General features: G+C 64.4%; 49 protein-coding genes and 2 pseudogenes (2 of these 51 cut by a window edge). 16 read left to right on the forward strand and 35 right to left on the reverse strand.

The window, feature by feature from the left end; genetic code table 11:
* Together apaG and EJ073_RS16030 are read left to right on the forward strand one after the other, a co-directional pair.
* Positions 1–332, forward strand: partial view of a Co2+/Mg2+ efflux protein ApaG gene (gene apaG, locus EJ073_RS16025; protein ID WP_126056590.1) — the 3' portion only. 61 nt of this gene lie to the left of the window's left edge; the window shows 332 of its 393 coding nt (coding positions 62–393); the start codon falls outside the window, past its left edge; its stop codon occupies positions 330–332.
* Positions 333–435: 103 nt separating this feature from the next.
* Positions 436–1,095: an alpha/beta hydrolase gene (locus tag EJ073_RS16030; RefSeq protein WP_126056591.1), complete on the forward strand. Its 660-nt coding sequence runs from the start codon at positions 436–438 to the stop codon at positions 1,093–1,095.
* A gap of 265 nt (positions 1,096–1,360) precedes the next feature.
* On the opposite strand, the gene EJ073_RS16035 is transcribed toward EJ073_RS16030, so the two are convergent.
* The 3 genes from EJ073_RS16035 to EJ073_RS16045 all read right to left on the reverse strand — a co-directional run bounded on the left by EJ073_RS16035 (position 1,361) and on the right by EJ073_RS16045 (position 4,599).
* The gene (locus tag EJ073_RS16035; protein ID WP_126056592.1) at positions 1,361–2,392 is read right to left on the reverse strand and encodes an Hsp33 family molecular chaperone; all 1,032 of its coding nucleotides are present in this window, start codon (positions 2,390–2,392) and stop codon (positions 1,361–1,363) included.
* Between the two features lie 78 nt (positions 2,393–2,470).
* A complete protein-coding gene (argF, locus tag EJ073_RS16040; protein WP_126056593.1) occupies positions 2,471–3,382 on the reverse strand; it encodes an ornithine carbamoyltransferase in 912 nt (303 codons plus the stop codon).
* A gap of 17 nt (positions 3,383–3,399) precedes the next feature.
* The gene (locus tag EJ073_RS16045) at positions 3,400–4,599 is read right to left on the reverse strand and encodes an aspartate aminotransferase family protein (protein ID WP_126056594.1); all 1,200 of its coding nucleotides are present in this window, start codon (positions 4,597–4,599) and stop codon (positions 3,400–3,402) included.
* A 356-nt stretch (positions 4,600–4,955) separates the two neighbouring features.
* On the opposite strand from EJ073_RS16045, the gene EJ073_RS16050 reads away from it, so the two are divergent.
* Positions 4,956–5,474 (forward strand): GcrA family cell cycle regulator, encoded by a 519-nt coding sequence (locus EJ073_RS16050; protein ID WP_126056595.1) that lies wholly within the window; start codon positions 4,956–4,958, stop codon positions 5,472–5,474.
* Between the two features lie 119 nt (positions 5,475–5,593).
* On the opposite strand, the gene EJ073_RS16055 is transcribed toward EJ073_RS16050, so the two are convergent.
* From EJ073_RS16055 to EJ073_RS16065, 3 genes are all read right to left on the reverse strand, one after another.
* Complete coding sequence (locus tag EJ073_RS16055; protein ID WP_126056596.1) at positions 5,594–6,604, reverse strand: magnesium and cobalt transport protein CorA; 1,011 nt, start codon at positions 6,602–6,604, stop codon at positions 5,594–5,596.
* Positions 6,605–6,695: 91 nt separating this feature from the next.
* Positions 6,696–7,421, reverse strand: a complete 726-nt coding sequence (gene phoU / locus EJ073_RS16060) for a phosphate signaling complex protein PhoU (RefSeq protein WP_126056597.1) — start codon at positions 7,419–7,421, stop codon at positions 6,696–6,698.
* A 111-nt stretch (positions 7,422–7,532) separates the two neighbouring features.
* The gene (locus EJ073_RS16065) at positions 7,533–8,798 is read right to left on the reverse strand and encodes an ATP-binding protein (protein WP_126056598.1); all 1,266 of its coding nucleotides are present in this window, start codon (positions 8,796–8,798) and stop codon (positions 7,533–7,535) included.
* Between the two features lie 160 nt (positions 8,799–8,958).
* On the opposite strand from EJ073_RS16065, the gene ppk2 reads away from it, so the two are divergent.
* Positions 8,959–9,858 carry a polyphosphate kinase 2 gene (gene ppk2, locus EJ073_RS16070; protein ID WP_126056599.1) on the forward strand — a complete coding sequence of 300 codons (900 nt, stop codon included), beginning with the start codon at positions 8,959–8,961 and terminating at the stop codon, positions 9,856–9,858.
* Positions 9,859–10,006: 148 nt separating this feature from the next.
* Here the strand turns inward: ppk2 and EJ073_RS16075 are convergent, their stop codons facing one another.
* From EJ073_RS16075 to EJ073_RS16085, 3 genes are all read right to left on the reverse strand, one after another.
* Entirely contained in the window at positions 10,007–10,756 is a 750-nt protein-coding gene (locus EJ073_RS16075) for an enoyl-CoA hydratase-related protein (protein WP_126056600.1), read from the reverse strand.
* Between the two features lie 12 nt (positions 10,757–10,768).
* The gene (locus tag EJ073_RS16080) at positions 10,769–11,407 is read right to left on the reverse strand and encodes an acyl-homoserine-lactone synthase (RefSeq protein ID WP_126056601.1); all 639 of its coding nucleotides are present in this window, start codon (positions 11,405–11,407) and stop codon (positions 10,769–10,771) included.
* Between the two features lie 98 nt (positions 11,408–11,505).
* The gene (locus EJ073_RS16085; protein ID WP_245455735.1) at positions 11,506–12,120 is read right to left on the reverse strand and encodes a LuxR family transcriptional regulator; all 615 of its coding nucleotides are present in this window, start codon (positions 12,118–12,120) and stop codon (positions 11,506–11,508) included.
* Between EJ073_RS16085 and EJ073_RS32180 the strand changes: the two genes are divergently transcribed.
* Together EJ073_RS32180 and EJ073_RS16090 are read left to right on the forward strand one after the other, a co-directional pair.
* Positions 12,067–12,342, forward strand: a complete 276-nt coding sequence (locus tag EJ073_RS32180) for a hypothetical protein (RefSeq protein WP_245455796.1) — start codon at positions 12,067–12,069, stop codon at positions 12,340–12,342. The genes EJ073_RS16085 and EJ073_RS32180 overlap by 54 nt on opposite strands.
* 185 nt (positions 12,343–12,527) lie before the next feature.
* Entirely contained in the window at positions 12,528–13,343 is an 816-nt protein-coding gene (locus EJ073_RS16090) for a transporter substrate-binding domain-containing protein (protein WP_126059248.1), read from the forward strand.
* A 152-nt stretch (positions 13,344–13,495) separates the two neighbouring features.
* Here the strand turns inward: EJ073_RS16090 and EJ073_RS16095 are convergent, their stop codons facing one another.
* A complete protein-coding gene (locus tag EJ073_RS16095) occupies positions 13,496–13,906 on the reverse strand; it encodes a tellurite resistance TerB family protein (protein WP_126056603.1) in 411 nt (136 codons plus the stop codon).
* A 156-nt stretch (positions 13,907–14,062) separates the two neighbouring features.
* On the opposite strand from EJ073_RS16095, the gene EJ073_RS16100 reads away from it, so the two are divergent.
* Positions 14,063–15,712 (forward strand): lysine--tRNA ligase, encoded by a 1,650-nt coding sequence (locus tag EJ073_RS16100; protein WP_126056604.1) that lies wholly within the window; start codon positions 14,063–14,065, stop codon positions 15,710–15,712.
* Here EJ073_RS16100 and EJ073_RS16105 read toward each other — a convergent pair.
* From EJ073_RS16105 to EJ073_RS16145, 9 genes are all read right to left on the reverse strand, one after another.
* A complete protein-coding gene (locus EJ073_RS16105) occupies positions 15,675–16,541 on the reverse strand; it encodes a thermonuclease family protein (protein ID WP_348627208.1) in 867 nt (288 codons plus the stop codon). The two genes, EJ073_RS16100 and EJ073_RS16105, sit on opposite strands and share 38 nt — an antisense overlap.
* On the reverse strand, positions 16,542–17,186 hold the full coding sequence (locus EJ073_RS16110) for a helix-turn-helix transcriptional regulator (protein WP_126056606.1): 645 nt from the start codon (positions 17,184–17,186) through the stop codon (positions 16,542–16,544).
* Positions 17,187–17,281: 95 nt separating this feature from the next.
* Positions 17,282–17,824: a thioesterase family protein gene (locus tag EJ073_RS16115; protein ID WP_126056607.1), complete on the reverse strand. Its 543-nt coding sequence runs from the start codon at positions 17,822–17,824 to the stop codon at positions 17,282–17,284.
* Between the two features lie 12 nt (positions 17,825–17,836).
* The gene (locus EJ073_RS16120) at positions 17,837–20,056 is read right to left on the reverse strand and encodes a 3-hydroxyacyl-CoA dehydrogenase NAD-binding domain-containing protein (protein ID WP_126056608.1); all 2,220 of its coding nucleotides are present in this window, start codon (positions 20,054–20,056) and stop codon (positions 17,837–17,839) included.
* A 14-nt stretch (positions 20,057–20,070) separates the two neighbouring features.
* Positions 20,071–21,279: an acetyl-CoA C-acetyltransferase gene (locus EJ073_RS16125; protein ID WP_126056609.1), complete on the reverse strand. Its 1,209-nt coding sequence runs from the start codon at positions 21,277–21,279 to the stop codon at positions 20,071–20,073.
* A 33-nt stretch (positions 21,280–21,312) separates the two neighbouring features.
* Complete coding sequence (locus EJ073_RS16130; protein ID WP_126056610.1) at positions 21,313–22,482, reverse strand: acyl-CoA dehydrogenase family protein; 1,170 nt, start codon at positions 22,480–22,482, stop codon at positions 21,313–21,315.
* Complete coding sequence (locus EJ073_RS16135) at positions 22,479–22,895, reverse strand: endonuclease domain-containing protein (RefSeq protein WP_245455264.1); 417 nt, start codon at positions 22,893–22,895, stop codon at positions 22,479–22,481. The genes EJ073_RS16130 and EJ073_RS16135 overlap by 4 nt, the downstream gene beginning before the upstream one ends.
* Before the next feature lie 146 nt (positions 22,896–23,041).
* Positions 23,042–24,838 (reverse strand): acyl-CoA dehydrogenase, encoded by a 1,797-nt coding sequence (locus EJ073_RS16140; protein WP_126056612.1) that lies wholly within the window; start codon positions 24,836–24,838, stop codon positions 23,042–23,044.
* A gap of 238 nt (positions 24,839–25,076) precedes the next feature.
* On the reverse strand, positions 25,077–25,541 hold the full coding sequence (locus EJ073_RS16145) for a MerR family DNA-binding transcriptional regulator (RefSeq protein ID WP_126056613.1): 465 nt from the start codon (positions 25,539–25,541) through the stop codon (positions 25,077–25,079).
* Between the two features lie 498 nt (positions 25,542–26,039).
* On the opposite strand from EJ073_RS16145, the gene EJ073_RS16150 reads away from it, so the two are divergent.
* The 4 genes from EJ073_RS16150 to EJ073_RS16165 all read left to right on the forward strand — a co-directional run bounded on the left by EJ073_RS16150 (position 26,040) and on the right by EJ073_RS16165 (position 33,316).
* Positions 26,040–29,987, forward strand: a complete 3,948-nt coding sequence (locus EJ073_RS16150) for a peptidoglycan-binding protein (RefSeq protein ID WP_126056614.1) — start codon at positions 26,040–26,042, stop codon at positions 29,985–29,987.
* A gap of 192 nt (positions 29,988–30,179) precedes the next feature.
* Positions 30,180–31,103, forward strand: coding sequence for a sulfite exporter TauE/SafE family protein (locus tag EJ073_RS16155; RefSeq protein ID WP_126056615.1), 924 nt, complete (start codon positions 30,180–30,182; stop codon positions 31,101–31,103).
* Positions 31,103–31,894 carry a TIGR02186 family protein gene (locus EJ073_RS16160; protein WP_126056616.1) on the forward strand — a complete coding sequence of 264 codons (792 nt, stop codon included), beginning with the start codon at positions 31,103–31,105 and terminating at the stop codon, positions 31,892–31,894. Before EJ073_RS16155 ends, EJ073_RS16160 begins: the two co-directional genes overlap by 1 nt.
* Positions 31,895–32,059: 165 nt before the next feature.
* Positions 32,060–33,316, forward strand: coding sequence for an Hsp70 family protein (locus EJ073_RS16165; protein WP_126056617.1), 1,257 nt, complete (start codon positions 32,060–32,062; stop codon positions 33,314–33,316).
* A gap of 15 nt (positions 33,317–33,331) precedes the next feature.
* Here the strand turns inward: EJ073_RS16165 and EJ073_RS16170 are convergent, their stop codons facing one another.
* Positions 33,332–34,237 (reverse strand): LysR family transcriptional regulator, encoded by a 906-nt coding sequence (locus EJ073_RS16170; protein ID WP_126056618.1) that lies wholly within the window; start codon positions 34,235–34,237, stop codon positions 33,332–33,334.
* 279 nt (positions 34,238–34,516) lie between these two features.
* Between EJ073_RS16170 and EJ073_RS16175 the strand changes: the two are divergent.
* The 3 genes and pseudogenes from EJ073_RS16175 (at position 34,517) to EJ073_RS16185 (ending at position 39,123) form a co-directional block, all read left to right on the forward strand.
* A pseudogene (locus EJ073_RS16175) lies at positions 34,517–37,446 on the forward strand (molybdopterin oxidoreductase family protein).
* The gene (locus tag EJ073_RS16180) at positions 37,443–38,177 is read left to right on the forward strand and encodes a 4Fe-4S dicluster domain-containing protein (protein ID WP_126056619.1); all 735 of its coding nucleotides are present in this window, start codon (positions 37,443–37,445) and stop codon (positions 38,175–38,177) included. The pseudogene EJ073_RS16175 and the gene EJ073_RS16180 overlap by 4 nt, the downstream one beginning before the upstream one ends.
* A 10-nt stretch (positions 38,178–38,187) precedes the next feature.
* Positions 38,188–39,123, forward strand: coding sequence for a DmsC/YnfH family molybdoenzyme membrane anchor subunit (locus EJ073_RS16185; RefSeq protein WP_126056620.1), 936 nt, complete (start codon positions 38,188–38,190; stop codon positions 39,121–39,123).
* Positions 39,124–39,136: 13 nt separating this feature from the next.
* Here EJ073_RS16185 and EJ073_RS16190 read toward each other — a convergent pair whose 3' ends face one another.
* Positions 39,137–40,015 (reverse strand): LysR substrate-binding domain-containing protein, encoded by an 879-nt coding sequence (locus tag EJ073_RS16190; protein ID WP_126056621.1) that lies wholly within the window; start codon positions 40,013–40,015, stop codon positions 39,137–39,139.
* A 93-nt stretch (positions 40,016–40,108) separates the two neighbouring features.
* Here EJ073_RS16190 and EJ073_RS16195 point away from each other — a divergent pair, with 93 nt between their 5' ends.
* A complete protein-coding gene (locus tag EJ073_RS16195; RefSeq protein ID WP_126056622.1) occupies positions 40,109–41,080 on the forward strand; it encodes a quinone oxidoreductase in 972 nt (323 codons plus the stop codon).
* Between the two features lie 13 nt (positions 41,081–41,093).
* On the opposite strand, the gene pdeM is transcribed toward EJ073_RS16195, so the two are convergent.
* The 5 genes from pdeM to EJ073_RS16220 form a co-directional block, all read right to left on the reverse strand.
* On the reverse strand, positions 41,094–41,810 hold the full coding sequence (pdeM, locus tag EJ073_RS16200; protein ID WP_126056623.1) for a ligase-associated DNA damage response endonuclease PdeM: 717 nt from the start codon (positions 41,808–41,810) through the stop codon (positions 41,094–41,096).
* Positions 41,811–41,829: 19 nt separating this feature from the next.
* Positions 41,830–44,346 (reverse strand): ligase-associated DNA damage response DEXH box helicase, encoded by a 2,517-nt coding sequence (locus EJ073_RS16205; RefSeq protein ID WP_126056624.1) that lies wholly within the window; start codon positions 44,344–44,346, stop codon positions 41,830–41,832.
* A 93-nt stretch (positions 44,347–44,439) separates the two neighbouring features.
* A complete protein-coding gene (locus EJ073_RS16210; protein WP_126056625.1) occupies positions 44,440–45,300 on the reverse strand; it encodes an NlpC/P60 family protein in 861 nt (286 codons plus the stop codon).
* 28 nt (positions 45,301–45,328) lie between these two features.
* A complete protein-coding gene (locus tag EJ073_RS16215) occupies positions 45,329–45,679 on the reverse strand; it encodes a MarR family winged helix-turn-helix transcriptional regulator (RefSeq protein WP_126056626.1) in 351 nt (116 codons plus the stop codon).
* Between the two features lie 66 nt (positions 45,680–45,745).
* Positions 45,746–47,110 carry a leucyl aminopeptidase family protein gene (locus tag EJ073_RS16220; RefSeq protein WP_126056627.1) on the reverse strand — a complete coding sequence of 455 codons (1,365 nt, stop codon included), beginning with the start codon at positions 47,108–47,110 and terminating at the stop codon, positions 45,746–45,748.
* A gap of 225 nt (positions 47,111–47,335) precedes the next feature.
* On the opposite strand from EJ073_RS16220, the gene EJ073_RS16225 reads away from it, so the two are divergent.
* Entirely contained in the window at positions 47,336–48,160 is an 825-nt protein-coding gene (locus EJ073_RS16225) for a tetratricopeptide repeat protein (protein ID WP_126056628.1), read from the forward strand.
* A 46-nt stretch (positions 48,161–48,206) separates the two neighbouring features.
* Here the strand turns inward: EJ073_RS16225 and EJ073_RS16230 are convergent, their stop codons facing one another.
* The 9 genes and pseudogenes from EJ073_RS16230 to EJ073_RS16270 form a co-directional block, all read right to left on the reverse strand.
* Complete coding sequence (locus tag EJ073_RS16230) at positions 48,207–48,521, reverse strand: putative quinol monooxygenase (protein ID WP_126056629.1); 315 nt, start codon at positions 48,519–48,521, stop codon at positions 48,207–48,209.
* A 158-nt stretch (positions 48,522–48,679) separates the two neighbouring features.
* Positions 48,680–49,696 (reverse strand): type II secretion system F family protein, encoded by a 1,017-nt coding sequence (locus EJ073_RS16235; RefSeq protein ID WP_126056630.1) that lies wholly within the window; start codon positions 49,694–49,696, stop codon positions 48,680–48,682.
* 9 nt (positions 49,697–49,705) lie between these two features.
* Positions 49,706–50,719, reverse strand: coding sequence for a type II secretion system F family protein (locus EJ073_RS16240; RefSeq protein ID WP_126056631.1), 1,014 nt, complete (start codon positions 50,717–50,719; stop codon positions 49,706–49,708).
* Between the two features lie 29 nt (positions 50,720–50,748).
* Positions 50,749–52,248 carry a CpaF family protein gene (locus tag EJ073_RS16245; protein WP_126056632.1) on the reverse strand — a complete coding sequence of 500 codons (1,500 nt, stop codon included), beginning with the start codon at positions 52,246–52,248 and terminating at the stop codon, positions 50,749–50,751.
* A 29-nt stretch (positions 52,249–52,277) separates the two neighbouring features.
* Positions 52,278–53,561 carry a CpaE family protein gene (locus EJ073_RS16250; protein WP_189347635.1) on the reverse strand — a complete coding sequence of 428 codons (1,284 nt, stop codon included), beginning with the start codon at positions 53,559–53,561 and terminating at the stop codon, positions 52,278–52,280.
* A gap of 28 nt (positions 53,562–53,589) precedes the next feature.
* Positions 53,590–54,330, reverse strand: a complete 741-nt coding sequence (locus EJ073_RS16255) for a CpaD family pilus assembly protein (RefSeq protein WP_126056634.1) — start codon at positions 54,328–54,330, stop codon at positions 53,590–53,592.
* Positions 54,331–54,344: 14 nt separating this feature from the next.
* A pseudogene (locus EJ073_RS16260) lies at positions 54,345–55,876 on the reverse strand (type II and III secretion system protein family protein).
* Entirely contained in the window at positions 55,873–56,685 is an 813-nt protein-coding gene (gene cpaB, locus EJ073_RS16265; RefSeq protein WP_126056635.1) for a Flp pilus assembly protein CpaB, read from the reverse strand. Before cpaB ends, EJ073_RS16260 begins: the two are co-directional and overlap by 4 nt.
* 205 nt (positions 56,686–56,890) lie before the next feature.
* A protein-coding gene (locus tag EJ073_RS16270; RefSeq protein WP_126056636.1) for a prepilin peptidase crosses the window boundary here: on the reverse strand, positions 56,891–57,019 show its 3' portion. 390 nt of this gene lie beyond the right edge of the window; the window shows 129 of its 519 coding nt (coding positions 391–519); its start codon lies beyond the right edge, outside the window — the gene reads right to left on this strand; it ends in the stop codon at positions 56,891–56,893.

The raw sequence follows: 57,019 nt of genomic DNA on the forward strand, positions 1-57,019 counted from the left end.
GCTCCGATCCGTCGGAGAATCGCTATGTCTGGGGCTATCACGTGACCATCGACAACCAGTCGGACGAGTTCGTGCAGTTGCTGTCGCGCTATTGGCATATCACCGACGGCAGCGGCCGTGTCGAGGAGGTGCGCGGCGCCGGCGTCGTTGGCGACCAGCCCGAGCTCAATCCCGGCGACAGTTACCAGTACACCTCCGGCTGCCCGCTTTCGACGCCGTCGGGCATCATGGTCGGCCACTACACGATGCGCAACAAGCAGGGCGAGACGTTCGACGTCGCTATACCTGCTTTCTCGCTCGACCTGCCGGGCACGCGACGGACGGTGAACTAGTGGCCGCCTACCCCCTTGGCGCCGGCACACCGGCGTGCGAGCGTCAAAGCAACTTTGCTTCCCATTGATCAAGGGAGGCTGCCATGCGCCAGGCAGCGACTTGATGCACAAAATTGAAACAGGGCTGTTTCTGGGCCGGCTGCCGTTCGCCAGCGTTGGACAAGGACCGGAAAGGCTTCTCATCATCAACGGCGGTCAGGGGTTCATGATGAAACCCTGTCCATCCAGACTGGAAAAGGACGCCAGACAGCTCATCCATATCCTTCCACCCGGCACGAGCTTTGTGCTGATTGGCTACGATCCCGCTCCCAAAGCCGATCTATCGCTCGAGGGCATGGCCAGAGACATCGCGGAGATCATCGACGCTGACTTCAAGAAGCCAGCGAAGTTGATGGGTATTTCCTATGGCGGCGTTGTCGCAACGCAGGTGACCGCACGCTATCCAGACCTGGTAGGCAGGCTGGTCCTCGCTGGCGAGTGCGCATGGCTTTTCGGCCGATGGAAAAGAGCGGCTCAAGAGACAGATCCAATTCGCAAAAGCCGAACAATTTCACGCGCTTTTGGAGGAATTCACAACGGCGTTTCGGCGGCCGTGGCTGAACCTTCTTTTGCGTTTTCGACTGAGGTTCGAAGGACGCAGCCTGATTGCCCGGATGGGAGCGCCAAGGACGATTGGGCGCTATCTCGAGGCAATGCTCGACAACGATGTGGCCTACGAAGGCCTCCGCGATATCTCGGCGAGGACCTTGATCCTCGGCGGTGAAAGGGACCAGTTTTTCGGCGGGATGATGGAAGCCACCGCGAGTGCAATCAGCGGAGCGAAGCTCACACTGCTCGCGGGAGAAACCCATATGGCTCCAGTCGAACGAGCGTCAGAGGTCCGCAGGCACCTCGAAGAATTTATTAGAAGCTGAAATCGGTGCGGCGGCCAAGCGCAGTCAAAAAGGACGCCCGACAATGCAGGCTATGTATCCTCTCCCCCGGTGGGAGAGAGGATAGATTGCGGTGCGGCTTGTCAGAAGGCGAGCCTACTGCGCGGCGAACTCCGTCGGATCGAAGTCGTACTGCGTCGAGCAGAACTCGCAGGCGACGTGGATGCCGCCATCCTCGGTGCTGTCCTTGATCTCCTCGGCGGAGAAGCCCGCGAGGATGCCGCGGATCTTCTCGCGCGAGCACGAGCACTGGTCGGCAACCGGCACGCCGCCGAACACGCGTACGCCGTGCTCGTGAAACAGCCGGTAGAGCAGCCGCTCGGCGCCGACCGTCGGATCGATCAGCTCGGTCGGCTCGATGGTGCCGAGCAGCGCCAGCAACTCCTGCCAGGAGTTGTCGGCCGGATCATGCACCGCCTCGCGCGGATCGCCATCGCCGCCGGAAATGTCCGGCACGCGCATGCGTTCCGGCGCCTTCGGCAGGAATTGCGCCAGAAGACCGCCGGCGCGCCACTGCTCACGGGCGCCTCGGGGACCGGGCGTCACCAGCTTGGCCACCGACAGCCTGATGTCGGTGGGGATCTGCTCCGACTGGCGGAAATAGGTGCGCGCGGCCTCTTCCAGCGAGGAGCCGTCGAGCTGGACGATGCCCTGATAGCGCTGCGTGTGGACGCCTTGGTCGATGGTCAGCGCCAGCACGCCGTTGCCGAGCAGCGTCTGCTGCGAGACCTCGCCGGCGGCGGTCAGCACCTGCAGCCGATCGGCATCGAAGCGCGCATAGCCGCGCAGCGCATGCGGGGTGGAGAAATCCGCCACCAGCATATCGACCGGCCCGTCGGTTCGGGTCTGCAGGATGAACTTGCCTTCGAACTTGAGCGAAGTGCCGAGCAGCACCGTCAGCACGCAGGCTTCCGCCAGCAGGCGGGCGACCGGTTCCGGATAATCGTGGCGGGCAAGAATGGCGTCGAGCATCGGCCCGAGCTGCACGGTGCGGCCACGCACGTCGAGCGGGGCGACCTCGAACGGCACGACATGGTCGTCGCCGGCATAGCCGAATTCGCCGAGTTGCGGGTGATGTTTAGTCACTTGACGGGTTTCCAACATGACAAAGCTCCGGGGCGCGGCCATACCGCCCATCTGGGGGCATGCGTCCAAACGCGCTCGATTTGCGTGATGCGCCGCAGATAGGCATCACACCTCCGGAGATCAAGCTCCCAGACACCAGGCCAAAACCGCCTTCTGGGCGTGCAGCCGGTTCTCGGCCTCGTCGAACACCACCGAATGCGGTCCGTCGATGACCTCGTCGGTCACCTCCTCGCCGCGATGCGCCGGCAGGCAGTGCATGAACAGCGCGTCCGGCTTCGCCTTCGCCATCAGCGCCGCATTGACCTGGTAAGGCAGGAAAACGTTGTGGCCGCGCGCGCGATGCTCCTGGCCCATCGACACCCAGCAGTCGGTGACGATGCAGTCTGCCTGGTGGACAGCTTCCTCGGCCGAGCGGGTGAAATTCAGCTTGCCGCCATTGGCCTTCGACCAGTCGATGTGCTTCTCATCCGGCTCGCTGCCTTCCGGCACAGCGACGTTGAGGTTGAAACGAAACCGCGCCGAGGCCTCGAGCAGCGAATGCAGCACATTGTTGCCGTCGCCGGTCCAGGCGAAGGTCTTGCCGGCCACCGGACCGCGATGCTCCTCGAAGGTCATGATGTCGGCCATCAGCTGGCAGGGATGGGTGTCGTCGGTCAGCCCGTTGATAACCGGAACGGTGGCGTTCTCGGTCAGCTCCAGCAGCCGCTCATGCGAGGTGGTGCGGATCATGATAGCGTCGACATAGCGCGACAGCACCTTGGCCGTGTCGGCGATGGTCTCGGAACGGCCGAGCTGCATCTCGGTGCCGGTCAGCATGATGGTCTCGCCGCCAAGCTGGCGCATGCCGACGTCGAAGGACACGCGCGTGCGGGTCGAGGGCTTGTCGAAGATCATCGCCAGCACCTTGCCCTCGAGCGGCTTGGTGCGCTCGCCGGCCTTGAGCCTGGCCTTTCGCACCACCGCGTCGTCAAGCATGAAGCGCAGATCGCCTTCGGAAACGGCGGAGAGGTCGGTGAAATGGCGAACGGACATCGGCAATGGTTCCGGAATTACTTCGCGGCGGCCGCGGCGATGGCGTCCGCCAGGCCCCGGGCGCCGGCGCGGATGCGGTCGAGCGCCTCGCCGATCTCGGCGTCGGTGACGGTGAGCGGCGGCAGCAGGCGAATGACGTTGTCGCCGGCCAGGACCGCGAGCAGATGCTGGTCGCGCAGCGCCATGTTGACCTTGGTGTTGGGCATCACGCATTTGAGGCCGAGCATCAGGCCGGTTCCCCTGATACCTTCAAGGACCTCGGGAAACTCGTCGGCCACGCCGGCCAGTCCCTGCTTCAGGAGCAGTGCCTTGCGCTGGACATCCTCGAGGAAACCTTCCTCCAGCACCACGTCGAGCACGGCGTTGCCAACCGCCATCGCCAGCGGATTGCCGCCGAAGGTGGTGCCGTGCACGCCGGCGGTCATGCCGACCGCAGCCTCGTCGGTGGCGAGGCACGCACCCAGCGGGAAGCCGGCGCCGATGCCCTTGGCAATCGCCATCAGATCCGGGGTGACGGCGGACCATTCATGCGCAAACAGCTTGCCGGTGCGGCCAATGCCGCACTGGACCTCGTCGAAGATCAGAAGCAGGCCATGCTGGTCGCAAAGCTGCCGCAACCGCTTCAGCGACTGCGTCGGCACCGGGCGGATGCCGCCCTCGCCCTGGACCGGCTCGATCAAGATGGCGGCCGTCTCCGGCGTGATCGCCTTCTCAGCCGCGTCGATGTCGTCGAAACCGACCTGGTCGAAGCCTTCGACCTTTGGGCCGAAGCCTTCCAGATATTTATACTGGCCGCCGGCGGCGATCGTCGCCAGCGTGCGGCCGTGGAAGGCGCCTTCGAAGGTGACGATGCGGAAACGCTCGGGATGTCCCTTGACGAAATGGTAGCGCCGCGCCGTCTTGATGGCACATTCCAGCGCCTCGGCGCCCGAATTGGTGAAGAACACCTTGTCGGCAAAGGTCGCCTCGACGAGCCGTTCGCCGAGCCGGCGCTGCTCCGGAATCTCGTAGAGGTTGGAGACATGCCAGAGCTTCGCCGCCTGCTCGGTGAGCGCTGCAACCAGATGCGGATGGCTGTGGCCAAGTGAATTGACGGCGATGCCGCCGGCGAAATCGAGATATCGCTCGCCCTTGTCGGTGACCAGCCAGGTCCCCTCCCCGTGGTCGAAGGCCAGGGGTGCGCGAGCAAAGGTCTCGTAAAGCGCCGAACCGCTCATTATATGCGTCTCCGGAACCGGAAAATCAAAAAAGCCGCCAAAGCGGCGGCCTTTGCGGCTTATCGTGTTTTTCGGCCATGAAGTCAACGAAAACGTCGCGCATAGGCGCGCGGCATGCCCCTGACGAGACGCCGGTTCATAAGCGGCCGGCAAGTTGGGGAAAACCGGAAAAACCGATTCGTGTTGCCCCGGGGACTCTTGTCACCGAGTCAGCGCATGAGGTATTTGTAGTTGAGAAATAACTAGATTTCGTGCGGCGGACCTAATCACCCGATATATGTGGTGTTGTCTGCCCGGCGGGAGCCGGGACGGGAAGGGATTCCGATCGCCGCACGCCTCAGCAGGAGCGCGGTCTCATGAACTGGACTGACGAGCGGGTAGAACTTCTCAGGAAACTGTGGTCGGAAGGGCTGAGCGCCAGCCAGATTGCGGCACAGCTGGGAGGCGTCAGCCGCAACGCGGTCATCGGCAAGGTGCATCGCCTGAAGCTGTCGGGCCGCGGCCGCGCGACGGCCAGCCCGGCTCGCCAGAAGAAAACCGTGCAGGGATCGTCCATCCAGAAATCGGTATCGCGCGCCGCGACCGCCACGCGCCATGTCACCACCTCGATCGGCGCGACCGCGCTCCAGGCTCAGTTCGACGCCGAGCCTGTGGCGCGCCACTATATCCGCCCGGTGGAAAACGTCGTCGTACCGATCTCGCGGCATCTGCAGCTGGTCGAGCTGACCGAGCGCACCTGCAAATGGCCGAATGGCGACCCGCTGTCGGAAGACTTCAACTTCTGCGGCAACGACGCCGCCGAGACCGGCCCGTACTGCAAATACCACTCTCGCGTCGCGTTCCAGCCGGCGGCGGAGCGGCGCAGAAGCCGCTGAGCAATAGCGAATAGCGAATAGCGAATAGCGAATAGGAACGGCTTGGCTTCTTGTGACAGGGAGCAAGCCATTTTTGGTGTTCTCTATTCGCTACTTTCTATTCGCTGTTCGCTCTCCCTTCACAGCCATCCATTCTTCCTGAACCGCCAGTACAGGAACGAGCAGATCAGCGCGATCGCAACCAGCACGGTCGGGTAGCCATACTCCATGTGCAGTTCCGGCATGTCGTTGAAATTCATGCCGTAGATGCCGGCGAAGGCCGTCGGCACCGCCAGGATGGCGGCCCAGGAGGCGAGTTTTTTCGAGATCGCGGTTTCCTGACTCTGGCCGACCAGAAGACTGGCTTCGAACGCGAAAGCCAGCACCTCGCGCAGGCTGTCGATCTTTTCCTGGACCGTGCGGATATGGTCGGTCACGTCGCGGAACAGCGGGTGCATCGAAGCATTGATCTGCGGCAGGTCGGCGCTGGTCAGCCGGCGGCAGACCTCGACCAGCGGCAGAGCCGCGTTGCGCAGCCGCAGGAGATCGCGGCGCAGCATATAGAGCCGCTCGATGTCGGAGCCGGTCATCGGCCTGAGCAGGACCTTGTCCTCGATCGCCTCGACCTCGTCCTCGATCTGCTCCAGAACCGGCATGTAGTTGTCGACGATGAAGTCGAGAATGGCATAGAGGACGAAGTCCTCGCCCTTGGCGAGCGAATGCGGGCAGGTTTCCCAATGCTGACGGACCGCGGCATAGGATGTCGACGGTCCATGCCTGACGCTGACGATGTAGCCGGCGCCGACGAACAAATGCGTCTCGCCGAAGGTGACGCGGCCGTCGATCAGCTGGGCGGTGCGCGCGACGATGAACAGGGCATCGCCATATTGCTCGATCTTCGGCCGCTGGTGCGGATGCTCGGCATCCTCGATCGCCAGATCGTGCAGATGGAATTGCGCCTGTACGCGCAGCAAAAGATTGCGGTCCGGCTCCAGAAGTCCGATCCAGACGACATGGTCAGGCTTCTTGGCCCAGTCACCGGCCTCCTCGATCGGAATGTCGGCGATGCGGCGGCCGGCCGTATAGACGCTTGACGCGATGATGCCGGACGTCGGCGGCGGGGCCGGAGTGAGGTTCCGAACGTTTTCCATAACAAACTCCTGAGGCACGGCCACTGATCAGGATTCAGGAACGTTCGCGGGAGCTTAGCCTAAATTAGCACGGCGTTCGAGAGGCCATCGTTCACTTCACCGGCAGCGTGCCGGGAACAGCGATCTTGTCCGTCTTGTCACCCTTCGGCCGCTCGGCCGGCATCTGGTCGCCGGTGACGATGTAGTAGATGGTCTCGGCGATGTTGGTGGCGTGGTCACCGATGCGCTCGATGTTCTTGGCGCAGAACAAAAGATGCGTGCAGGGCGTGATGTTGCGCGGATCTTCCATCATGTAGGTCAAAAGCTCGCGAAACAGCGAGGTATACATGGCGTCGATCTGGTCGTCGCGATCGCGCACGAAGCCGATCTTTTCCACCGAGCGCGAGGCGTAGACGTCGAGCACTTCCTTCAGCTGCGTCAGCGCCAGGTCGGCCAGGGCCTCGAGGCCCCGGTACAGGCTGGTCGGCTGGCGTCCGTCGATGACGGCCGCCACCCGCTTGGCGACGTTCTTGCCGAGGTCGCCGACGCGCTCGATGTCGGCGGAGATGCGGATCGCGCCGACGATCTCGCGCAGGTCCGTCGCCATTGGCTGGCGTCTGGCGATGATGACGATCGCCTTGTCGTCGATCTCGCGCTGCCCTTCGTCGAGGGCCTGATCGTCCCGGATGACCTTCTGGGCGAGGCCGGGATCGGCATTGACCAAGGCGGTGATCGCCTGCTCGACCATGCGCTCGGCATGGCCGCCCATCGCAGCGATGCGCTTCGACAGGTATTTCAGCTCTTCGTCATAGGCACTGATGATATGCACGGACTGCATGAACGAATGCCTTCCCGGGGTCTTTTTGACCGAGTCGCTTCCTCAATCTCCCGCTGATACGCCAGCCGGATGACAGAAAGAAGAAACAGCCAGTTAGCAAATAGTACTGACTCAGCGCGCTGGCAAATGGACCGAGAACGCCGCGCCTTTGCCGACTTCCGACTTGATCGACAGCCTGGCATTGTGGCGCGTCAGTATGTGCTTGACGATCGACAGGCCAAGGCCGGTGCCCTTCTGGGTGCGGCTGCTTTCGACGTCGACGCGGTAGAAGCGCTCGGTGATGCGCGGAATGTGTTCTTCGGGGATGCCCGGGCCGTAGTCCCTGATGGTGACGTCGATGCCCGGCTCGGGGCCGGTCCCGTCGCGGGCGATCGACACCGTGACACGCCCGCCCGACTGGCCGTACTTGCAGGCGTTTTCCAGGAGGTTCTCGAAGACCTGGAAAAGCTCGTCACGGTCGCCCGGCACGTCTAGCGGCCCGTCGACGAAGTCGCGCTCGATGACGACGCTGTTCTCACGCGCAAGAGGCGCCAGCGAGTCGATGACGCTGTCGATGGTCTGGCGAAGATCGACCTCGGTTCCCGGCTTCAGGTAGGGCTTCATCTCCAGCCGCGACAGCGACAGGAGATCGTCGATCAGGCGGGCCATGCGGCCGGTCTGGTTCTGCATGATCTGCAGGAACTGGTCGCGCGCCGCCGGATCGCCGCGGGCCGGCCCGCGCAGCGTCTCGATGAAGCCCGAGATCGAGGCAAGCGGCGTGCGCAACTCATGGCTGGCATTGGCGATGAAATCGGCGCGCATCCTGTCGATCCGGCGCGCCTCGCTCTGGTCCTTGAACACCAGCACATAGAGGTCGGTGGCATGGCCGACAGAGGATGCGCTGACACGATAGGCCCGTTCGACCGGCAGCTTCTCGGTGTAGTCGACCATGTCGGATGCGACGGTCCCCGACAGGACGCTGTCCAGCAAGGCCTGCATTTCGGGGGCGCGGAATTTCAGCGACAGCGACATGCCCGGCGCAAGGCCGCCAAAGGCGGCGAAAGCGGCGGCGTTGGCGTGGACGATGGTGGCGGTGCGGTCGAAGATGATCAGCGGATCGGCGACAGCGGCCGCAAGGTATTCGCCAGAAAGCCGCTGCAAGCCGCCTGCTTCCATTGCCGCTGCGTCCTCAGTTGACCGGCGCGGGGCGCCCGACGGCAACAGCGCCGCCGCCACCAGCAGGGCAATCGCCGCCACGAGCACATAGGCCGAAATGCCGGCAAGGCCATAGACGGCGAAAACCGCGACGATGCCGGCGGCAAGCAGCCAGCGACTCCCCCACAGCCGGACGGCCACCGGTTGCGCCGTGCCCTTCTGCTCCGCGTTCAGCTCAGCCATTCGCGCGCTCGCGCCCCATGCCTCTTCCCCGTCGCCGGTCGCGAAAACTTCCGCTGGACCGGCCTGGAGTGCTACAGCGTCATTTGCGCATCCAAACCGGGGCGCGGCGCCGTTGAGGCTCCCAATAGCATGAGTCCGCAAGCTGGAAAGGTTCGTCTCGATGAAAAAAGCCAAGGCAAGTCCCGCCCCGGCACCGGGTCCGCTGAAAATCACGGTCGACGGCAAGGAGCGGGAGTTCGACATCGAGAATCCGGTGCTTCCCGACTGGATCGAGGACAACAAGCTGACCGCCGGCGGCTATCCCTACGACAAGAAGATGAAGAGCGAGGAATATGACGCGACGCTCGAGCAGCTGCAGATCGAGCTGGTCAAGGCGCAGGCCTGGCTGCAGGCGACCGGCAAGCGGGTGATGGCGCTGTTCGAGGGCCGTGACGCCGCCGGCAAGGGCGGCACGATCTTCGTGCTGCGCCAGTACATGAACCCGCGCACCGCGCGCAATGTGGCGCTGACAAAGCCGACGCCGACCGAGCTCGGACAGTGGTATTACCAGCGCTATGTCGCCCATTTCCCGACATCGGGTGAATTCGTGACCTTCGACCGTTCTTGGTACAACCGCGGCGGGGTCGAGCCGGTGATGGGCTTCTGCACGCCCGAGCAGCACGAGAAATTCCTCGGCGAGACGCCGCATTTCGAGCGGATGATCTGCAACGAAGGCATCCACTTCTTCAAATTCTGGCTGAACATCGGCCGTGAAACCCAGCTCGAACGTTTCCACGACCGCCGCTGGAGCCCGCTGAAGAACTGGAAGTTCTCGCCGATCGACGTCGCAGGCATCAACAAATGGGACGACTACACGAAGGCGCGCGACCTCATGGTCGAACGCACGCACAAGGAGTTCGCGCCCTGGATCGTCGTGCGGGCCAACGACAAGCGACGGGCGCGGCTGGCTGTGATCAGGCGCATCCTGTCGTCGCTGCCCTATGACGGGCGCGACCTCGAAATCGTCGGCAAGGAAGACAAGAAGATCATCGGCGAAGGGCCATCATTCCTGGAGAAGTAGGTCCCATTTCGCCGACGATACGGGGCTGGCGGTCCTAGAGCCGGATGATTTCAGGTCGAATCGACCTGAAATCTGAATCCGGCTCTAAATCAAAGAGATAGAGCATGATGTCGTCCGAAAACCGCGTCACACTTTTCGGCATCATGCTCTAGGCCGCCAGCCGGGCGATGCGCTGCAGCCGCTTCAGGGTGGTGTCGTCCTGCAGCGCCTGCTGGAACAGCGATATCTCCTGGTCGATGCGGTCGCAGAGCGCGTTGGTGTCGCCCTTGAGCAGGCCGCGCGTCTGCAGGAGGGCTGCGACCGGCTTCTTGGCAAGCTGCCTTGCCCTGAGAAGGGCCGCGTCCTCGGCGCTGCCGTCGGCGACGATCTCGCCGACCAGCCCGAGCGCCTTGGCATCCTCGGCATGAAGGGTGTCGCCCAGGCAGAAGAAGCGGAAGGCGCCGGCATAGCCGAGCTTCTGCGGCGCCAGGATGCTGGTTGCCGCGTCCGGCACCAGGCCGAAATCGACAAACGGCACCCGGAACGTGCTTGCGCTCGAGGCGATGACCATGTCGCAGTGGAACAGGATGGTGCAGCCGACACCGACGGCATCGCCGTCGACGCAGGCGAGCACCGGTTTCGGAAAGGTGGCCAGCGTGCGGAACATGTCGGTGACGGCAGCGATCAGCTCTCGATGCTTGGTGGCGTCGAGGAACTCGGAGAAATCGCCGCCAAGGCAGAAGCAGCCTGCCAGGCCGCGCAGCACGACGACGCGCACGTCATCGTTGACGGCGGCTTCGTGGAAGGTCCTGGCCAGGCTGGCATAGGCGCGCCTGTCCAGGACCGGCCGGCCATCATGCGAGGAAACGGTGACGACCAGCGTGTGGCCGCGTAATTCTGGTTGCGGGTGGATACTCATAACAAACTCCAATCACGATGCCTGCCGCAGGCCGAGCCTGTCGGGATAGCCCCTTGCCAGCACAGGGGCGAAATGATTGCGGCGCGCGCGCACCACGTCCAATGTGTGTTCGGTGAAGGTGAGCAGCGTGGCCACGACTTGTTGATTGCCGTAGGTACGCTGGTAGCCAAGCGGGGTCGCCAGGAAATGCAGTTGCAGCGCGCGCAGGACCCACATCGGCTCAAACTCGATGATGACCTGGTTGACGTTGCGCTTGAGTCCCCATTCGACGAAGCCGGCGATCAGCTCGGTGCCGACCGTCGACACGCCGCGCTTGCCATCACGGAAGCCCGGCGCCACGGCATAGCGCGTCAGCTCCCAGATGCGAGGCCCCGAGGGCGGCGTGCCTTCATAGAGATCCTGCAGCACCTCGGTCAGGAGATGGGCCCGGGTCGTCGGCAACATCCGCTGATAGCCGGCAAGCTCGCCGTTGCGGATGACGAGCTGGTGCACCGCCTCGTCATGGTCGAACTGGTCGATCTCGAGGCCGTCGGGGCGTTCGAGATCGGTCCAGCCCATCTCCTCGACGAAGATCTTGTAGCGCAACCGGTGGACGGCTTCCCAAAGGTCGGGGCGCTCCATCAATTCCTGGGTTGTTAGGGAAAAAAGCATTAGCCGTCTCCTGTGTCCAAAAAGGAAGATACGGCCGGGCATTCCCGAAAAAATTACGCGATCGCGTAGGCAAGAATTTCTAGGCCGGCACGGCCGACCTAGCTAATATAGCCGCGCCTAATCGCTTCCGCGACGGCTTGCACCCTGTTGACGGCACCGAGTTTGCTTTTGGCGTTAAGAAGGTGTTTCTCGGAAGTGTGTTCCGAGATGCCTAGAATTTGAGATATTTCCCATTCGGACTTGCCGACGGCGGCCCATTGCAGGCATTCGCGTTCGCGCGGAGTCAATTCAATATGATCGATGGTCTTGGCGGCCATGGTGTGAATTTGCATGGCGCGGCCGATCGCATAGGTCGCCACCAGCGACACGATTCCGAACTCCGACTCGGACAATTCAACGGCCTCGCCGCCCAGCGACACCATGACGATCTGGCCGTCGAGCGTGATCAGCGGAAAAGCCAGGCCGTCGCGCAGCTTGAATTCCCTGGCGTCGCCCATCACCTCGCCGCTGCTCTTGTCGATGCGGATGCCTTCCGAAGCCTCCCGCCACTGGAACGGCGCCTGAAGCTGCTTCATGTGACTGACGACGGGATCGTGATCGACGTAGTTGCGCGCCACATAGCGCTCCAGCCACTCGCCCGGCCAGTCGCAGAGCAGGACGTGGTCTTTCTGCTGGCCGCGCGGCGTGCCCGGATGCGGAACCGTTCCAGCCATCAACGCCGTCAGGCCGAAGTTCGACGTGACGCCAAGCAGCCTTTCACAAACCGCGGCCGCCGTGTTGGCGTGCTGCAGCTGATCGATGTATTCCAGTGTGCGATCAAAATGACCCATCGCAACATCTACCCCATGTTGCCTTCCGCATCAGAGATCGATGGTAGATGCCTGACCCGCGCTTCGCCATCAACCCCGGATTGCAAAGCTGCGCCGCTTTCGTGACCGGCTGATTGCCCCCTTTCAGCCGGCACCGCGGAGCTATTTGCAAACTCCCTAAACCATACGCTTAAATTCACAGGTTGAAATCAAAAACCATTGTGCCGGCGTGATTTTCGTACGAAAAGCCCAAAGACATGACTGGGCGGAGTCTTCTTGTGACATTGCGGCGGATAGTTATCGCCCTGTCGATGCTGGTGGCGGCGCAGTCTTTTGCCGGCATGACATTTGCCGCCGAGCCGCAGGTGCCGGTGCTCTGGGACGCCAAGGAGCGGCTGCCGAAGCCGGACCTCTCGGCGCTGCCGCGCCTCAGATTCCTCACCACCACCGATTTCCCGCCGTTCAACTTCCTGGATGGCGGCGGCAGGCTGTCCGGTTTCCATGTCGACCTGGCACGGGCGATCTGCGCCGAGCTCGGCATCGCCGAGAAGTGCCAGATCCAGGCGCTGCCCTGGGGCGAGCTCGACGAGGCGCTGCAGAAGGGCGAAGGCGAGGCGATCATCGCCGGCATCGCCGCGACAGCTGAAACGCGGTCCAAATACGCCTTCTCGCGATCGTACCTGCAGTTTCCGGCGCGCTTCATCATGCCGAAGGCGAAGGCCTTTACCGAACCGATCCTCGACAAGCTACGCAGCAAGCGCGTCGGCGTCGTTGCCGGCTCGGCGCATGAAAAGATGCTGCGCGACTATTTCGGCACCGTCCAGGTCGTCCCCTTCGACACGCCGGAAACGCTCTACGGGGACCTCAAGGCCGGCAAGATCGATGCCGCCTTCGGCGACGGCATGCGCTTTGCCTTTTGGCTAGGCGGCACCGACGCGGCCGGCTGCTGCCGCTTCGCCGGCGGGCCGTACCTGGCGCCCGAATATCTGGGCTCGGGCATGGCGATCGCCACGAGGGCCGGCGATCCGGCGCTGGCGGCGGCCATGGACTATGCACTGCAGGAGATTTCGGTGAAGGGCACCTTCGCCGAATTCTATCTGCGCTATTTTCCGGTCAGCTTCTTCTGAGGACTGCAGCACGGCCAGGGTTTGCTGAGATTCAGGTCAGGACGAGCCGAAGTGGTGGGTTCCGAGAATCGGAGCGGACTAAAAGTACGTGAGCACCGGAAGCGCAGGAAACCGCCATTTGCAGGCCGGCCTCACCTGAATATCAACAAAGCCTAGGTGAGTGTGCGCAGGCGCGCCTTGGCCGCGCGGGCGATGGCCGCGACAGTCAGCGTGTCGAGATCGAGCTTGAGGCGGATGAGCTGCAGCACTCGCACCTCCTCCATGCGCATTTCGAGATCAACGGCGGCGACCTCGAAAGCGGCGGCATAGGCGGTGTCGCGCAGCCGCTCCGGCAGCGCCCCTGCAACGAGTTCGAGCACGCCTTCCAGCCCGTCCTCGTCGTGCAAAGCCTTCTGGCAGGCCTGGGCAACCGCCACCAGCCTGTCCTGGTTGAAATCCACAAACACCGGCCATGAACGGACGACGTCGCCGATGCGTGCAAGCTCGACATCGGTCATGTCGCGGTCGGAAGCCGAAGTGATGACCATGAGGTAGATCAGGGCTTCGTGTGGCGTCAAAGGCATTCAAAACTCCATGATGATAGGCCCGAAGGTAGGGTCGCCACGTGGGCGCCGCAAGGAAAACCACCGCAAATCGTTGACGCTCCGGCTAGTGACGCCTAGAGACCGGTTGAAAACCTACTTGCCGCGAAGGCCGGCACATGACGTGGAAGCAGTGATATGACGGGATCAAACACCATCGATCTCAATCCCGAGATGCTGGCGGCGGCTGCCGAAAGCAAGGCCTGGCCGTTCGAGGAAGCCAAAAAGATCATCGCGCGCTACAAGGACGCCGACTTTCCCGAGACGGTGCTGTTCGAAACCGGCTACGGCCCGTCCGGCCTGCCGCATATCGGCACGTTCGGCGAGGTGGCGCGCACGACCATGGTGCGGCATGCCTTCCGGGTGCTGACCGAAGACAAGGTCAAGACCAAGCTGCTCTGCTTCTCCGACGACATGGACGGCATGCGCAAGATCCCCGACAACGTGCCGGATCGCGACGCGCTGGGGCCATACCTGCACATGCCGCTTACGTCGGTGCCCAACCCGTTCGGGGGCGACTATGCCAGCTTCGCCGACCACAACAACGCAATGCTGTGCCGCTTCCTCGACACGTTCGGCTTCGACTACGAGTTCGCCAGCGCGACGCAGTACTACAAGTCAGGCCGCTTCGACGAGGTGCTGCTGCGCGCCGCCGAGCGCTATGACGAGATCATGGCGGTGATGCTGCCGACGCTGGGCGAAGAGCGCCAGGCGACCTATAGCCCGTTCCTGCCGATCTCGCCGAAGAGCGGCCGCGTGCTCTATGTGCCGATGAAGCATGTCGACGCAAAAGCCGGCACCGTCACCTTCGATGACGAAGGCACCGAGACCACGCTCTCGATCAGGGGCGGCAAGGTCAAGCTGCAGTGGAAGCCGGATTTCGGCATGCGCTGGGCCGCGCTCGGCGTCGATTTCGAGATGTTCGGCAAGGATCACCAGACCAATGCGGTGATCTACGACCGCATCTGCAACATCCTCGGCGGACGCGCGCCGGAGCATTTCGTCTACGAGTTGTTCCTCGACGAGAACGGCCAGAAGATCTCGAAGTCGAAGGGCAACGGACTGACCATCGACGAATGGCTGACTTATGCTCCGACCGAGAGCCTCGGGCTATACATGTACCAGCGGCCGCGGCAGGCCAAGAAGCTCTATTTCGACGTCATCCCGAAGGCAGTCGACGAATATTACAGCTTCCTCGGCGCCTACTCCCGGCAGGACTGGAAGGAGCGGCTCGGTAATCCGGTCTGGCACATGCATGACGGCAACCCGCCGGCCATCGACCTGCCGGTGCCGTTCGCGCTGCTGCTCAACCTGGTCAGCGCCTCGAACGCGCATGACAAGGCAGTGCTGTGGGGCTTCATCTCTCGACACGCGCCGGGCGTGACGCCGGCGACGCATCCTGAGCTTGATCGGTTGACGGGCTACGCGATCCGCTACTTCGACGATTTCGTGAAACCGACCAAGGTTTTCCGCGCCGCCGACGAGGTAGAGCGCGATGCACTGGCGAAGCTTTCCGACGCGCTCGGCGCGCTGCCGCAGGGCGCCGACGGCGAGGCGATCCAGAACGCGGCGCTCAACGTGGCGCGCCGGATCGAGCGCTATCAGGATCATTCCAAGCAGAGTCCCGAAGGCGGGCCGGGTGTTTCCGTCGCCTTCTTCCAGATGATCTACCAGGTGCTGATCGGGCAGGAGCGCGGACCGCGTTTCGGCTCCTTCGCCGCGCTCTACGGCATCGCCGAGACGCGGGCGCTCATTGAGCGGGCGCTGGCTGGTCAGCTAGCGGCGTAAGGACGCCATCTTCCGCCGGCAAGATCGAATCTGGCGCGGCGGGCGCGGGAGCCGTCGCTTCCGGCAGCGACGGCAGGCCGCCAAGGTTCGGGGCGTGCCCGAAAATGCCTTTCTTCTCCGAGCGTGCCTTGTCGCCGGCCTCGACAAAGGGGCCACCCGTGGCGGCGCGCGCCCAGCCGCTCTCGACCAGCCACTGGCCAATATCCTGATTACCGACACGGCATTCGGCGGAGATGAGGTCGCGGCCGCCGCCTTCCGGCGGCACGATGCAGGCTATCGCCCGGCCGCGCAGGAAGGCGCGGAATGCCGTCCTGGCGCGCGCGCCGCAGGCCCAGGATTTGCCGTCGACGCTGCAGGTCTCGTCCTGCCTCACGATGTCGACGCCGGAAATCGCGACCGAATAGCCCTTCGCCTCGATCAGCCCGGCGGCGGCGGCCACCGGCTGGAACAGCTTGGTCCCGTTCCAGTCGCCGGGCATTTTCCACCTGGGCGGCTTGGGCGGGCCTGCCAGCGCCAGGTCGCTCAGCGGCGCGCGCGGCTCGACACGCTCAAGCTCCCCGGAAGGGAGTTGAGGTGGCGCCACGACCTCGGGATCGATCGTCCTGGAATGGGCGGGAGGTTTCACCGGCTGCGGTGGCGGAAGGGCTGCCGTGGCCGGCGCTTCGGGCGGCATGTCGGCGCCCTGCTCGGCGGTGGTTTCGGCCACCGGATCAATGCGGTCCAGCGTGACGATGCTTTCACCGCCGTTCAGCGCGCGGCCTCCGGTGACGACGAGCGACGCCATCGCTGGTACAGCCGCAACAGCCACGGCAAGACGGAGCAGCCGCACTTACTGGCTTGCCCAGACGATACGCGCCACCCATTCGATGTCGCGCATCGGGATGTCCCGATCAGGATGATCAGGATTGAGGGAGACCAGCACGATCGACTTCACGGTCTGGCGAGCCAGCACCTTGGCCATCACCTCACCGGCAACGGTCTTGACGACGACGCGGTCGCCCTTGCGGGTGGCAGCGCCCGGCTCGACGATCAGCACGTCGCCGTTGCGGTAGAGCGGCAGCATGGAATCGCCCTGCACCTGCAGCGCATAGGAGCTTGCTGTCGCCCTGGCCGGCAATTCAACCAGATCCCAGCCCTGCCCCGCCGGATAGCCGGCATCGTCGAAGAAACCTCCGGCGCCGGCCTGGGCAAAGCCGAGCAGCGGCACGGCTGACCTGCGTGCCTGCGACGCCGGGATCGAGCCATCACCTTCCACCAGCCCGGTGAACTCCTCCAGCGAGGCGCCGGTGGCCTCGATGATCTTGGCCAGCGATTCGGTCGACGGCCAGCGTGGCCGCCCGTCCGAGGACAGGCGCTTCGACTTGTTGAAGGCGGTGGAGTCGAGACCGGCGCGCCTTGCCAGACCTGACGCCGACAGCGAATAACGCTCGGCGAGTGCGTCGATGGCGGCCCAGACACGGTCGTGCGAGAGCAATCGAGCTCTCCTTCAAAACAGGAAAAAATGCCTCTTCCTGTCTACCGCGCAACCGCCCCAATGTCCACCGAGGAAGTGCGCGGGATCGCCAACGATCACGCCTTCTTGGCAAGTTCCCGCAAATTCCGGTGCGACGCCATGAATGCCTGCTCGGCCTCGGTCGGGGGGCGCGGCTGAGCAGAACGGCCAAGTGCGATGACCACCTCGCCAATGTCGAGAAAGCGGCGGCCGCGGCGGTCGTAGACACCGCCGGTGGTCATGATTTGCGCGGCCGTTTCGCCACTATCGAGGACGAAGCGGTGCCTGCCGATGACCGAGGTGCCTTCCCAGGTCTCGATCGAGGACACCACCTCGAAGCGCCGCCACAGCCGGATCTCGCGCACATAGGCCACCTGCAGCCCGCCGATCATCGGCGCCCAGCCGTTCCTGCGCGCCAGCGCGATGAGGCCGGCGCGCAGGAAGATGTCGATGCGGCCGAGATCGGCCAGCATCATGTAGCGGGCGTTGTTGAGATGGTTGTTGAAATCGATGTCGGTCGGCAGGCATCGAAAGACCAGCCGGCTTTCACCGCCGACGAGGTACGGGCCACGGCTTCGCGCCGTGGCCATCATGCGCGCCATGCGCGCCCAGACATACATCGGCGTCGGCCGTCAGGCTGCCTGCTTGATCTCGCCCTTCTGGTAAGGGTCGAAACGCTGGTAGAAGGTCTCGCCCTTCTCCGCCATGTCGAGCAGCAGCTTCGGCGCCTTGAACTCGGCGCCGTACTTCTTCTGCAGGGCCTTGGCGATCTTGACGAACTGCTTGGCGCCAATACCGTCGATGTAGGACAGCGCGCCGCCGGTGAAGGGGGCGAAGCCGAAGGCGAGGATCGAGCCGACATCGGCCTCGCGCGGATCGGTGACGATGCCTTCCTCCATCACGCGAACCGCCTCGAGGGCGATGGTGACCAGCAGGCGCTGCTTCAGTTCCTCATAGTCGACCTTCTCCGGCTTGAGCTGTGGATAGAGGTCCTTGAGGCCAGGCCACAGCTTCTTCTTCGCCGGCTTGGCCGGATAGTCGTAAAAGCCCTTGCCGTTCTTGCGGCCGAAGCGGCCATGCGTGTCGACCATGGTGTTGATCAGCGCCATCTGCTTCGGATCGACGGCCTTCTCGCCGAGATCCCTGATCGTCTGCTTCATGATCTTCTGGGCAAGGTCGATCGCCGTCTCGTCGGTCAGCGCCAGCGGACCGACCGGCATGCCGGCCGCCTTGGCGGCGTTCTCGATCATCGGTGCCGGGACACCCTCGATCAGCATCTTGTAGGCTTCCGACATGTAGCGCAGGACGCAGCGGTTGACGTAGAAGCCGCGCGTGTCGTTGACGACGATCGGCGTCTTCTTGATGGCGCGGACGAAATCGATGGCGGTCGCCAGCGCCTTGTCGCCGGTCTTCTTGCCGAGGATGATCTCGACCAGCATCATTTTGTCGACCGGCGAGAAGAAGTGGATGCCGACAAAATTCTTCGGTCGCGCCGAATTCTTCGCCAGCGAGGTGATCGGGATGGTCGAGGTGTTGGAGGCGAAGATCGCCGACGACTTCAGCACCGCTTCCGCCTTTTCGGTGGCGCTCTTCTTGACGGCGGAATCCTCGAACACGGCCTCGACCACCAGATCGCAGCCGGCGAGGTCGGCATAGTCGGCCGTCGGCGTGATCAGCGACAAGAGCCTGTCCTTGTCCTCGGGCTTGGCGCGGCCCTTCTTGACCTGATCAGAGATCAGGCTGTCGGAATGCGCCTTGCCCTTTTCGGCCGACTCCATGTCGCGGTCGAGCAGCACGACGGGAATGCCGGCCTTGGCCGTGACATAGGCGATGCCGGCGCCCATGAAGCCGGCGCCGAGGATGCCAATTTTCTTGAACTTGGTGTCCGGCACGCCGGCCGGGCGACGCGCGCCCTTGTTCAGTTCCTGCAGCGAGACGAACAGCGAGCGGATCATCGCTGCCGCTTCCCTGGTCTGCATGATCTCGGTGAAGTAGCGCTGCTCGATCTTGAGCGCCGTGTCGAAGGGTACCAGGAGTCCCTCATAGACGCATTTCAGGATCGCCCCCGCGGCCGGATAGTTGCCGTAGGTCTCACGACGCAGGATGGCGATGGCCGGCGGCCAGAGGTTGGCGCCCGCCGCCGAATAGACCGGGCCACCGGGCAGCTTGAAGCCCTTCTCGTCCCAAGGCGCCACCGGCTTCAGGCCATTCTTGATCATCGCCTTGGCGGTCTCGACCAGCTTCGAAGGCTCGGCGATCTCGTGGATCAGGCCCATTGCCTTGGCCTTCTGCGGCGTGAGAGTCTGGCCGGTGGTCAGCATCTGCAGCGCCTGCTGCGGGTCGGTCAGCCGCGGCACGCGCTGGGTGCCGCCGGCACCCGGGAAGATGCCGATCTTCACTTCCGGAAGCGCCATCTTCACCTTGTCGGAATCGGCAGCGACGCGGCCGTGGCAGGCGAGCGACATCTCGAAGGCGCCGCCCATGCAGGTGCCGTTGATCGCCGACACCCACGGCTTGCCGGAAGTCTCGATCTTGCGGAACAGGCCGGTCATGACGCCCGCATTGTCGAACAGGGCTTTGGTCGCCTTGCCCAAATCCTTCGCCTTGTCGGCGGCGAAGGCGCCCAGCATCTTCTGCAGCAAGGTGATGTCGGCACCGCCGGAGAAAGTATCCTTGCCGGAGGTGATGACCGCGCCCTTGATGGCCGCGTCGCCGGCGACATGGTCGACGATGGCGTTAAGCTCCCGCATCACCTCTTCGGTGAAGACGTTCATCGATCGATCCGGCATGTTCCAGGTGACCAGCGCAATGCCGTCGGCGTCGACGTCGAGGGTGAAATTGGTGTAGCTCATCTTCTCTCTCCCCGTCAGACGCGTTCGATGATGGTGGCGGTGCCCATGCCGGCGCCGATGCAGAGCGTGACCAGGGCGGTGTTCAGGTCACGGCGCTCGAGCTCGTCGAGCACGGTGCCGAAGATCATGGCGCCGGTGGCACCGAGCGGATGGCCCATGGCGATCGCGCCGCCGTTGACATTGATCTTGTCGTGCGGGATCTCGAAGGCCTGCATGTAGCGCAGCACCACCGAGGCGAAGGCCTCGTTGAGCTCGAACAGGTCGATGTCCGACAGCTTCATCTTGGCACGCTGCAAGAGCTTTTCGGTGACGTCGACCGGGCCGGTCAGCATCAGCACCGGCTCGGAGCCGATGTTGGCGAAGGCGCGGATGCGGGCGCGCGGCTTGATGCCCATCGCCTTGCCGGCCTTCTTGGAGCCGAGCAGGACGGCAGCGGCGCCATCGACGATGCCGGACGAGTTGCCGGCATGGTGGACGTGGTTGACCTCTTCGACTTCAGGGTGCTTTTGCACGGCAACCGCATCGAAGCCGCCCATTTCGCCGGGCATGACGAAGGACGGGTTGAGCGAGGCCAGCGATTGCATGTCGGTCGCCGGTCGCATGTGCTCGTCATGGTCGAGGATGGTCAGCCCATTCTGGTCCTTGATCGGGATCACCGAATTCTTGAAGCGGCCCTCGGACCAGGACTTGGCGGCGCGCTTCTGGCTCTCGACGGCATAGGCGTCGACATCGTCGCGGCTGAAGCCATACTTGGTGGCGATCAGGTCGGCCGAAATGCCTTGCGGCACGAACCAGCCGGGCAGGCCGACGGATGGGTCCATGAACCAGGCGCCGCCCGACATGCCCATGCCGACGCGCGACATCGATTCGACGCCGCCGGCGATGACGATGTCGTCGGCACCCTGCGCGATCTTGGCGGCGCCGAAATTGATGGCGTCGAGACCGGAAGCGCAAAAGCGCGAGATCTGCATGCCGGGCGCCTTGGTGTCGTAGCCGGCCTCGAAGGCGGCGGCGCGCGGAATTACCGAGCCCGCCTCGCCGACCGGGTCGACGCAGCCGAAGATGATGTCGTCGACAGTGCCGGTGTCGAGGCCGTTGCGGTCGCGCAGCGCCTCGAGCGTTTTGGCGGCGAGCCGCACCGCCGGCACCTCGTGCAGCGAGCCATCCTTCTTGCCTCTGCCGCGCGGCGTGCGCACGGCGTCATAGACGTAAGCTTCGGCCATTTTCCTGCTCCTTGGGTTTGCCGGTCGCCGCGCTCAGAGAGAGCGCCCGATCAGCAATTTCATGATCTCGTTGGTGCCGCCGTAGATGCGCTGGACGCGAGCGTCGCGGTACATGCGGGCGATCGGGTATTCATTCATGTAGCCATAGCCGCCGTGCAATTGAAGGCATTCGTCGACCACCTTGCCCTGCAGGTCGCTAAGCCAGTATTTGGCCATCGAGGCGGTGACCGGATCGAGGCCGCCATCGATGTGGCGGGCGACGCAGTCATTGTAGAAGACGCGGCCGATCGTGGCCTCGGTCTTCAGCTCGGCCAGCTTGAACTGGGTGTTCTGGAAATCGATGACCGCCTTGCCGAAGGCCTTGCGCTCCTTGACGTAGTCGATGGTCAAGGCCAGCGCGCGCTCGATCATGGCGATCGCGCCGGTACCGATCTGCAGCCGCTCCTGCGGCAGTTGCTGCATCAGCTGGACGAAGCCCTTGCCTTCCTCATGGCCGAGCAGGTTCGAGGTCGGCACGCGCACGTCGTTGAAAAACAGTTCGGAGGTATCGTTGGCCTTCAGGCCGATCTTGTCGAGGTTGCGGCCGCGCTGAAAACCTTCGACCTCGTCGGTCTCGACGACGATCAGCGAAGTGCCCTTGGCGCCCTTTTCCGGGTCGGTCTTGGTGACGACGATGATCAGGCTGGCGAGCTGGCCATTGGTGATGAAGGTCTTGGAGCCGCTGATCTTGTAGTGGTTGCCGTCCTTCTCGGCGCGCGTCTTGACGCCTTGCAGGTCGGAGCCGGCGCCGGGCTCGGTCATGGCGATGGCGCCGATCAGCTCGCCGGTCGCGAGCTTGGGCAGCCACCTCTTCTTCTGCTCCTCGGAGCCGTAATGGAGGATGTAGGGGGCGACGATCGAATTGTGCAGACCGATGCCGAAGCCGTCGACGCCGACATGGCCGATCGCCTCGATGATGGCGCTCTCATGCGCGAAGGTGCCGCCCGAGCCGCCATATTCCTCCGGCATCGAGGCGCAGAGCAGGCCGGCCGCGCCTGCCTTCAGCCAGCTCTCGCGGTCGACCATCTCGTTCTTCTCGAACTCGTCATAGCGCGGCGCGATCTCTTCAGACATGAAGCGCGACGCCATGTCGTAGAGCATTGCGACCTCGTCCGCCGCCCAGGCGGGTTTTGGCAAGCCAAGAATTTCGGCTGGATTTGTCATGCCATTTCCTCCGTGGCGCTGGCGTCCCCCTCCCCCTTGAGGGGAGGGTGGCCGCGAAGCGGTCGGGAGGGGTCGCCGGCGACACGCTCGGCCTCACCTTTGACAAACTGCGCAACATGCCAGGCGCTATTGATAACATCCGGCTCGTCGATCCTAAGCACGACGTAGCCAAGCGACTGCAAATAAGCGTCGCGGTTCAAATCATGACGCTTGCCAGCCTCGGTTTCATGCAGGTCGCCGTCGACCTCCACAATGAGTTTGACCGACGGGCAGACGAAATCGACAATGTACGGGCCGATCGGCGATTGCCGCCTGAACTTCAAACCGTCAGCCGTCAGCTCCCGCAATTCGTACCATAGCAAAGACTCCGCCTTCGTCGCATGGAGACGAAGCGAGCGTGCCTTCTGCCGCATTTCGAAACTCACCCGCGTCCGCGGCATTGCGATAGTCCTCCTCCCAGTGCGCATCCGTCAGAATTGGCGTCGAGCTCGTCGCGGGCGACCCCTCCCGACCCTTAGGGCCACCCTCCCCTCAAGGGGGAGGGGGACGCCGAGCATTTCTAGAACGCTTCCGCCGGCAGCGCCATTAGCGCGTCCGCGCCACTGGAAATGCGGGCAAGCCGCGTCGCCGTCTCCGGCATGATCCGCTCCATGAAGAAGCGCGCCGTCACCAGCTTGTTGTCATAGAAGGCCGAGGAGCCGTTGGCGCCATCGGCGAGCTTCGCGCCGGCGGCCTTCGCCATCTGCGCCCACATGTAGCCCAACGCCACCAGGCCGAAGAGGTGCATGTAGTCGGTCGAGGCGGCGCCCGCATTGTCGGGCTTGGCCATGGCGTTCTGCAGCAGCCACATGGTCGCCGCCTGCAGGTCGTTGAGGCCCTTCTTCAGCGCCTTGGTGAAGGGCGCCAACTTCTCGTCGGCACGGTTCTCCTCGCAGAACTCGCCGACCTCCTTGAAGAAAGCCTGTACGCCGCGGCCACCGTTCTGCGCCAGCTTGCGGCCGACCAGGTCGAGCGCCTGGATGCCGTTGGCGCCCTCATAGATCATGGCGATGCGGGCATCGCGCACGAACTGGCTCATGCCGTGCTCTTCGATATAGCCATGGCCGCCGAACACCTGCTGCGCCATCACCGCGTGGTCGAAGCCCTTGTCGGTGAGCACGCCCTTGACCACGGGCGTCAGCAGGCCGGTGTAGTCGTCGGCCGCCCGGCGATCGTTGTCGTCACCGGCGCGGTGCGCGACGTCCGACTTGATCGCGGTCCACAGCGCCAGCGCGCGGCCGGCCTCGTTATACGCCTTCATGGTCATCAGCGAGCGGCGGATGTCGGGATGGACGATGATTGGATCGGCCTTCTTGTCCGGCGCCTTGGCACCCGACAGCGACCGGCCCTGCAAGCGGTCCTTGGCGTAGGAGACGGCGTTCTGGTAGGCGATCTCCGACAGCGACAGCCCCTGCAGGCCGACGCCGAGGCGGGCCTCGTTCATCATCGTGAACATTGCCTTCAGGCCGCCATTGGCCTCGCCGAGCAGCGTGCCTTCGGCCTCGTCATAATTCATGACGCAGGTCGAATTGCCGTGGATGCCCATCTTCTCCTCGATCGAGCCGCAAGAGACGGCGTTTCTTTCACCTGGCTTGCCCGAGGCGTCGAGCTTGAGCTTCGGCACAATGAACAGCGAGATGCCCTTGACGCCTTCCGGCGCACCCTCGATGCGGGCCAGCACCAGGTGGACGATGTTGTCCGCCATGTCGTGCTCGCCGGCGGAGATGAATATCTTCTGACCGGAAATCTTGTAGGTGCCATTGCCGTTCGACACGGCCTTGGTGCGCAGCAGGCCAAGATCCGTGCCGCAATGCGGCTCGGTGAGGTTCATGGTGCCGGTCCATGCGCCCTCGACCAGCTTCGGCAGCCAGGTCGCCTTCTGCTCGTCGGTGCCGTGGGTGATGATGGCGGCGATCGCGCCTTGCGTCAGGCCCGGATACATCATCAGCGACATGTTGGCCGAGACCATATATTCGGAAACCGCCGTGTGGACCGTGTAGGGCAGGCCCTGGCCGCCGAACTCGGCAGGCGCGGCGAGCCCCATCCAACCGCCCTCGCGATACTGGTCGAAAGCCTCCTTGAAGCCCTTGGGCGTCGTCACCGAGCCGTCATCATGGCGCACGCAGCCTTCCATGTCGCCGACACGGTTGAGCGGATGCATGACGTTCTCAGCGAGCTTGGCGCCCTCGGCGAGGATCGCCTCGAGGACGTCGGGCGTCGCGTCGGAGAAGCCGGGAAGATTGGAATAGCGCTGATAGCCCAACACGTCGTTGAGCACGAACAGCGTGTCCTGGATCGGCGCCCTGTAGATCGTCATGCCTTCCTCCACCCTTGCGGTCTGGCCCTGCCAGCAAGTTCTCGATCAAAGCGCAGATCGGAGGCTGAGCCAATGTCGACGCCCCGATAGCAAAAATTGACGTTTGCGTAAACGTCAATCTTGTCGCAGACGCAAAATTTTCGTGAGCTGACGCATGGCCGCCAAAAGAAAAGAGCCGCGCGGCACAGGCCGCGCGGCTCCTCGTCCGAGACTTTCCGCCGGAAGCCGGCGCACAGGATCAGCCGGCTGCGCTGGCCTGTGGCGGCGCGGCGCGTTGGGCAAGCATCTGGCGCACCGCCGTCATCGAGGCGCTCAACTCGTTGATGGCGTCGTCGATCAGCGCCCGCTGCTTCTGCAGGCGAGCGAGCTGCTTCTCGGACTTGTCGAGCGCCAGCCGCAGCTGCTTGGTGTTGGAGCCGGTCGGATCGTAGAGATCCATCATCTGCTTGACGTCGCGCAGCGAGAACCCGACCTTGCGGCCCAGCAGGATCAGCTTCAGCCGGGCCTTGTCGCGGCGCGTGTAGAGACGGGTCGAACCGTCGCGCTTCGGGTTGAGCAGGCCCTTGTCCTCATAGAAACGTAGCGTGCGCAACGTCACGCCATATTTCTTGGCCATTTCGCCGATGCGGACAAGTTCCTCGCCGGTTTCAGTCGATATGTCATTGGTGTTGGCCGCGGCTTCGCCGGCCGAAACAAGCTTCATGGTCACTGGCTTTCCCCGTCTGGTGGCGCCGCGGTCCCGGACCTTGCGTCGCCTGAGTGGAAGCGGGGGCGTGCTTCCAGTCGTGGTTTCAACGAAAAATCGCAAAAGGGGGATCTGCACACCTCTTACGTTTACGTCAATTCTATACCGAGTGCCGGCTCATGACGCAAGGGTGTTCTAGGCTAAGAAACGTTATGCCGCACCCGTTGGCGCACGAGCGGGATGCCCGGAACGATTTTTGCGGCGGCGACCGCAGTGGAAAGGATCATGCGCAAGTTCTTAAGCTTGGTTAACGCGTTGTTTACCACGTTGGGTGAAATGTGCGCATGTCGGTCACCCGTGTTTATCCTGTAGCGAATTTTTCACGGTTTTCGAAGCGCGGGCGAAAAGCCCGGGAGGCTAGCCCTCCGCCGCGGCAGAACCGCACGGTCGCCTTCGTCCCGGCGAGACTTTGGGGAATCCGGTCACGAGCCGGCAATTCTGAACACGGGCGCATCGATGAACAGCAAGCGGTCCTATCTCGATACACTCAATGCCGGCAGGCAGCGCAGGCCGCACACCACGCTCGAGCAGTTGAACCGCTCCCTGGAAACGCTGGAGCAGCGGCTGGAGCGGACGCGCGAGGATACGGCCGAGCGCCTCGACCCTCGCCGCCAGCCGGAACCGCGCTACGCCAGCGCCCAGCCTTACAGCCAGCCGCCGCGCTGGTACGAGGATCCGCAGCCGACGCCGCGACCAAAGACGCCGGCGCCGGCCGCGCCCGCGTTCGAGCAGAACTATCAGGCGATCGCCCGCGACATCGACCGCGTGCGCGGCCAGGAGGACAGCGTCGCCGTGGTCGGCAAGATCGCCGGCGAGCTGCGCGGCCTGCGCGAGGAATTGCGCCACCAGATGACCGCCGGCCTCAAGCGCGAGTTCGACGCGCTGCGCAACGACATCGAGCGCGCCTTCCAGGCGAATGGCCAGGCGGACAAGGGCAGCGCCGAGCTCGGCCTCGAATTCGAGCGGCTGTCCGGCGCCATCCAGACGCTGGCTGAGAAGAGCGACGACAGGAGCGTCAACCTGCTCAGGCTCGAGATGGAGCAGGTCAAGGGCGCGCTGGACACGCTGGCGCGCGAGGAAAGCGTGCGGGCGGTCGATCGCCGATGGGACGACTTCGACCGCCGCTGGAGCGCCTTCGAGGACCGTGTCGACGCCGACCAGCGCAAGCGCTCCGACAATCCAGGCCTTTCGGCGTTGACCGACCGCCTCGAGCAGATCAGCAATGCCGTCAACAACCTGCCGGAATCGCTGTCGCTGCGCTCACTGGAGGAAAAGGTCCGCACGCTTGCCGGTGCCGTCGACCAGTTCGCCAGCCAGCAGAGCAATCGAGGCAGCGACACGTTCGGCATGATCGACGAGCGGCTGGACGAGATCTCCCGCGCCATCGTCGCCTCGACCGTTGCCGCGCAGGCCAATGCCTTCGACCCGGAACCCTTCGAGCGCATCGAGAAGCGGATCGCCTCGCTGGCGCAGCAGATCGAGGAAGTGACCCAGGCCCAGCCCGGTCGAGAGGTTATGGACCGGCTCAACCTTCTGTCGAGCCGCGTCGACGAGCTGGCCGGCCGCGCCAACCTGCCGGAGCAGGCCATGGAACGGCTCGGCAGGCAGATCGCGCTGATCGCCGACAAAATCGACCACGCGCCAGCCATGCCCGATGCCGATTATATCTTCCAGGGACTTGAACAGCGCTTCGACGCGCTGTCGGGGATGATGGAACGCCGGCAGGGTGATGCGATCGAACAGGGCAACATGCTGTTTCGCGATCTCGAGCGGCGGCTGGACGAGGTTGCCGACAGGCTCGACCAGCGCATGCCGCAGGCCGACAGCGCCGGCATCATGGATGCCATCGACGCCCGCTTCACCGCGCTCGCCAAGCGCCTGGAGACGCGGGTCCCCGATCCCGCCAACGAAGCGGCGATCCGCGGCCTGGAAAGCCGGCTGGAAGACATATCAAGCCGGCTTGAAACATCGGCCGCTCAGGTCGCCGGCATCGACCCGGCGCTGATCCGCAGCCTGGAGGCGCAGGTCGCCGGGCTTTCGGCGCATCTCACCAGGCCCGGCACGCCGCTGCCGGAATTCGAGGACATCAGCCCGCGCCTCAACGAGATCGAGAAGTCGCTGGCCGGAACACGCGATACCATCCTCAGCGCGGCGCGCGAGGCGGCCGAGAGCGCGGTGCGTTCGATGGCCGATACGAGCGCCAATACAGCGGCGGTCAGCGGCCTTGCGCAGGACCTGAAGACGCTCGAAGCCCTGACGCGCCGTTCCGACGAACGCAATTCGCGCACCTTCGAGGCCATCCACGACACGCTGCTCAAGATCGTCGACCGGCTGGGTTCGCTGGAAACCAGCGAGCCTGTGGAAGCCGTCAGCGAACTCATCGACCCGCAGCCGGCGAGTAAGCGCGGGAGCCGCGGCTCCAAGATAGCGGTGCAGGATGCGCCGTCGATGGATATCGACCAGCCGCTGCCGCTGGCCGGGGACATCGCCGATCTCGACACCCGTGCCGCCGCCATCCTGCGCAACGAACCGGTTGCGCGCGACGAGCCGGCGCCACGTTCGCCGGCTGAAGCGGCGGCGGCCGCCGCCATGGCGGCGCTCGGTTCGGACACGATCGCCGAAAAGGGCGAGAAGGCCGGCAAGAAATCGATGTTCGGCGGACTGGCGCGCGCCTTCAGGGGCAAGAAGCAGGCGGATACGCCGCCGCTCGCCGGTTCGGCGCCTGAGGTCGACGCCCCAAGCGTCGACATCGACCAGCCGCTCGACCCGAAACTTGCCAACCGGCCGCTGGAGCCAGGCTCGGGCGCACCAGACCTCAGCGCCATCATGAAGCGCGTGCGCGACGAGCGTAGCCCGCCCGTCAAGCGCAGCGAGAGCGACGCGGCCAAGTCCGACTTCATCGCCGCCGCAAGGCGCGCAGCGCAAGCCGCCGCCGCCGAGGCCGACGCGCTGAAGCGCCAGTCGACGATGGGCGGGCCGGTCAAGGCGCTCAGGATCGGCGATCTGCTCAAGGCGCGGCGCAAGCCGATCCTGATGGCGGCGGCCGCGATCATGCTAGCGCTTGCCGGCCTGCAGCTTGGCAAGGCCTTCTTCTCCGATCCGGCCCCGGTTGCCAGCAACGACGCCGCGCCGATCATCGCCGCCCAGCCGGTGGAGACGGCCTCGCTCAACGCCACGGCCGAACCGAAGACCATTGCCGAGCCAAAGGCGGCTTCCGCGGCGCAGGAGACGCCGACCCGTGCCGTGCGGCAAGCGGAACCGGTCAGGGACGCGGCGCCCGCGCAGACCGCGGCCGTGCCGCCGACGGACGCCGATATGGTGAAGCAGGCGGCGCCCGCCGCCACTGAGCCGGCACCAACGCCCATGGCTTCGGCCGCGCCTGCTGCGACGGCGCCGGATGTCACCGCTGCAGCGCCCGCGGCGCCAGCAACGGACGCGGATGCCGACGCCGAGCCGATGGCCACGGCGCCGACCGCCGCGCCGACGGTGCCCGCCACCACCGGCGCGGTTCCGCCCGCCGGCGCCGCGCCTGAGGCAGCGGCGGCGACATACAACATCCCGGCTGACGCAGGTCCGCAGGCCCTGCGCGACGCGGCGGCCGGCGGTGACGCCAAGGCGCTGTTCGAGGTCGGCTCGCGCTATGCAGAATCGCGCGGCGTCAAGGAGGACATGAAGGCGGCGGCCAAGTGGTACGAGAAGGCCGCCGAGCTCGGCCTCGCGCCGGCCGAATACCGCATCGGCAATTTCTACGAGAAGGGGATCGGCGTCGCCCGCGACATCAAGAAGGCCAAGACCTACTACCAGCTCGCCGCCGAGCAGGGCAACGCCAGCGCCATGCACAATCTCGCCGTGCTGTTCGCCATGGCGGCGGACGGCGTGACCGACAATGAGTCGGCGGCACACTGGTTCCAGGCCGCGGCCGACCGCGGCGTCAAGGACAGCCAGTTCAATCTCGGCATCCTGGCGGCCAAGGGCGTCGGCATGAAGCAGAACCTGGAGGAATCCTACAAATGGTTCGCGCTCGTCGCCAAGACCGGCGACAAGGACGCTGCGTCCAAGCGCGACGAGATCGCCAATGCGTTGCGTCCGGAGCAGCTGGAGCGGGCGCGCGCCGCTACCGAGCTGTGGAAGGCAAAGCCGATCGAACAGGCAGCCAACTCCGTCGACATCCCCGAATCCTGGCAGGAGGGGACGCCGCAGACGACCGCCAGCATCGACATGAAGAAGGCGGTCAAGAACATCCAGCTGATCCTCAACAAGAACGGCTATGAAGCCGGCGGCGCCGACGGTGTGATGGGCGACAAGACCAAGACCGCGATCATTGCCTTCCAGACCGACAACAAGATGAAACCGACCGGCGAGGTCGATGAACAACTGGTCAAGGCGCTGCTGGCGCGCAAATAACGGCAGAGGCGTCGCTTCCGCGATGTCCTTGCCACACATTTGCCTGTTAACTGATTGAGATGTTTTTTGTTTCGACGCGGCGGCGGGGTTTGGTCCCCGCCGCCGCGTCGGCGCAAGAAAAAATTGGCTTTTCGGTGCGAGACTGCACGCTGCGGCTGCATCGCCGACAGGCAAACTGATCGAGACTGACGGGTGGGCATCTATCTCCCGATCGCGGAAATTTCCGTCAACGTCTTCGTGCTGCTGGCCATGGGGGCGGCGGTTGGTTTCCTGTCGGGCATGTTCGGGGTAGGCGGCGGCTTCCTCATCACGCCGCTGCTGATCTTCTACAACATTCCGCCGGCCATCGCGGTCGCCACCGGCGCCAACCAGGTCATCGCCTCTTCCTTTTCCGGCGCGCTGTCGCACATGAAGCGCGGCACGCTCGACTTCAAGCTCGGCGGCGTGCTGCTCGCGGGCGGCATCGTCGGCTCGACCGGCGGTGTCTATGTGTTTGCCGTGCTGCGCCGGCTCGGCCAGTTGGATCTCTTCATTTCGCTGCTCTACGTCGCGCTGCTCGGCACCGTCGGCGGGCTGATGCTGGTCGAGAGCGTCAATGCGCTGCGCGCCACCCGCAGCGGCGCCGCACCCGTGCTGAAGAAATCCGGCCAGCACAACTGGATCCATCGGCTGCCGTTGAAGATGCGCTTCCGCGCCTCGAAGCTGTTCGTCAGCGTCATCCCGGTGCTCGGGCTCGGCGCCGGCATCGGCTTCCTGTCGTCGATCATGGGTGTCGGCGGCGGCTTCATCATGGTGCCGGCGCTGATCTATCTCCTGAAAGTGCCGACCAACGTCGTCATCGGCACCTCGCTGTTCCAGATCATCTTCACCTCGGCCTACACCACGCTGGTGCACGCCACCACCAACCAGACGGTCGATGTGATGCTCGCCTTCCTGTTGATGGCGGGCGGTGTCGCCGGCGCGCAATATGGCGCCAAGGCCGGCCAGAAGCTGCGCGGCGAGCAGCTCAGGGCATTGCTGGCGCTGCTGGTTCTGGCCGTCGCCATCCGCCTGGCGATCGATCTCTTCGTCACCCCGCCCAATCTCTATTCGCTTTCCGCAGCGGGCCTGAACTGATGGCGGGGTGGAAGGGGTTCGCGGCCGGCGCTTTGCTTCTGCTCGTCGCGGCCGCGTCGCCGACGGCGGCGCAGACTCCGCCGGTCGAAGGAATCCAGATCGGCCTGTCGACCGACGCCGTCTCGATCACCGCCGGGTTTTCCGGCGCCGACCTCACCATCTTCGGGTCGCTGGAAAACCCCGATCCGCTGGTTGCGCGCCAGGGGCGCTACGACGTCATCGTCGTGCTCGAGGGCCCGCCGCGACCGGTGGTGGTGCGGCGCAAGGACCGGGTGCTCGGCGTCTGGATCAATCTGGAGTCGGAGACGTTCGAGAATGTGCCGGTGTCCTATTCGGTGGCCACGACGCGGCCGCTGCAGGACATAACCGAACCGAACAGCTACAAGCAGCTGTCGCTCGGCTCGGCCAACCTCTACATGAAGCCCGCCGACGAGACCGACAGCCCGGCGACGATCGAGGAGTTCACCGCCGCGCTGCGAGATCGCAAGAAGGCGACCGGGCTCTACAGCGAAAATGTCGGCGGCGTGCAGTTCCTGTCGCAGAACCTGTTCCGCGCCACGGTGAGACTGGCGCCCGACGTTCCGGTCGGCACCCACAAGGCGCGCGCCTTCCTGTTCAAGAGCGGCATGTTCATCAAGGAAAGCTCGGCCCAGCTCGAAATCCGCAAATCCGGTTTCGAGCAGTCGATCTTCCGCGTCGCGCACGACTATTCCTTTCTCTACGGCGTCTTCGCGGTATCGCTCGCCATGCTGACCGGCTGGCTGGGGCGGCTGGTCTTCCGCAAGGATTGATCTCCCCGGGAAAAGAGGCTTTCCCTTTTTTCGATGATGCGATAAACCGCCGCCTCCCAAGGCAAACACGCACATTCAATTCAGCAGAACGGTCCGGCCATCCGGACGTCCGCTCCTTGCCGGCGCCGGCGATCCGCTGCGACGAACCAATGACAGGAGGCTGCTATGCAATCAGCATTCGGCGGCATCGATTTCGGCACGTCCAATTCCACCGTGGGCGTGATCCGGAACGGGCAGGCGCGACTGGTAGCGCTGGAAGGTGAACAACCTACATTGCCAAGCGCCGTCTTCTTCAACTTCGAGGACGGCCATACCTATTTCGGCCGCCGTGCTATCAGCGACTACACCGACAGCATCGAGGGGCGGCTGATGCGCTCGCTGAAGAGCGTGCTCGGCAGCTCGCTCGCTCACGAGAAGACCCGCATCAAGGCGCGCCTGATCGGCTTCACCGACATCATCGGTTTCTTCATCGCCCATCTGAAGAAGCGCCTCGAAGAGGACGCGCGCGCTCCGGTCGAGACCATCGTGCTCGGTCGGCCCGTACAATTCGTCGACGATGACGCCGAGGCCGATGCGAGGGCGGAAAGTGAGCTTGAAAAGGCGGCGCGCGCCCAGGGGTTCAAGCACATCGCCTTCCAGTTCGAGCCGATCGCGGCGGCGCTCGACTACGAGCAGAAGGTTACCCGGGAGGAACTGGCGCTGATCGTCGACATGGGCGGCGGCACGTCCGACTTCTCGGTGGTGCGGGTCTCGCCCGAGCGCGCCCGCTCGAACGATCGCAAGGGCGACATCCTGGCCAACCGCGGCATCCATATCGGCGGCACCGACTTCGACCGGCTGCTCAGCATCGCCCACATAATGCCCGAACTCGGCTATCTGACGCCGACCAAGGACGGCAAGCGCAATCTACCGGCGAGCTATTTCATCGACCTGGCGACCTGGCAGCGCATCAACCTCGTCTATACCGCCAAGGCGATGACGGACCTGAAGCAAATCCGCTTCGAGGCCGAGCGCGCCGATCTCGTCGGCCGCTTCATCCATATCGTCGAGCACCGCTACGGCCACGCGCTGGCGGGCCTGGTGGAAAGGGCCAAGATCGCGCTGACGGATCAGCCTGCCGCCGAGGTGAAAGTGTCCCTGCCCGGCGCACGCTTCGCAGCCGAGATCACGCGCGCCGGCCTCGAGGCAACGATCGGGGCCGACATCGACCGGGTGACCAAGACCGTGAGGCAGACGATTGCGGATGCCGGTGTTGACACCTCCGCCATAACTGCCGTGTTCCTGACCGGTGGTTCGACGGCGATCCCTCTCGCCAAACGCCAGATCCTCTCGCTGGTGCCGCAGGCCTCCGTCATCGAGGGCGACATGTTCGGCTCGGTCGGGCTTGGACTGGCGCTCGATGCGCGGCGGAAATTCGCCTGAAGCCCTTCTTCCCGATCAGCCCCTGTCCGCCGGCGGCAAGTCCGCCTTTCCCAAATGCGCCCGCAGCGCCGTCTGGGCGAGGCTCGGCTGGCGATCGCGGTGGGTGATGATTGCAAAGTCGCGCCTCGCCAGGGCGATCGGCACCGACCGCAAGCTGCCTTCGGCCACGGCTCTGCCGACGACGAGTTCCGAAATGATGGTGGCGCCGGCGCCCGCCTCGACCGCCTGGCGGATCGCCTCGTTGCTGGGCAGGACGAGGAATATCCTGAGGTCCGCGAATGGCACCGCCTCGCGGCGCGCGAGATCCTCCAGCGCCTCGCGCGTTCCCGAGCCGCCCTCCCTGATGATCCAGCGCAGCTCCCTGATATCGGGATGGCCCGGCGCATGTTCGGCGATCTTCGGATGCGACGGAGCGACGACCAGAAGCAGCCGATCCACATCGACCTTGGCGCGCCGCAGGATATCGGATTCGGTCCGCCCCTCGACCAGGCCGAAATCCGCCGTGCCGTCGAGGACCTGGGTTTCGACCTGGCTGGTGTTGCCGATGCTGACATTCAGCCTGACGGCGGGATAGGCCTCATGGAAGGCAGCCAGCCGGCGTGGCAGCCAGTAGCTGGCGATGGTCTGGCTGGCGGCGATCGACAGGCTGCCGGTGACAGTCTGCGAGACATCCGCCAGCACGTTGCTGGCGGCCGCGGCGCGTTCCAGAACGGCCTTGGCCTCGGGCAGGAACCGGCGTCCGGTCTGCGCCAGCTCGATGTTGCGCCCGACGCGGTCGAACAAGCGCACGCCATGCTGCTGTTCGAGCGCGCGGATGGCGGCCGAGGCGGCCGACTGCGAGATGCCCAGAAGCTCGGCCGCCTTGGTCATATGCCCGCGCTCGGCGACGGCGACGAAGATGCGCAACTGATCGAGAGTCATGCCCGCATTAAGAAGGACAGTCGATTGGAATTACAAGAGCAACTTGTTAGACAGATCGATTGCTTTGTTCTAAGTTTTTAAGCGGAGTCGGAAAAAAATCGCGGCCGAGTCGCGAGGATTAGAATTGATGGGGCGTTTCAAGTCTTTGTTCGCACATTGGACGCGCAGCCTTCGGCGGCGGGTCGCCGGCGAACGCTATCACCCTGAACAACACTACATGCGCGGTCCCGGACCCAAGACGAGAGCCAAGAACGCGGACCGTAAAAGCGCCCACCGATCATGAGCCACGGTGCGCCGCGCGGCGCAAATTCCGCCCCGTCGCAAAGGCCGCTGGCCGACACGCGCGCGCCTGACGAGGGTGACGGCGTCGACACGTCGCCCAGCGTCTCCGACCGGATCGCCAAGACAACCTGCTACATGTGCGCCTGCCGCTGCGGCATCGACGTCCACATCAAGGACGGCAAGGTGCGCTACATCAACGGCAACAAGGACCATCCGGTCAATCGCGGTGTGATCTGCGGCAAGGGCAGCGCCGGCATCATGCAGCATTACAGCCCGGCACGGCTGACGAAGCCGCTTCTGCGCAGCGGGCCGCGCGGCTCGGGCGAATTCCGCGAGATCGAATGGGAGGAAGCCTTTTCGATCGCAACGGAGCGGCTTTCCGCAATACGCCGGAGCGATCCCAAAAGGCTCGCCTTCTTCACCGGGCGCGACCAGTCGCAGTCGCTGACCGGCTGGTGGGCAAGCCAGTTCGGCACGCCGAACTTCGCCGCCCATGGCGGCTTCTGCTCGGTCAACATGGCGGCCGGCGGCCTCTACACGATCGGCGGCTCGTTCTGGGAATTCGGCGAGCCCGATTGGGACAACACGAAATACTTCATGCTGTTCGGGGTCGCCGAGGACCATGATTCCAACCCGATCAAGATCGGCCTCGGCAAACTCAAGGCGCGCGGCGCCAAGGTCGTCTCGATCAATCCGTGCCGCACCGGCTACAACGCCATCGCCGACGACTGGATCGGCATCAGGCCGGGCACCGACGGCCTGTTCGTGCTGGCGCTTGTCCACGAGCTGCTCAAGGCCGGCCGCGTCGATCTCGACTATCTGCTGCGCTACACCAACGCCCATCTGCTGGTGATCCAGGAGCCGGGGGGGCCGATGACGGGCTGTTCGTTCGCGACGGCGCCGGCCATCCGCTCGCCTGGGACAGGATTGCGAAGACCCCGGTCCAGGCTGCCGACCCCAACGCGAAACCGGCGCTGACCGGCAGCCACACGGTCAACGGCCGCCGCTGCGTTCCGGTGTTCCAGCTCATTGCCGACCGCTATCTCGACGACAGCCATTCGCCCGACGCCGTCGCCGGCCGCTGCGGTGTTGCCGCCGACACGATCCGCCGCATCGCGGCGGAACTCGCGCATGTCGCCTTCGAGCAGACGATCGAACTGCCGGTGGCCTGGACCGATTGGGCCGGACGCCGGCACGAGACGATCAAGGGCCGGCCCGTGTCGATGCACGCCATGCGCGGCATCTCGGCCCATTCCAACGGCTTTCACACCTGCCGCGCCATTCATCTGCTGCAGGTGCTGCTGGGCACCGTGGATGTGCCGGGCGGCTTTCGCTTCAAGCCACCCTATCCGCGTTGCGCACCGCCGGGACCGAAGCCCGCGGGCAAGCATGTCCGGCCGATGACGCCGCTTGAAGGCATGCCGCTCGGCTTCGTCTGCGGACCGGATGACCTTCTGGTCGACGAGACCGGCACGCCCACCCGCATCGACAAGGCCTATTCCTGGGAGGCGCCGCTCGCCGCCCACGGCCTGATGCACAGCGTCATCCGCAATGCCTGGGCGGGTGATCCCTACCGGATCGACACGCTGTTGATGTACATGTCGAACATGGCCTGGAATTCCTCGATGAACACCGTCGAGACGATTCGTATGCTGACCGACAAGGATGCATCTGGCGCGTACAAGATCCCCTTCATCATCTATTCCGATGCCTACTACTCGGAGACGGTGCCGTTCGCCGACCTGGTGCTGCCGGACACGACATATCTCGAGCGGCATGACTGCATCAGCCTGCTCGACCGGCCGATCAGCCATGCCGACGGACCCGGCGACGCCATCCGCTATCCCGTCGTGGAGCCGGACCGCGACGTCAGGCCGTTCCAGTCGGTGATGATCGAGCTCGGCGCGCGGCTCGGCCTGCCCGGTTTCGTCAACGCCGACGGCTCGCCCAAGTACCGGGACTATGCCGACTACATCGTCAACCACGAGCGCACGCCCGGCATCGGTCCGCTCGCCGGCTGGCGCGGAAAGGACGGAAGCGCGATCGGCAGAGGCGAAGCCAATCCCGATCAGCTGCAGCGCTACATCGACAATGGCGGCTTCTGGCACCACGATTTTTCCGCCGACCAGCGTTATTACAAGATGGGCAACCGCGCCTATCTCGACTTCGCGGTGCAGATGGGTTTCATCGCCAAGGCCGAGCCAGTCGTCTTCCAGCTCTATTCCGAGCCGATGCAGCGCTTCCGGCTGGCCGCGCGTGGCCATGGGAAGGTGCGGCCGCCGGAGGCAGAGCGGACCCGCATCGAGACCTATATGGACCCGCTGCCGTTCTGGTACGCACCCTTAGAGGACGACGCTGCCGACCTCAAAAAATATCCTTTGCATGCGCTGACGCAGCGGCCGATGCACATGTACCATTCCTGGGGCTCGCAGAATGCGTGGCTGAGGCAGATCACCAGCCAGAACCGGCTGTTCGTGCATGCAAAGACGGCCGCCAATCTCGGGCTGGCAGATGACGACTGGGTGTGGATCGAGAGCGTCAACGGCCGGGTGAAGGGACAGATCAAGCTGATCGACGGCGTCAACCCCGACACGGTGTGGACATGGAACGCCATCGGCAAGCGGCGCGGCAGCTGGGGGCTGAAGCACGATGCGGCGGAGAGCAATCGCGGCTTCCTGCTCAACCACATCATCGGCGACCAGACCGCGGCGGACGCCAATGGCAAGCGCTATTCGAACTCCGACCCTGTGACGGGACAGGCGGCATGGTTCGACGTGCGGGTTCGGATCGTCAAATGCGCGTCGCAAGAAGCGGGCTTCACCGAGCCGCAATTCGAGCGGTTCAGAGAGCCGCCACACTCCCACCCCTCGCCTGACATGCTTCAGTTCGGCGCCGAGTTCCGCACGAACAGGGAAGCCGCCGAATGACCTGCCTTCCCGCGCAAACCGACAAGAAGCTCGGCCTGGTGATCGACCTCGACACCTGCGTCGGCTGCCAAGCCTGCGTCACCGCTTGCAAGGAATGGAACACCGGCGGCCATATGGCGCCACTGACCGATATCGATCCCTATGGCGGGCATGTCGACGGCGTCTGGTTCAACCGCGTGCACGCTTATGAGCACACGACCGAGATGGGCGGGCGCACGGTGAACTTCCCGCGTTCCTGCCTGCATTGCGAGACGCCTGCCTGCGTCACCGTGTGCCCGACCGGCGCCTCCTACAAGCGGGCGTCGGACGGCATCGTGCTGGTCGACGAGGACAAATGCATCGGATGCAAACTGTGCAGCTGGGCCTGCCCCTACGGCGCGCGCGAGTTCGACACGCAAGTCGGCGTGATGAAGAAATGCACGCTCTGCGTCGACCGCATCTACAACGACAATCTGGCCGAGGAGGATCGCGTGCCGGCCTGCGTGGCGGCCTGCCCGACCAGCGCCCGCCATTTCGGCGATCTCGGCGATCCGGCGTCAGCCGTATCGCAGCTGGTGACGGCGCGCGGCGGCGTCGACCTGATGCCGGAACTCGGCTATCGCCCGACCAACAAGTATCTGCCGCCGCGCGCCCATACGGGACGCGCCGCCAGGGTGCCGGCGCCGGCGCTAGAGCCGGTGCGGGCCGAAGGCGGCTTCCTCGGCTGGATCGACCGCATGCTTTCGAACTAGCATCCCGGCCATGCATCCCGCTTTCTCCGTCGTCTTCTTCACCACTGCCACAGGCGCCGGCTACGGCCTGCTGGCGCTGCTTGGCGTGCTCGGCGGGCTGGGCTTTGTCGAACCCGACTTCTGGCTCGGGCTCGTCGGCATGGGACTGGCGCTCGGCCTGATCGCGGCCGGCCTTCTGTCATCGACCGGCCATCTCGGGCGGCCTGAACGAGCCTGGCGCGCCTTCTCGCAGTGGCGCAGTTCCTGGCTGTCGCGCGAGGGCGTTGCGTCGGTCGCGACCTTCATCCCGGCCGGACTGTTCGGCATCGGCTGGGTGTTTTTGGGCCGCAACGGCGGCTGGGTGGCAATCGCCGGGGTGTTGGCTGCCCTCGGCGCGGTCACCACGGTCTGCACCACCGGCATGATCTATGCCTCGCTGAAGCCAATCGCGCAGTGGCACAGCCGCTTCACCCTGCCCGGCTATCTGATCTTTTCCGCGATGACCGGCGGCGTGCTTTTCAACGCGCTGCTGCAGGTCTTCGGCGTCGGTTCGGTGGCCGTGCTAGCGCTCTCGATGCTTGCCACCCTTGCCGGCTGGGGGTGGAAGCTAGCGACCTGGCGGTACAATGACCGGCTGGAAACTCCGACTACCGCCAACACCGCGACGGGCCTCGCCGGAGGCACGGTGCGGTCGCTGGAATGGCCGCACACCGAAGAGAACTATCTTCTCAAGGAAATGGGCTTTCGTATCGCCCGAAAGCACGCCGCCAAACTGCGGCGGATTACGCAGGTGCTGGCTTTCGCCTTGCCGGCCCTGCTGCTTGCCGTTGCGTCCGCTTTGCCCTGGCCGGTCGCGGCGGTCCTGTCGGTGCTTGCGGCCATCCTCCAGTTCGCCGGTATGCTGGTCGAGCGCTGGCTGTTCTTCGCCGAGGCGAAGCACACGGTCACCCTCTATTACGGCCGGTAGCGCGTTCTCTCCGTCATGCCGCCCGTGCCCGTGGCGCGGCTGGCAAGTCCTTCAGCAAGATTTCGATCGCGGCGTCGACGACGGCTGTCCGTCGGTCGTGTGCGTAAAGACCGTATTGGACCGTCAGCGTGTCGGGAACGCCAGCAGATGTCTTCAGCACCCGCATCGAAGCAGTGCGCACCGATTCGGGCGGAAGCAGCCCGACGCCCAGCCCATTCTCGATCGCTGCCTGCAGGCCGGTGATGCTCTGGCACGACAAGCCGATCCTGTGCTCCCTGCCGGCGGCAAGCAGCGCCTCGATCATACGCCTGCGCCAAGGGCAGGTTGCGCCAAAGGCGACGAGATCGAGCGGCCGCCCCGCATCCAGCTCGTAGTCGTGAGCGCAGACCCACTGCAGTTCGACGTTCCACGTCGTCAGGGCATCGGCCGCGACGACGGATGTCGGGGCGATCATGACATCCAGCACATCCTCACTCCAAAGCCGTCCCAGCGCGACACTGTGCTCGACCGTCACGTCAAGGCTGATCTCGGGATAGGTGCGATGAAGCCGCCCGAGTGCTGCCGACAGCGCTGCCGTCGTGACCTCCTCGGCGAGGCCGATACGCACGCCGCCGCCTACGCCGGCCGGCCGCAGACGTGCCACCGCCTCATCGCCCAGAGCCAGGATGCGGGTCGCGTATCCCAGAAAGAGTTCCCCCTCCGCGGTTGGCACGACACCGCGGCCGGTGCGTTGGAACAGGTGCCGTTGCAGCAATCCTTCGAGCCGCCGCATCTGCATGCTCAGCGACGATTGGGTTCTGCCGGTCTGCGCAGCGACCCTGCTCAGGCTGCCCTGCCGGCAGACCGCCACATAGGTGCGAAGAAGGTCGAGGCCTATTTGCTCAGATATCATGATCCTTGAACTCTGATGTCACGGATATCAGCCTACAATGATATCGCGCCACGCGCTATCTCCCTGCCACGAGACAGCGCAAGGAAGAAATCCATGAAAGCGATCCGCGTCCACCGCCATGGCGGGCCAGATGTGCTTGCCTATGAAGATGTCGACATCGGCCAGCCCGGACCCGGCGAGGTCCGCGTGTGCAACCGGGCGGTCGGCCTAAACTTCGTCGACATCTATTTCCGCACCGGCGAATATGCGCCGCCCGCTTTGCCATTCACGCCGGGCAATGAAGGCGCCGGCGAAATCGTCGCCGTCGGCGAAGGGGTGAGCGGCTTCGCGTCCGGCGATCGTGTCGCCTATGTCGAGACGCTGGGCGCCTATGCCGAGGAACGCATCGTGCCGGCGCATTTTGTCGTCCATCTGCCCGACGCCATCGACTTCGAGACCGGCGCGGCGATGATGCTGAAGGGGCTGACGGCGCAATATCTGCTGCGCCGCACGTTTCGCGTCGAGGCGGGCCACACCATCCTCGTGCAGGCCGCGGCGGGCGGCGTCGGCCTCATCCTGACACAATGGGCTAAGCATCTCGGCGCCACCGTCATCGGCACGGTCGGTTCGCCAGAGAAGGCCGAGCTCGCGCGCGCCAGTGGCTGCGACCATGTCATCGACTATGGCAGGGAAGACTTTGCCGCGCGGGTGAGGGAGATCACTGGTGGCGAAGGCTGTCACGTCGTCTACGACGGCGTCGGCAAGGCGACCTTTCCCGCCTCGCTCGGTTGCCTGCGGCCCTTTGGCACCTTCGTCAGCTTCGGCACGGCGTCAGGATCGATCCCGCCGTTCGACATCATGCTGCTGATGCAGAAAGGCTCGCTGTTCGCCACCTGGCCGTTGTTGTTCCATCATCTCGCCAGGCGCGAGGACGTCGTCGCCATGAGCGAAGAACTCTTCAGCGTCGTGCTGAGCGGTGCCGTGAAAATACCCTTGCACGCCCGGATCCCGCTCGCCAAAGTGGCCGAAGCGCATCGCCGGCTAGAAGCGCGGCAGACGATCGGCGCAACCGTAATGCTTCCTTAGAGCAATTCCCAGTTCAGCCTGGACGCAGCATGGCGTGGGAAATGGCGAAGATGCGTTCGGCGCCGAGCATGTAGGCCATCAGCGTCTCGCGACGGAACAGGCCTGCATAGGCGCGGTCGAGCACGTTGAGCGAGCCGGTGTAGGCGCCGAAGGCCGGCATGATCATGCGGCCGCCATCGGCGGCGAAGCAGCGCCGCCGCACCGAGCGGCCGCGCTGGACGATGCGGGCGCAAGGGTGGAGATGGCCTGATATCTCGCCTTCCACGCGCACCTTCGACGGCTCGTGCCGGAAGAGCAGCGAGCCGATGGCTAGCTCGCGCACGGTCTCGCCGGGCAGGTCGGCCGGCGCGTCGGGATCGTGGTTGCCGGCGATCCAGAACCAGTCACGGCCCGCCATCAGGCTTTCCAGCCGATCTCGGAAACTCGCGTGCATGCGCTCGGCGCCGCCGCCGTCATGGAAAGAGTCGCCCAGGCTGATGACGATCGCCGGCTGGTAGTCGGCGATCGCCGCCTGCAGCCTGAGCAGTGTCGCACCTGTATCGTAAGGCGGGATCAGCGAGCCTCGCCTGGCGAAGGAAGAGCCTTTTTCCAGATGCAGGTCCGATACCGCGAGCAGCCGCAGGTCAGGGAAGTAAAGCACGCCGCGCGGGTCGCAGACGGCGCGCTCGCCGGCGATGCCGATCAGGTCGGCCTCGGCGATCAGCGTTGCGCGCGTCAGCGAAAAATTCATCCCTCTCCGTCCCCAGTCCTTATCGGCCCATGGCCTCCTCGACCAGATCGGCGGCTTCCATCAGCAGCGTCTCGTTGGCACCGCCATTGACCGGTTCCTTGCCGATCTCCAGCATCACCGGGATCGCTAGCGGCGAAATCTGGTCGAGATGCTTATGCACGATTCGACCTCGCACACGCGAGAGCATCTCGGCGAGCCTGCTGACATCGAGCAGGCCGGCGGAGGCATCGGTGCGCGTCGCCTGCAGCAAGATATGGTCCGGCTCGTGGCTGCGAAGCACATCGTAGATCAGATCGGCCGAGACCGTCACCTGCCGGCCGCTCTTTTCCTGTCCGGGAAAGCGCTTCTCGATCAGCCCGGCGATAACCGCGCAGGTGCGGAAGGTGCGCTTCAGCATCCAGCTGTCGTTCAACCAGGCTTCGAGGTCGTCGCCCAGCATGTCCTCGTCGAACAGTTGGCCGAGTGATGGCTTCTTCGCCCTGAACAAAGCCGCCATGTCGTCCAGCGCCCAGACGGCAAGCGAATAGTCGGTGGCGACGAAGCCGAGCGGTCTCGCATGCGCGCGCTCCAGCCGCCGTGTCAAAAGCATGCCCAGCGTCTGGTGCGCCAGCCGGCCCCCGAACGGATAGGCGACCATGTAGTGGCGGTTGCCGCGCGGAAAGGTCTCGACCAGCAGGTCGCCGCGCTTCGGCAGCACCGACTTTTCCTTCTGCAGGCGAAGCCAGTCGGCGACCTGCTCCGGCAGGGCCTGCCAGCGATCGCTGTCGGCCAGCATGCCGCGCACCTGCTCGGCCAGGTAGGTCGACAGCGGGAATTTGCCGCCGGCATAGGAGGGCACGATGATGTTGGCTCCGGCGCCGTTGGAGACGACGCATTCGTTCTCGCGGATGCCTTCGAAACGCAGCACCTTGCCGGCAAACAGGAAATTGTCACCGGGGCGCAGCGTCTCGGCGAAATACTCCTCGACCTTGCCAAGCACCGGCCCGCCGCGTCCGGCCATGCCGCGCCCCTGCCGGACATAGCGGACATTGAGCTCCGGCATCTCGACGATGGTGCCGACATTCAGCCGGTATTGCTGCGCGACACTCGGATGCGAGACGCGCCACAGACCCTCCTTGGTCCGGCGGATGCGGGCATAGCGCTCATAATTCTTCAGCGCGTAGCCGCCGGTAGCGACGAAATCGATGACGCGGTCGAAGGTCTCGCGCTCCAGCGCGGCATAGGGGGCGGCGCTTCTCACCTCCACGAATAGATGCCCGGCATCGAAGGGTCCGCCGCAGGCCACGCCCAGCACATGCTGCGACAGCACATCGAGCGCGCCCTTGATCAGCGGCGGCGTGTCCTGCGCGCCAAGATAGTTGGCGTCGAGGGCGGCGCGGCATTCCAGCACCTCGAAACGGTTGGCCGGAATCAGGATCGCCTTGGACGGCTCATCCATGCGGTGGTTGGCGCGGCCGATGCGCTGCGCCAGCCGGCTTGCCCCCTTGGGCGCGCCGACATGCACGACCAGATCGACATCGCCCCAGTCGATACCGAGATCGAGCGTCGAGGTGGCGACGATGGCGCGTAGTGCATTCTCTCCCATCGCCTTCTCGACACGCCGGCGCTGGCCGACATCGAGCGAGCCGTGATGCAGCGCGATCGGCAGCGAATCCTCGTTTGCCCGCCACAGCTCCTGGAACAGCAGTTCGGCCTGGCTGCGGGTGTTGACGAACAAAATCGTCGTGCGGTGTCTTTTGATCGCCTCGTAGATTTCCGGGATGGCATAGCGGGCCGAATGACCGGACCACGGCACGCGCTCCTGCGAATCGAGAATGGAGATGTCGGGCTTGGCGCCGCCTGCCACGGTGATCAGTCCGGCCATCTCGCCGGGTGGGTTCTGCGCGACCAGCCAGCGGCGCAACTCGTCGGGCTCGGCGACGGTCGCGGAAAGCCCGATCGTCTGCAGATTGGGAACGAAAGCGCGCAGCCGCGCCAGGCCGAGCGCCAGCAGATGACCGCGCTTCGAGGTGACCAGCGAATGCAGTTCGTCGAGCACGATGTAGCGCAAATCCTCGAAGAAGCGTCTTGCATCGTTCGAGGCGATCAACAGGGCAAGCTGCTCGGGCGTCGTCAGCAGGATGTCGGGCGGCGCCAGCTTCTGCCTTTGGCGCTTGTGCGAAGGCGTGTCGCCGGTGCGCGTCTCGATGGTGACGGGAAGCCCGATCTCTTCCACTGGCTTGCCGAGATTGCGCTCGATGTCGACGGCCAGCGCCTTGAGCGGCGAAATGTAGAGCGTGTGGATGCCGCGATGCGCCTCGCCGGGCTTCCGCCTGGGACGGTTGGCAAGTTCGATCAGCGAAGGCATGAAGCCGGCGAGCGTCTTGCCGGCGCCGGTCGGCGCGATCAGCAGCACCGACTGGCCGGCTTGCGCCCGCGCCAAAAGTTCAAGCTGATGGGCGCGCGGCGACCAGCCCTTCTGCCCGAACCATCTGACGAATGGCTCGGGCAGCACCACGGCGGCATTCCGTTCGGCAAGGCGCGGCTGCTCTGTCACGCGCCAGAGGTAGCGCGACGGCGCGCGATCGCCAAGAAAAATCGGAACAAAAGGGGATCAACGTTCCTCGCCCCGTTTACGGGGAGAGGAAGGTCAGGGCCGCCGAAACCCCGTCGGGCCGCCATAGAGATAGCCGATGCGCTCGACGGCCTCCTTCAGCCCTTCGCGCGAGACCAGCATTGTGTGGCCGTTGGCGTGGATCATGGTGTCGGGGTCGGTCATGATCGCGACATGGCCCTTCCAGAAGACGAGGTCGCCGCGCCGCAAGCCCGCGAAGTCAGGTCCCGGATCGAGCGGCTCGCCGATCGATGCCGCCTGCATGTCGGAGTCGCGCAGCACGTCCTTGCCCGTCATGCGCATCGCCAATTGCACGAGGCCGGAGCAGTCGATGCCGAAGCCGGAGACGCCGCCCCACAGATAGGGCGTGCCGAGAAAACCCTCCGCAACCGAAACATAGTCGGTCGCAACTTCGCCTATGGATCGCAGATGGGCCGCGATAAGCGCCTGGCCGGACGACAAAAGGGCATAGGGCGTGCCGCGCGTTTCGGCCGAGCCCGTCACAGTCACCGCCGAGCCCATCGACAATTGGCCGCTTACCGGGATGCGCAGGTCAGGGCCAGGATAGAGGAAGGTGCGCGGCACCGAGACGACATGGGTCGGCGCGTGATCCCTCGCCCCAAGCACGGTGTCGGCGACATAGCCGACATAACCGTCGCGCTCGGCCTGGATCCAGGCCCAGCCTTCCCTCTCCTCGAAGACCAGGACATCGTCGCCGAACACGGCCTGCGTGTTGACGCCGGCATCCCAGCGCGGTGCCTTGCGCAGATCCGCCACCGGAACGGAAATCCGCGCCGGTAGCCCGGCGACGAAACGCTCGGCTGAAACCTCGCCTTTCAGCCTGGCATCGGCGAGATCGGAACGGAAGGCGTGGAGGCGGGCATCCCTGGCGGTCAAATCGGCACTCGGTCAGATGGACGATCGGTCAGATGGGCAGTTCATGGGCCCTAGCGATGATACCATCGCCGAAGCGCTCGACAAAGAGCGCGCCCTCGACGGTACGCCTGATCAGGACGTTGCGCTTGTCGAGCTCATCGCGGTGGCGCGACACCAGCTTCAGCGCGCCCATCGTGTCGAGCGCTCGCGTGATGACCGGCTTGGTGACGTTGAGCCGGGCCGCGAGCCCACGCACCGTATGCGGCGGCGGGTCGAGATAGATGGTGAACAGGATCGCCGTCTGGCGCATGGTGAGATCGGGCGCGCCGTCGCGCACCTGCGACAGCATCACCTGCTGCCACAGTCTGAGAGCCTGGCTGGGGCGCATCGAGATCGACATCGCCCCAGCATGCCGGCAAATTGTTTCGGTTCCGTTTCAGTACCGGCGTATTTGGCCCCAAAGGCATCACCCGAAACGCCTGGAGATAATCCGCTCCAGCGCGCGAATGCCCTGCGCCTCGCCGCCGGCAATGCCATGCGCGCGATCCGACGGATTCCAGGCGAAGATGTCGAAATGCGCCCAGCGCGGCGTCTTCTCGACGAAGCGTTTGAGGAAAAGCGCCGCAGTGACCGAGCCGGCGAAGCCATCGCTGGTGACGTTGTTGATGTCGGCGATCTTCGACGACAGCTTTGCATCGTAGGGTCGCCACAAGGGCATGCGCCACAGCGGATCCTCGACCGCCATCGATGCCGCCGACAGCTCGGACGCCAGCACCTCATCGCCGGTGTAGAAGGGCGGCAGATCCGGACCGAGCGCGACACGGGCAGCGCCGGTCAGCGTCGCCATGTCGACGAGCAGCTCGGGCTGTTCGTCATCGGCCAGCGCCAGCGCATCCGCCAGCACCAGCCGCCCCTCGGCGTCGGTGTTGCCGATCTCGACGGTGATGCCCTTGCGGCTCGTCAGCACATCGCCCGGCCGGAAGGCGTTGCCGGCTATCGAGTTCTCGACCGCCGGGATCAAGACGCGCAGCCGTACGTTGCGCCTGGCGGCCATAATCATGGAGGCAAGGCCCAGCACGTTGGCGGCGCCACCCATGTCCTTCTTCATCAGCAGCATGCCTGATGACGGCTTGATGTCGAGGCCGCCGGTGTCGAAGCAGACGCCCTTGCCGACCAGCGTCACCTTCGGCGCCTCCGGTGGGCCCCAGAGCATGTCGATCAGCCGCGGCGCGTTTGTGGAGGCGCGGCCGACCGCGTGGATCATCGGGAGGTTCTGCTTGAGGAGATCGTCGCCCATGATTACCGACACCTCGGCCTGGTGCGTGGCGGCCAAGACCCGCGCCGCTTTTTCCAGCTCGTCCGGTCCCATGTCGCTGGTTGGCGTGTTGACGAGGTCGCGGGTCAGGAAAACGCCATCGGCGATGCGGCGGACATGCGCGGCATCGGCGCCCGCCGGCAGGGCGAAGCGGAGCTGCCTGCCGGGCTTCTTGCCATAGCGGGTGAAGGCATAGCCGCCAAGCACAAGCCCGATCGCCGCAAGGTCCGGCCAGGCCGGCTCGACGGCGAAGTGCCAGTCACCTTCCGGCAGGGCTCTCGCCAGGGCACCAACGGTGAGCGCGCCATCGCCATCGCCAAGGCCGAACAGGACGCCGGCAAGCGCGCCGTCCTCGCCCGGCAAGGGCAGCGTCCTGCCGGCCTCGCCGGAAAAGCCGTTGGCCCGGGCCCAGGCAATCACGGCAGGTGCCAGACCCGCGGCATCAAGGCCGCCGCCCGCGACCAGGTGGACCGGCAGGGCGGTCGCTGATTTCGTCTCGACGAGTTCGACTGGCATTCGATGGTCTCCGCTAGAGCAATTCCAGGAAAAGTGTGTAGCGGTTTTCCGTCCGGAATTGCGAAGAAGCAAATAGTTAGAGCGGTTCGGCGATTCCATGAAACGCTGAACCGCTCTAACGCCGTCCGACTCGGCGTTCTTAACTGTCCGTTAGGGTTAACAGAATATTTCTTCGGGAGGGAAGACGGCCACACAAGGCCGCACACATATGGAGGCCGCAGGCCGATGCTGATCAATGGTTTGATGAACACGGGCAAGCGGCTGATCACCACGGTCTTCATGGCTGCACTCGCGGCAAGTGTCGCCGGCTGCGGTACCAGCAAGCTCACGACTGGCTCCATCGTACGGTCCGACAGCAGGCCGCTGGAGACCATGTCTGCCTCCGAGCTGCACAGCGCGACGGCCAGGCTCGGCGAATCCTATGCCAGGAACCCCAACGACAAGCGGATCGCCACCAATTACGCGGCGGCGCTGCAGATGGATGGCGACGCGGACCAGTCGCTTGCCGTGATGCGCAAGCTGGCGATCGCACTGCCCAAGGACCGCGACGTGCTCGCCGCCTACGGCAAGGCGCTCGCCGCCAACGGGCAGTTCGAGCCGGCGCTGGATGCTGTGCGCCGCGCGCAGACGCCTGAATATCCGGACTGGCGGCTGGTGTCGGCCGAAGCCGCGATCCTCGACCAGCTCGGCCAGCGGGACGAGGCGCGCCAGGACTACCGCAAGGCGCTCGACCTCAAGCCGAACGAACCCTCGATCCTGTCCAATCTCGGCATGTCTTATGTGCTGGAAGGCGACCTGCGCACCGCCGAGACCTACATGCGCTCGGCGGCCCAGCAGCCGAACGCCGACAGTCGCGTGCGCCAGAATCTGGCGCTGGTCGTCGGCCTACAGGGCCGCTTCGACGAGGCCGAGAAGATCGCCTCGCAGGAGCTCTCGCCCGAACAGGCGCAAGCCAATGTCGCCTATTTGCGCCAGATGCTCGCCCAGCAGAACGCCTGGAACCAGCTGAAGGACCAGGACAAGGCAAAAGACACGCCCGCGACCAACTGACGGCATCGCCAGCGTCAGCCGATTCCTCAAGGTCATCGGCAATGGATCAGTTTGAAATTTGAGTTTTAGCTTTCAGCGAGATCGGATCGGTTTCGATCAGACGGAGGGACTTCACCATACCGGCGGTCTCGGCCTTGTATTTGAGAAAATGTGGCGTGGTCAGGTGCGCTTCATAAGCCGCCTGATCGGCATAACCTTCAATGACGCGGACGATATGCGGGCTTTCTCTGACCGACACCGCGAATAGAAAAAGCACCCCAGACTCTAGCCTCACAGAGGCTTCCGTCTCTTCAGAGATGAGAGCGGCGTAGGCGTCGAGGCAGTCGGCGTCGATCTCCAGGTCCGCTATCCTCACAATCATTGGCTATCCGTTTCATGTATGGCCTGCATGCAGCCGGCTTCTCGGCTTCCCTCTTCTCGATCTGCGCGACAATGATCTACCAAAGCTGGTCAGTAACGCCAGCGGCCATTGCCGGCGTCAAGCGCAGCCTTTTTCGTCAGCTTCCGGGTGTCGCTGCCCTACTGACTGCTTGAATTGTGCTGATCGCCGAAGATGCCGCGCTGGCTGACCTGGATGCCGGCCGGCCCCAGGATGATGGCGAACAGCACCGGCAGGAAGAACAGGATCATCGGCACGGTGAGCTTGGGCGGCAGGGCGGCTGCCTTCTTCTCCGCCGCGTTCATGCGCATGTCGCGGCTTTCCGAGGCCAGCACGCGCAGCGCATGCGCGACCGGCGTGCCGTAGCGCTCGGCCTGGACCAGCGCCTGCGACACCGACTTGACCGATTCCAGGCCGGTGCGGCTGGCAAGGTTCTCGTAGGCCACCTTGCGCTCCTGCAGATAGGAGAGCTCGGCGTTGGTGAGCACGAACTCTTCCGCGAGCGCCACCGACTGACCGCCGATCTCGTCGGCGACCTTGCGCAGCGCTGCTTCCACGGACATGCCCGACTCAACGCAGATCAGCATCAGATCCAGCGCGTCCGGCCACGCCATCTGGATCGACTGCTTGCGCTTGGTGGCGCGGTTGTTGACGTAAAGGATCGGCGCATAGAAGCCGCCATAGGCAACCACAACGCAGACAAACAGCTTGATGAAGGGTGGCTGCTGGGGCAGGCCGCCGAGCACGAACAGGTAGACGGCCGCGAGCGCGAAACCGACGAAGGGCAGGACCAGGCGGAAGAACAGGAAGCGCGTCAGCGGATTCTGGCCGCGAAACCCGGCCACTTTGAGCTTCTGCAGCGTGCCTTCATCGGCCAGCGCGCGCCTCAGGTCCAGCCGATCGACGATGTTGCGCATGCCGATCGACTGCTCTTCGCGCAGGCCCTTGCGGCGGCGATCGGCTTCGTTGGCCAGCCGTGCGCGCTGCTTGGCGCGCAGTTCCTCGCGCTCCAGCGCCACCGATTTCATGCGCGACTTAAGCTGGTTGCCGCCAAGCGCCGGCAAGAGCGTGAAGACCGTCGCGAACACCGCGATGCCGACCAGCAAGGCGATCAGAAAGCCGGGGTCGGTGAGGGATTTGACGACCTGGTCTGTCACTGACGCCCCCTAGACTTCGAAGTTCATCATCTTACGCATCACCAGGATGCCGATCGACATCCAGACCAGCGAACAGCCGATGATCAGGTTGCCCGTGCTGGTGGTGAACAGCGGCATGATGTAGTTCGGGCTCGACAGGTAGACGAGGAAGGCGACGACGAAAGGCAGGGCGCCGATGATGACGGCCGATGCCTTCGCCTCCATCGACAGCGCCTGCACCTTGGCCTTCATCTTCTTGCGGTCGCGCAGCACGCGCGAGAGGTTGCCAAGCGCCTCGGAGAGGTTGCCGCCCGCCTGTGACTGGATCTGGATGACGATGCCGAAGAAGCCCGCCTCCGCGCACGGCATGGTTTCGGACATGCGGATGGTGGCGTCGGGGATCGACATGCCCATCTGCTGCGAATCGATGATGCGGCGAAACTCGGTCCTGACCGGCTCCGGAGACTCGTTGGCGATCAGACGGATGGCATCGTTGAGTGGCAGGCCTGACTTGACCGCGCGCACGATGATGTCGAGTGCGTTCGGAAACTCGTTGAGGAATGCCTTGACCCGGCGGCTGCGGCGGAACGAGACGAACCAGCGCGGCAAGCCGAACGCGCCGGCCAGCAATGCGCCCGGCAGCACCAGAAGGGGCGCGCCGGCCACGTAGGCGAGCACCATGAGGGCGATGCCGCAGATCGCCGAGTAGATATAGAAGCGCTCGATGGAGACCTGCATGCCGGCCTGGCGGATCTGCACCTTGAGCGGCGGCTTCTTGACGATGCGATCGTTGGATCTCTGCTTTTCGTCGAGCTGCTTCAGCGTATCCTGGAGGGACTTTCGCCGCTTTACCGCCTCGGCGGCGCGGTCGCGCGAAGCCTTGACGATCGACCGGTCGGTTTCAGCCGTCTTGATGGTCTCAAGCCGCTTGCCGACCTGCTTCTCGTTGCTGATACGGGTGAACAGGAAAGCATAGGCGACCGCGCCGGCGCTGAAGCCAGCCAGCACGACAAACGCAAGTACGGTGCTGTCAATTCCGAACATCGACCAGAGCCCCTACGCCTCCAAATGCGTCAGCCAGCGTTTTTCTCCATAGCCTCGAGCGCGGTCGCGAGGCGCTGCTCCTCGCCATAATAACGGGCGCGATCCCAGAAATGTGGACGGCCGATACCGGTCGACACATGCTCGCCGATCAGCCGGCCGCCCGCGTCCTCACCCTTGATGTTGTAGAGGATGAGGTCCTGCGTGATGATGACGTCGCCTTCCATGCCGATCACTTCGGTGATGTGGGTGATGCGGCGCGAGCCGTCGCGCAGGCGGGCCGCCTGGATGATCACGTCGACCGAGCCGACGACGATCTCGCGCACGGTCTTCTGCGGCAGCGAATAACCGCCCATCGCGATCATCGATTCGATACGGTTCAGGCACTCGCGTGGGCTGTTGGAGTGGATCGTTCCCATCGAACCGTCGTGGCCGGTGTTCATCGCCTGCAACAGGTCGAACACTTCCGGTCCGCGCACTTCGCCGACGATGATCCGCTCGGGCCGCATGCGCAGGCAGTTCTTGACCAGGTCGCGCATCGTCACCTCGCCCTCGCCCTCGAGATTGGGCGGACGGGTTTCGAGGCGAACCACATGCGGCTGTTGCAGCTGCAGTTCGGCGGAGTCCTCGCAGGTGATGACGCGCTCCTCGCGGTCGATGTAGTTGGTCAGGCAGTTGAGCAGGGTCGTCTTGCCTGAGCCGGTGCCGCCCGAGATGACGACATTGCAGCGGACTCGGCCGATGATCTTGAGGACCTCGGCGCCCTGCGGCGAGATCGCGCCGAACTTGACCAGCTGGTCGAGCGTCAGCTTGTCCTTCTTGAACTTGCGGATGGTGAGGGCGGTGCCGTCGATGGAGAGCGGCGGCGCGATGACGTTGACGCGGGAACCGTCGGGAAGGCGGGCGTCGCAGATCGGGCTCGATTCGTCGACCCGGCGGCCAACCTGGCTGACGATGCGCTGGCAGATATTGAGGAGCTGCTGATTGTCGCGGAAGCGTATGCCGGTCTGTTCGACCTTGCCGTTGACTTCGATGTAGACGTTCTTGGAGCCGTTGACCATGATGTCGGCGATGTCGTCACGGGCAAGCAGCGGCTCCAGCGGCCCGTAGCCGAGCACATCGTTGCAGATATCCTCGAGCAATTGCTCCTGCTCGGCGATCGACATCGCGAAATTCTTGATCGCGATGATGTCGTTGACGATGTCGCGGATTTCCTCGCGCGCGCTTTCGGGATCGAGCTTGGCGAGCTGCGACAGGTCGATCGTGTCGATGAGGGCGGAAAAGACCTGGCTCTTGGTGTCGTAGTAGGTCTCGCTGCGCTCGCGCTGGACCTTCTTCGGCTCCGGCGCCAGCGGCGGCGGCTCGACCGGGCGGCGGGCGGGCTGAGCGGCCGGCTCTCCGGCCTGCGGCGGCGCGGCGGGCCGCGCAAGAACCGCGGCGTCCGCGGATCCAGGCGCCGCCGGCCCCGGTGCCGGCTGGCGGAATTCCGGCTTGAACCGGTTGCCGTCGTCAGAGCCTCTCTTACCAAACATGATCGACTACCAATTCCGCCGCCTGAGCGTTATTTCTTGTTGCGCGAGAGCTTGCCGAGAAGCGAGCCGAGACCCGCCTTCTTCTTGGTCTTGATTTCGCTGCGTCCGGTCAGCACATGCGCGATCTCGTCGATGATGCCTACGATCGGGCTCTTGGCATCCATCTCGCCCAGCATGCGCCCGTTGTTGGCCGCGTTGCCAAAGAGCAGCGGTTCGAACTGGATGACCGCCATCGGCGTGATGCCGAGCGGCTCGGCAAAATCCGACGGCCCGATCTCGGGACGCTTCGGCACGCCCGCCTGATTGATGACGAGCCTTGGCGCCGGATCGTTCGGACGCAGCCTTTTCAGCATGTCCACCATGTTCTTGGTGTTGCGCAGATTGGCCAGTTCCGGCGTCGCGGTGATGACGACCTCATCCGCCTTGATGAGGATGCTCTTGGCCCATCCCGTCCAGACATGCGGGACATCGAGGACCAGGAGCGGCGCGCTGCGCTGGGCCGTGTCGATAAGCTGCGAGAAGGCGTCGGGATCGAAGTCGTAGACCCGCTCGAGCGTGGATGGGGCCGCAAGCAGCGACAGGTGTTCTGCGCATTGCGCAAGCAACCGGTCGAGATAGACCTCGTCGACGCGCTCGGGCGAAAACACCGCCTCTGCGATGCCTTGCGCCGGATCCTGGTCGAAATTGATGTTGGCCGTTCCGAAGGCAAGATCGAGATCGGCCACGACCACTTCGGACTTGAACAGCGACGACATCGCCCAGGCGACATTGTGGGCGATGGTCGAGGAGCCGACGCCGCCCTTGGCGCCGATGAAGGCGATCGAGCGGCCGATCGGCTCGGCCTCCGGATCGACGAAGATCGACGAAACCACGCTGACGATGTCGGTCATCGACACCGGTGCGATGACGTATTCGGAAATGCCGGAGCGGATGAGCTCGCGATAGAGGCCGACGTCGTTGTAGTGGCCGATCACCACGACCTTCGAGGACGGATCACAATATTCGGAAAGCTGCGCCAGCTGCTCCAGCAGTTGCTTGGGCTCGCTGCGGGATTCGAGCAGGATCAGGTTGGGCGTCGGCGCCGACTGGTAGAACTCGATCGCGGTGGCGATGCCGCCCATATGAACCTTCAGATGGGCCTTCGCCATGCGCCGGTCCTCGCCGGCGAGGCGGACCGGACTGGCGACGCCCTCGGTTTCGCAAAAAGCCTGGATCGAGATGCGCGGGACCGGCCGCAAGGCCTGCATCGCGGCGATGTCCTGTTGCGAGGTATCGCCACCATCCAGTGGCGCGTCATAGGCAAGATTGCTCATCGTCATGCTCTCTCCCTGACTTGCGCCACTAGTAGGTCACTTCCGAGTTGCCGAGGAACTCGTCCGAAATGCCTCTGCTGCGATAGATGTCGATCACCTTGCTGCGGTTTTCGGCATCGATGTCGGATTGCTTGCGCGGCCCCAGCAGATCGGCCGGATTGGCCATCTGAGCGGCGAGGTTGTTCTGATACGAGCAGCCATAGTCGGCATAGTGCTTGTTTTCCGACGTCTGAAGCAGGTCTTCGGGCCAGCGTCCGCATTTGTCGGTCTGGGCCTTGATCGAGACGTAAGCGACGCGCACCGGCGCGGACGCTTCAGGCGATACCGACTGGTAGGACGTCATGACGATCCGGCTCCGGCTGACGCCGGCTGCGATGGCAAGCCTGGCGAAGTCGCGGCTGGCGGCGGCCGCGGCCACCTCGTTGGCCGACCCGACCGGGGCCGCGATCGTCAGCGCCGGGGCGGCGCTCTTGTCGTAGCCGTCGAGGAAGCCGAGCAGCGTATCGCGCTGGGAACCGGTCATGCCGCGGTCACCGGCGCCGACGGGAAGATCGATCTTCTGGTTTTTTTCAGCGATCACGATCGGATGGCTGGTGCGATAGTCGTCGGGGATGGCACCGACCGTAACGCTGTCGCGCTTCCAGCCTGCGCAGCCGGCAAGGGATGCGGCGAGCATGACCGCCAGGACCGGTGCGGCCGAGCGGCGGATCCGCTCGCGACCGGACTGTACTGGCGCTGCGGTCCCGATGATCTTCGATGACTGGAACATGTCCGCTTCCCCGCTCACTTGTAGATGAAGCCGACAACGCCGTGATAGCGGCCGTTGGGCCTGTCGGTCTGCATGGTGCCGTAGACGCGGTTGACGCGACCAAGGAACATGCCCGCGCCGTCGCTCGGCGCGTTGAAGTTGTCGTCCGGCTTGGCAAGTTCATTGCGCGCGACCGGCCTGGCCAGATAGGGCGTGATGATGATGACGAGCTCGCTTTCGTTGCGCACGAAGTCCTTGCTGCGGAAAAGCGTGCCGAGCACCGGGATCTTGGCCAAGCCTGGCAGCCCCGAAACAGCCTGACGAATATCGTCACGGACAAGGCCGGCTATCATCATCGAACCGCCCGACGGCAATTCGACCGTCGTATCGGCCAGTCTCTTGCGAATCGACAGCAAGGTGGTTCCCGGCAGAGCGCCGCCCCCTCGAGGGTGGTCGCGCCTTCTGCAGTCGGCTCCGAGACGGACGTCCTGACCTTGAGACTGATCCGCCCAGCCGACAGAACCACCGGCTGGAACTCGAGGCCGATGCCGTATTCGAGCTTGTCGTTGGTGTATGTGATTTGGCCCGTTTGGTTGTCAGTCGACGTGTTGCTCGTCCGCGAAGTGATGAGATTGAACTCACCGCCCACCTTGAATGTTGCCTTTTCGCCCGAAACAGCTGTCAGGGTCGGTTCCGCAAGCGTCTTCATGACGCCGCTTTGTTCCATGGCATTGATGTAGGACTGGAGTTCCGCAGTACCTAGCGACAGTCCAGAGCTTTGCGAGAGCGGTTTGCCCAATCCGTAGTTGGTCGAGCTGACGGCACCCCAGGTGATGCCATTGCTGCCGCCATTGCCGACCATGTTGACGCCGAGTTGCTTCATCACCGAGCGGCTGACTTCCGCCACCGTCACCTTGAGCGTCACCTGGTCGTCGCCGATGATCTGCAGCAGGTTGACGATCTTCGAGACGCGGCGTTCCTGGTCGGGATTGTTGATATCGACACCGCCATTGGCCGACCCACCGGCGGCGGTCTGCGAATATTGTCCGGTGGTCGCCTCGCCGCCAGACACAAAGATGGTCGCCAGATCGACCGCGCGCTTGGCGTCGAGGGGGGTGTCCACGGTTCCGGTCAAGACGACGTTGTCGTTCAAAAGTTCGACCTTGATCTCGGAGGTCGGAAGGAAGCGCTTGAGGTAGTCCTCCAATCCGGCGACGTCGCGTTCGACCGCAAGGTCCAGGCTGACGATCTGCTCGCCATTGGGACCGAAGACGAAGATGTTGGTCTCGCCCACGGCCTTGCCGAACAGATAGATGCGCCTTGCCGTGCGCGTCACCGCATCGGCGACCGCCGGATTGGCAACGAGAATGTCATAGGCGTCGCTGGGCAGGTCGATGACCACCGACTTGTTGAGGCCGAGCTTTACGCGCTGCGTGGCGGTGGACGCCGACACCTGGGCGCTCCTTTTCGCGGCCTTCGCCTCGATAACTCCAGGCGCGCTGGTGCCGAGCAGGAACAGGCCGATCGCCGCTGCCACCATGAAGGGCAGTTTACCCTTTAGCCTCATTTCCTTGCTCCCACTTCGGAAACTTCGCCCGACTTGATCATCCGCACCGTGCCGCGCCGGCCGTTGCCGGAGACGAGGTAGTCAGCCTCGTTCAGATTCTTTTCGCTGGTGTCCGTGATCGAACGCAGCGCCAACGTCAGGCGATCGGCCATCTGCTGCGCGACCGTGATGATTTCGGCCTGCTGCGGCGTCAGCTCCAGAGTGGCTGTCTGGCCAACCCTGGTCTTCTTGCCCTCCTCGTCCTCCTGGATGGTCTGGTCGATCGCCAGGACGCGGATGTTCTTCAGGATGGTCTCGGTGGTGAAGCCGCTGCCACCCGTTCCAGTGTCGGAACGGCGGGTCATGATGACGTCAACGAAATCATTGGGAAGGATGAAGCCACCCGCCGAAGTGTCGGCAGATATGGCAGTGGCGACGGCGCGCATGCCGCTGGGCAGAATTGACGACATGAAGCTCTGCCCCTCGCCGATCAGCTTGGAGCGCCTCAGCGGCTCGCCCGTGTACATCGCCACGCGGGCAACGGAGCCCTTCAGCTTATCCAGCGCATCGGGCTCGGCGGCTCGGGTGATGAAATTGGCATTGATGCCGCCGGACGGCCAGGACTCCCAGCTGATGTTGTTCTCCAGCGGGCTGCCCATGGCGACATCGCCGGACAGGACGAGCACGTCCTGCAGGGCGATGGCCGGCGCCTTGGGGGAATCGACGGTGACCTGGGGCGGCGGAGCCACCACCATCTTCTTCGCGACATAGCCTGCGCCGCCCGCCGCGGCCACCGCCACGCTTAGTATTATCAGTCGGGATGCTGGCATCTGTCCGAACCCTCGCCTTTGGCAAACCACCTAGCCAGGGGGACTTTGCAGCCGCAATCGTCAAAACAAGGTTAATGCAATGCTTACGATCGTGATTAATTTAAGGTTTACATAAATTAGAAGGAACTGCCTCCGGAATGCGAAAAGGGCGGCCAAGCCGCCCGAATCAAAAGCGAGACGCGTCGATCGCGGGACAATGAAGAGGCTATGTGGCCAGCCTTGCCAGCGCCCACACCACCAGAGGCGAATCCGGATAGATGAGCAACCCGCCAATGCCGAGCGCGATGCCGTAGGGTATGCCGTTCGTTTCGTCGGCGAAGTGGCGCAAAAATGG

The organism is Mesorhizobium sp. M4B.F.Ca.ET.058.02.1.1 (assembly GCF_003952505.1).
Lineage (GTDB): Bacteria > Pseudomonadota > Alphaproteobacteria > Rhizobiales > Rhizobiaceae > Mesorhizobium.

Excerpts from the sequence above, each read along its gene's own strand:
- EJ073_RS16190 (WP_126056621.1), bottom strand. The coding sequence starts at position 40,015 with ATGATATCTGAGCAAATAGGCCTCGACCTTCTTCGCACCTATGTGGCG.
- ppk2 (WP_126056599.1), top strand. The coding sequence starts at position 8,959 with ATGAAAAAAGCCAAGGCAAGTCCCGCCCCGGCACCGGGTCCGCTGAAA.
- EJ073_RS16080 (WP_126056601.1), bottom strand. The coding sequence starts at position 11,407 with ATGCTTTTTTCCCTAACAACCCAGGAATTGATGGAGCGCCCCGACCTT.
- EJ073_RS16150 (WP_126056614.1), top strand. The coding sequence starts at position 26,040 with ATGAACAGCAAGCGGTCCTATCTCGATACACTCAATGCCGGCAGGCAG.
- EJ073_RS16165 (WP_126056617.1), top strand. The coding sequence starts at position 32,060 with ATGCAATCAGCATTCGGCGGCATCGATTTCGGCACGTCCAATTCCACC.
- EJ073_RS16245 (WP_126056632.1), bottom strand. The coding sequence starts at position 52,248 with ATGTTTGGTAAGAGAGGCTCTGACGACGGCAACCGGTTCAAGCCGGAA.
- EJ073_RS16120 (WP_126056608.1), bottom strand. The coding sequence starts at position 20,056 with ATGAGCTACACCAATTTCACCCTCGACGTCGACGCCGACGGCATTGCG.
- phoU (WP_126056597.1), bottom strand. The coding sequence starts at position 7,421 with ATGCAGTCCGTGCATATCATCAGTGCCTATGACGAAGAGCTGAAATAC.
- EJ073_RS16130 (WP_126056610.1), bottom strand. The coding sequence starts at position 22,482 with ATGACAAATCCAGCCGAAATTCTTGGCTTGCCAAAACCCGCCTGGGCG.
- EJ073_RS16160 (WP_126056616.1), top strand. The coding sequence starts at position 31,103 with ATGGCGGGGTGGAAGGGGTTCGCGGCCGGCGCTTTGCTTCTGCTCGTC.
- EJ073_RS16055 (WP_126056596.1), bottom strand. The coding sequence starts at position 6,604 with ATGGAAAACGTTCGGAACCTCACTCCGGCCCCGCCGCCGACGTCCGGC.
- EJ073_RS16035 (WP_126056592.1), bottom strand. The coding sequence starts at position 2,392 with ATGGCCGCGCCCCGGAGCTTTGTCATGTTGGAAACCCGTCAAGTGACT.
- EJ073_RS16180 (WP_126056619.1), top strand. The coding sequence starts at position 37,443 with ATGACCTGCCTTCCCGCGCAAACCGACAAGAAGCTCGGCCTGGTGATC.
- cpaB (WP_126056635.1), bottom strand. The coding sequence starts at position 56,685 with ATGCCAGCATCCCGACTGATAATACTAAGCGTGGCGGTGGCCGCGGCG.
- EJ073_RS16095 (WP_126056603.1), bottom strand. The coding sequence starts at position 13,906 with ATGCCTTTGACGCCACACGAAGCCCTGATCTACCTCATGGTCATCACT.
- EJ073_RS16100 (WP_126056604.1), top strand. The coding sequence starts at position 14,063 with ATGACGGGATCAAACACCATCGATCTCAATCCCGAGATGCTGGCGGCG.
- EJ073_RS16220 (WP_126056627.1), bottom strand. The coding sequence starts at position 47,110 with ATGCCAGTCGAACTCGTCGAGACGAAATCAGCGACCGCCCTGCCGGTC.
- pdeM (WP_126056623.1), bottom strand. The coding sequence starts at position 41,810 with ATGAATTTTTCGCTGACGCGCGCAACGCTGATCGCCGAGGCCGACCTG.
- EJ073_RS16075 (WP_126056600.1), bottom strand. The coding sequence starts at position 10,756 with ATGAGTATCCACCCGCAACCAGAATTACGCGGCCACACGCTGGTCGTC.
- EJ073_RS16225 (WP_126056628.1), top strand. The coding sequence starts at position 47,336 with ATGCTGATCAATGGTTTGATGAACACGGGCAAGCGGCTGATCACCACG.
- EJ073_RS16195 (WP_126056622.1), top strand. The coding sequence starts at position 40,109 with ATGAAAGCGATCCGCGTCCACCGCCATGGCGGGCCAGATGTGCTTGCC.
- argF (WP_126056593.1), bottom strand. The coding sequence starts at position 3,382 with ATGTCCGTTCGCCATTTCACCGACCTCTCCGCCGTTTCCGAAGGCGAT.
- EJ073_RS16050 (WP_126056595.1), top strand. The coding sequence starts at position 4,956 with ATGAACTGGACTGACGAGCGGGTAGAACTTCTCAGGAAACTGTGGTCG.
- EJ073_RS16140 (WP_126056612.1), bottom strand. The coding sequence starts at position 24,838 with ATGACGATCTACAGGGCGCCGATCCAGGACACGCTGTTCGTGCTCAAC.
- EJ073_RS16115 (WP_126056607.1), bottom strand. The coding sequence starts at position 17,824 with ATGTATGTCTGGGCGCGCATGGCGCGCATGATGGCCACGGCGCGAAGC.
- EJ073_RS16240 (WP_126056631.1), bottom strand. The coding sequence starts at position 50,719 with ATGTTCGGAATTGACAGCACCGTACTTGCGTTTGTCGTGCTGGCTGGC.
- EJ073_RS16255 (WP_126056634.1), bottom strand. The coding sequence starts at position 54,330 with ATGTTCCAGTCATCGAAGATCATCGGGACCGCAGCGCCAGTACAGTCC.
- EJ073_RS16045 (WP_126056594.1), bottom strand. The coding sequence starts at position 4,599 with ATGAGCGGTTCGGCGCTTTACGAGACCTTTGCTCGCGCACCCCTGGCC.
- EJ073_RS16135 (WP_245455264.1), bottom strand. The coding sequence starts at position 22,895 with ATGCGGCAGAAGGCACGCTCGCTTCGTCTCCATGCGACGAAGGCGGAG.
- EJ073_RS16065 (WP_126056598.1), bottom strand. The coding sequence starts at position 8,798 with ATGGCTGAGCTGAACGCGGAGCAGAAGGGCACGGCGCAACCGGTGGCC.
- EJ073_RS16085 (WP_245455735.1), bottom strand. The coding sequence starts at position 12,120 with ATGGCTGGAACGGTTCCGCATCCGGGCACGCCGCGCGGCCAGCAGAAA.
- EJ073_RS16215 (WP_126056626.1), bottom strand. The coding sequence starts at position 45,679 with ATGTCGATCTCGATGCGCCCCAGCCAGGCTCTCAGACTGTGGCAGCAG.
- EJ073_RS16230 (WP_126056629.1), bottom strand. The coding sequence starts at position 48,521 with ATGATTGTGAGGATAGCGGACCTGGAGATCGACGCCGACTGCCTCGAC.
- EJ073_RS16250 (WP_189347635.1), bottom strand. The coding sequence starts at position 53,561 with ATGAGCAATCTTGCCTATGACGCGCCACTGGATGGTGGCGATACCTCG.
- EJ073_RS16090 (WP_126059248.1), top strand. The coding sequence starts at position 12,528 with ATGCTGGTGGCGGCGCAGTCTTTTGCCGGCATGACATTTGCCGCCGAG.
- EJ073_RS16125 (WP_126056609.1), bottom strand. The coding sequence starts at position 21,279 with ATGGCCGAAGCTTACGTCTATGACGCCGTGCGCACGCCGCGCGGCAGA.
- EJ073_RS16030 (WP_126056591.1), top strand. The coding sequence starts at position 436 with ATGCACAAAATTGAAACAGGGCTGTTTCTGGGCCGGCTGCCGTTCGCC.
- EJ073_RS16145 (WP_126056613.1), bottom strand. The coding sequence starts at position 25,541 with ATGAAGCTTGTTTCGGCCGGCGAAGCCGCGGCCAACACCAATGACATA.
- EJ073_RS16170 (WP_126056618.1), bottom strand. The coding sequence starts at position 34,237 with ATGACTCTCGATCAGTTGCGCATCTTCGTCGCCGTCGCCGAGCGCGGG.
- EJ073_RS16185 (WP_126056620.1), top strand. The coding sequence starts at position 38,188 with ATGCATCCCGCTTTCTCCGTCGTCTTCTTCACCACTGCCACAGGCGCC.